This is a genomic window from Sphingomonas sp. Leaf208 (assembly GCF_001421415.1).
Lineage (GTDB): Bacteria > Pseudomonadota > Alphaproteobacteria > Sphingomonadales > Sphingomonadaceae > Sphingomonas.
Map to the genome: position 1 here is coordinate 57,672 of NZ_LMKH01000038.1, position 45,289 is coordinate 102,960.

At 59.4% G+C, this 45,289-nt stretch carries 31 protein-coding genes and 6 pseudogenes; 14 read left to right on the top strand and 23 right to left on the bottom strand.

What is annotated here, in order from left to right:
- Positions 1 to 113: 113 nt before the first annotated feature.
- The 6 genes and pseudogenes from ASE69_RS23140 to ASE69_RS21680 all read left to right on the top strand — a co-directional run.
- A pseudogene (locus ASE69_RS23140) lies at positions 114 to 771 on the top strand (IS5 family transposase); the annotation flags it as partial.
- Between the two features lie 64 nt (positions 772 to 835).
- A pseudogene (locus ASE69_RS23145) lies at positions 836 to 1,269 on the top strand (IS481 family transposase); the annotation flags it as partial.
- Entirely contained in the window at positions 1,259 to 1,480 is a 222-nt protein-coding gene (locus tag ASE69_RS22455) for a hypothetical protein (RefSeq protein WP_056490885.1), read from the top strand. The pseudogene ASE69_RS23145 and the gene ASE69_RS22455, both read left to right, overlap by 11 nt.
- A 392-nt stretch (positions 1,481 to 1,872) precedes the next feature.
- Complete coding sequence (locus ASE69_RS22310) at positions 1,873 to 2,754, top strand: hypothetical protein (RefSeq protein WP_156362443.1); 882 nt, start codon at positions 1,873 to 1,875, stop codon at positions 2,752 to 2,754.
- 85 nt (positions 2,755 to 2,839) lie between these two features.
- Positions 2,840 to 3,295, top strand: coding sequence for an autotransporter outer membrane beta-barrel domain-containing protein (locus tag ASE69_RS20410; RefSeq protein ID WP_056490891.1), 456 nt, complete (start codon positions 2,840 to 2,842; stop codon positions 3,293 to 3,295).
- 237 nt (positions 3,296 to 3,532) lie between these two features.
- A complete protein-coding gene (locus tag ASE69_RS21680; RefSeq protein WP_082453299.1) occupies positions 3,533 to 3,979 on the top strand; it encodes a hypothetical protein in 447 nt (148 codons plus the stop codon).
- Positions 3,980 to 4,236: 257 nt separating this feature from the next.
- Here ASE69_RS21680 and ASE69_RS20415 read toward each other — a convergent pair whose 3' ends face one another.
- The 5 genes from ASE69_RS20415 to ASE69_RS22315 are packed head-to-tail and all read right to left on the bottom strand — an operon-like array spanning position 4,237 to position 7,674.
- Entirely contained in the window at positions 4,237 to 4,587 is a 351-nt protein-coding gene (locus ASE69_RS20415) for a protealysin inhibitor emfourin (RefSeq protein ID WP_056490894.1), read from the bottom strand.
- Entirely contained in the window at positions 4,587 to 5,666 is a 1,080-nt protein-coding gene (locus ASE69_RS20420) for a M4 family metallopeptidase (protein WP_056490896.1), read from the bottom strand. The genes ASE69_RS20415 and ASE69_RS20420 overlap by 1 nt, the downstream gene beginning before the upstream one ends.
- A gap of 19 nt (positions 5,667 to 5,685) precedes the next feature.
- Positions 5,686 to 6,447, bottom strand: coding sequence for a hypothetical protein (locus ASE69_RS20425; RefSeq protein WP_056490900.1), 762 nt, complete (start codon positions 6,445 to 6,447; stop codon positions 5,686 to 5,688).
- Positions 6,448 to 6,457: 10 nt separating this feature from the next.
- Entirely contained in the window at positions 6,458 to 7,477 is a 1,020-nt protein-coding gene (locus ASE69_RS20430) for a hypothetical protein (protein ID WP_156362444.1), read from the bottom strand.
- Positions 7,478 to 7,503: 26 nt separating this feature from the next.
- Positions 7,504 to 7,674, bottom strand: coding sequence for a hypothetical protein (locus tag ASE69_RS22315; RefSeq protein ID WP_156362445.1), 171 nt, complete (start codon positions 7,672 to 7,674; stop codon positions 7,504 to 7,506).
- Between the two features lie 384 nt (positions 7,675 to 8,058).
- Here ASE69_RS22315 and ASE69_RS20435 point away from each other — a divergent pair, with 384 nt between their 5' ends.
- A complete protein-coding gene (locus ASE69_RS20435; protein WP_156362446.1) occupies positions 8,059 to 8,313 on the top strand; it encodes a hypothetical protein in 255 nt (84 codons plus the stop codon).
- A 74-nt stretch (positions 8,314 to 8,387) separates the two neighbouring features.
- Here the strand turns inward: ASE69_RS20435 and ASE69_RS20440 are convergent, their stop codons facing one another.
- A complete protein-coding gene (locus ASE69_RS20440) occupies positions 8,388 to 8,855 on the bottom strand; it encodes a hypothetical protein (RefSeq protein ID WP_156362447.1) in 468 nt (155 codons plus the stop codon).
- 748 nt (positions 8,856 to 9,603) lie between these two features.
- On the opposite strand from ASE69_RS20440, the gene ASE69_RS22320 reads away from it, so the two are divergent.
- Positions 9,604 to 9,786 carry a hypothetical protein gene (locus tag ASE69_RS22320; protein WP_156362448.1) on the top strand — a complete coding sequence of 61 codons (183 nt, stop codon included), beginning with the start codon at positions 9,604 to 9,606 and terminating at the stop codon, positions 9,784 to 9,786.
- An 887-nt stretch (positions 9,787 to 10,673) separates the two neighbouring features.
- Here the strand turns inward: ASE69_RS22320 and ASE69_RS22460 are convergent.
- The 11 genes and pseudogenes from ASE69_RS22460 to ASE69_RS21690 form a co-directional block, all read right to left on the bottom strand.
- The gene (locus tag ASE69_RS22460; RefSeq protein ID WP_056490913.1) at positions 10,674 to 11,036 is read right to left on the bottom strand and encodes a type II toxin-antitoxin system RelE/ParE family toxin; all 363 of its coding nucleotides are present in this window, start codon (positions 11,034 to 11,036) and stop codon (positions 10,674 to 10,676) included.
- Between the two features lie 286 nt (positions 11,037 to 11,322).
- Complete coding sequence (locus tag ASE69_RS20450) at positions 11,323 to 18,489, bottom strand: autotransporter outer membrane beta-barrel domain-containing protein (protein WP_235519019.1); 7,167 nt, start codon at positions 18,487 to 18,489, stop codon at positions 11,323 to 11,325.
- Positions 18,490 to 19,134: 645 nt separating this feature from the next.
- Positions 19,135 to 19,236 (bottom strand): annotated as a pseudogene (locus ASE69_RS22330) (IS5/IS1182 family transposase); the annotation flags it as partial.
- A 26-nt stretch (positions 19,237 to 19,262) separates the two neighbouring features.
- Positions 19,263 to 19,631, bottom strand: coding sequence for a helix-turn-helix domain-containing protein (locus tag ASE69_RS20455; protein WP_056490973.1), 369 nt, complete (start codon positions 19,629 to 19,631; stop codon positions 19,263 to 19,265).
- 23 nt (positions 19,632 to 19,654) lie between these two features.
- A complete protein-coding gene (locus tag ASE69_RS20460; RefSeq protein WP_056490976.1) occupies positions 19,655 to 19,957 on the bottom strand; it encodes a type II toxin-antitoxin system HigB family toxin in 303 nt (100 codons plus the stop codon).
- A gap of 540 nt (positions 19,958 to 20,497) precedes the next feature.
- Entirely contained in the window at positions 20,498 to 21,115 is a 618-nt protein-coding gene (locus tag ASE69_RS20465; protein ID WP_235519020.1) for a plasmid pRiA4b ORF-3 family protein, read from the bottom strand.
- Positions 21,116 to 21,218: 103 nt separating this feature from the next.
- On the bottom strand, positions 21,219 to 24,236 hold the full coding sequence (mobF, locus tag ASE69_RS20470; RefSeq protein ID WP_056490917.1) for a MobF family relaxase: 3,018 nt from the start codon (positions 24,234 to 24,236) through the stop codon (positions 21,219 to 21,221).
- Positions 24,233 to 25,066 carry a hypothetical protein gene (locus ASE69_RS22465; RefSeq protein ID WP_056490920.1) on the bottom strand — a complete coding sequence of 278 codons (834 nt, stop codon included), beginning with the start codon at positions 25,064 to 25,066 and terminating at the stop codon, positions 24,233 to 24,235. The genes mobF and ASE69_RS22465 overlap by 4 nt, the downstream gene beginning before the upstream one ends.
- Positions 25,063 to 25,380, bottom strand: a complete 318-nt coding sequence (locus ASE69_RS20480) for a hypothetical protein (RefSeq protein ID WP_056490923.1) — start codon at positions 25,378 to 25,380, stop codon at positions 25,063 to 25,065. The genes ASE69_RS22465 and ASE69_RS20480 overlap by 4 nt, the downstream gene beginning before the upstream one ends.
- 1,131 nt (positions 25,381 to 26,511) lie before the next feature.
- Complete coding sequence (locus ASE69_RS22335) at positions 26,512 to 26,685, bottom strand: hypothetical protein (protein ID WP_156362450.1); 174 nt, start codon at positions 26,683 to 26,685, stop codon at positions 26,512 to 26,514.
- A gap of 1,202 nt (positions 26,686 to 27,887) precedes the next feature.
- Complete coding sequence (locus tag ASE69_RS21690; RefSeq protein WP_082453301.1) at positions 27,888 to 28,436, bottom strand: CHAP domain-containing protein; 549 nt, start codon at positions 28,434 to 28,436, stop codon at positions 27,888 to 27,890.
- 206 nt (positions 28,437 to 28,642) lie between these two features.
- On the opposite strand from ASE69_RS21690, the gene ASE69_RS20490 reads away from it, so the two are divergent.
- Positions 28,643 to 29,005, top strand: a complete 363-nt coding sequence (locus tag ASE69_RS20490; protein ID WP_056490930.1) for a hypothetical protein — start codon at positions 28,643 to 28,645, stop codon at positions 29,003 to 29,005.
- A 1,227-nt stretch (positions 29,006 to 30,232) separates the two neighbouring features.
- On the opposite strand, the gene galU is transcribed toward ASE69_RS20490, so the two are convergent.
- Positions 30,233 to 31,105: a UTP--glucose-1-phosphate uridylyltransferase GalU gene (galU, locus tag ASE69_RS20495; protein ID WP_056490933.1), complete on the bottom strand. Its 873-nt coding sequence runs from the start codon at positions 31,103 to 31,105 to the stop codon at positions 30,233 to 30,235.
- 1,054 nt (positions 31,106 to 32,159) lie between these two features.
- Between galU and ASE69_RS21695 the strand changes: the two genes are divergently transcribed.
- The 4 genes and pseudogenes from ASE69_RS21695 (at position 32,160) to ASE69_RS23165 (ending at position 34,906) form a co-directional block, all read left to right on the top strand.
- A complete protein-coding gene (locus ASE69_RS21695; RefSeq protein ID WP_156362451.1) occupies positions 32,160 to 32,882 on the top strand; it encodes a Crp/Fnr family transcriptional regulator in 723 nt (240 codons plus the stop codon).
- A 705-nt stretch (positions 32,883 to 33,587) separates the two neighbouring features.
- A pseudogene (locus ASE69_RS23155) lies at positions 33,588 to 34,291 on the top strand (IS3 family transposase); the annotation flags it as partial.
- Between the two features lies 1 nt (position 34,292).
- Positions 34,293 to 34,708, top strand: a pseudogene (locus ASE69_RS23160) (integrase core domain-containing protein); the annotation flags it as partial.
- 63 nt (positions 34,709 to 34,771) lie between these two features.
- Positions 34,772 to 34,906, top strand: coding sequence for an integrase core domain-containing protein (locus ASE69_RS23165; RefSeq protein ID WP_414883537.1), 135 nt, complete (start codon positions 34,772 to 34,774; stop codon positions 34,904 to 34,906).
- Between the two features lie 1,179 nt (positions 34,907 to 36,085).
- On the opposite strand, the gene ASE69_RS22345 is transcribed toward ASE69_RS23165, so the two are convergent.
- A complete protein-coding gene (locus tag ASE69_RS22345) occupies positions 36,086 to 36,421 on the bottom strand; it encodes a hypothetical protein (RefSeq protein ID WP_156362452.1) in 336 nt (111 codons plus the stop codon).
- Between the two features lie 141 nt (positions 36,422 to 36,562).
- Here ASE69_RS22345 and ASE69_RS20515 point away from each other — a divergent pair, with 141 nt between their 5' ends.
- On the top strand, positions 36,563 to 36,910 hold the full coding sequence (locus tag ASE69_RS20515) for a GNAT family N-acetyltransferase (RefSeq protein ID WP_235519021.1): 348 nt from the start codon (positions 36,563 to 36,565) through the stop codon (positions 36,908 to 36,910).
- 1,484 nt (positions 36,911 to 38,394) lie between these two features.
- Here the strand turns inward: ASE69_RS20515 and ASE69_RS20520 are convergent.
- From ASE69_RS20520 to ASE69_RS21710, 4 genes and pseudogenes are all read right to left on the bottom strand, one after another.
- Positions 38,395 to 38,889, bottom strand: a complete 495-nt coding sequence (locus ASE69_RS20520) for a tyrosine-type recombinase/integrase (RefSeq protein WP_056490939.1) — start codon at positions 38,887 to 38,889, stop codon at positions 38,395 to 38,397.
- Between the two features lie 1,006 nt (positions 38,890 to 39,895).
- Positions 39,896 to 40,879: pseudogene (locus ASE69_RS21705) on the bottom strand (IS481 family transposase).
- Between the two features lie 1,432 nt (positions 40,880 to 42,311).
- A complete protein-coding gene (locus ASE69_RS22350) occupies positions 42,312 to 42,452 on the bottom strand; it encodes a hypothetical protein (protein ID WP_156362453.1) in 141 nt (46 codons plus the stop codon).
- A gap of 519 nt (positions 42,453 to 42,971) precedes the next feature.
- Positions 42,972 to 43,729 (bottom strand): IS5 family transposase gene (locus tag ASE69_RS21710; RefSeq protein WP_156362454.1). Its coding sequence is split into 2 segments (ribosomal slippage): positions 42,972 to 43,396 and positions 43,396 to 43,729, totalling 759 coding nucleotides; the frame shifts between segments, so codons are not numbered across the junction.
- Between the last annotated feature and the right edge of the window lie 1,560 nt (positions 43,730 to 45,289).

Here is a 45,289-nt window from a genome sequence, read left to right on the forward strand (position 1 = left end):
CCGCAGTAGGAACGGCTGCAGGCGCGCCCCACCGCTAGGGCTCAAACCCAATCAGGCTATTGATCTGAGGGGGGCTTCCCGACTCACAAAGCGTGTAACGATGGAGGCGGTAGATGACGTTGTTCTGGTTATCGGACGAAGCATGGAAGGCGATCGAGCCGCATTTGCCGAAGAACCAGCCCGGTGCCCGTCGGGGCGATGATCGACGGGTGATTTCAGGCATTATTCACGTGCTGACGGTCGGCTGACGGTGGTGCGACTGCCCAGTGGACTACGGTCCGTCGACGACGACCTATAATCGCTTCAACGCTGGTCGCAGCGGAGGTTGGGCGAAATTGGCCGCTACGCTGGTCTACGCGGGCGTCGTGACAAGAAGCACGGGAATCGACAGCACGTACATCAAGATCCAACGCGCTGCATTTCGCGCAAAAGGGGGCGCTCCGCGCAAGCGATCGGGCGGTCCCGGGGTGGCTGGACCACCAAAATTCCTGCACTCACCGACGTCGTCGGTCGTACCTATGCGCTGATGYTGACACCGGGCAACGTCAGCGACATCAAGGCAGCGCCCGCCCTTCTCGAACGCGCCGGTCGCATGCGGTACCTGCTCGGCGACAAATCTGTCCTGAGCTTGTCGAAGTGGCCTACGATGCCGATAGCCTGCGCCGTTCGCTTCGTGACGCAGGCGCTACACCTGTCATTCCTGGACGCTGCAACCGGAAGCGAACCATTCGCTATGACAAACAGCGATACTGCGGCCGCCATCTCGTCGAGAATGCCCCGTATGGGATAAGTACGTCATGGGAGCGCCACAACAACGGACGCCGTCAGAGCAGTAATACAGCGATCGCAAGCTTCACTCTTGACGCCAGGCCGAGAGCCCGGGATCAATCCGAAGACGGTGGAGAAATGGCGAACGCGGGCGACGGTTGAGGATCAGAAGACTGGGCCGAAGGCTCCTCACGCCACAACGCTGCCGCTCGATTGCCTCTACGCGTTGCAGCCCTTGATCCCTCATTTGACACCGTCAGCGCTACACCGTTGCCTGCAGCGGCACGGCATATTCCGTCGGCCGGACAACGAGGGCAATAAGCCTAAGCGACAGCGCTTCAAGCGCCACCCGATCGGCTTCTTCCACATGGATATCCCCAAGGTTCGGACTGCCGAAGGCAGGGCTCTCCCAAGCTCGCCGAAGGGCTCTACCTGTTCGCCAGCGTTGACCGCACCAGCAAGTTCGCCGTCACCCAGTTGGTCGACAAGGTTGATCGTCGCCGGAACGATCAATCTCGGCGCCGACAAGGACGGCTTCCGCTTGGCGGCGGGCGGTACGCTAATCGGCACCGTAGCTGGTGAAGTAGGGACCGACACCGCGACGCTTGAGCTCGCGGGCGACCGCACAATCAGCACCGACATACTGAGCGACTTCGGAATTCTGCAGCAAAGGCAGTGGTACGCTAACACTGACCGGCACGCAGGCCCATGAGCGCCTCAACGCCGTGACCAGCTTAGCGGTCGGATCGAGCGCCTCGCTGATGGCTCCGGTAGTGTTCCGCGCGGGCGACAACCGTTCACGGTCACAGGAACATTCGCTGGCTCGGTCGATGGCGGGGCTAGCAACCAAACGATCGTGGTATTGGGCGGCAGTGCCGCGATGCCGGTCGCATCAGCTCCATCGCGAACGTCGAGGCGTCCGGCATGACCACAGGCCATGCAACAATGCCAACAATGCGTCACTTCTCAATGTATACATGTCAGGCAGTAGACTTATCGATCTGTCTGAATCGGCGATCCACGCGGTGCAGATCGCGGTGCGCTGGGGTGCGACCTTTGGGTCGGCCGGTTCAGTGATCGGCAACATCGCGTTCGCCGGCCACGATGACATTGACCGGCAACGTTTCGCTCGCAAGCGGATCAGTGTCGCTGTTTGAGATCGCGCCGACCATCGCCGACAAGCTGGTGATCAACGGCGCGCTTTCGATGGCGTCGGGCGCCACGCTGCGCATCGTCGCGGACGGCGCGATCCGGCCGGGGACCTCGTACAACCTAATCGTTGCGAATGGCGGGATCACCGGCAGCTATACAACGATCGACAAGACCGCGTCGCTGTTCGGCTTCGTTGGGCAGTGTACCGATCGCATCCAGCTGCTTGGCCAATCCCTCCGCGATCTGGCATTCAGCCCGCAAATCAAGCGCAGCGTCGCTTACGCCAATGCCGCGATCCAAGTGCAGTCGGCGACCAGCACGCTGATCTCTGCGCTACCGTCGCTGCTGGCCACCAGCGGTGCGTCGAACCCGTTGGCGTTCGCGCAGCTGACTCCCCAGGCCTATGCGTCGGCGATGCAGATGAGCGCCGACCAGACGCTGAGACTGACCGACGTCGCACGCGGGCCAGGCTTTGCAACCACCGACCGCATGGACGTCGGCGTGTTTACCTTCGCGCAAGGGATCGCGCAGTGGCATGCGCTCGACGCCGATCGCGACGAAGGCACCGCTAAAGCGTGTACCAACGGCTACGGCTTCCTCAGCGGGATCGGCAACCGCGACTGGTCGGTCGGCGCGTTCGCGGGCTATCTCGACAGCCACCAGCGGATCGCTTCGCTTGGGGCAGCGACCAGCACCGCCCGCGTCGTCGCCGGCGTGCATGGCCGCTATGCCGCTATGCCGCCATGCCGCCATACCGCCATGCCGCCATGCCGCCATGCCGCCATGCCGCCATGCCGCTGGCAACATCCGGATAGGCGCATCGATCCTCTATGATGGCGGCGACGCGCGCACGACGCGCGCGCTGTTGGGGGCAAGCAGCGCGACCGGGCGCTATGATCTGCACAGCTGAGCGAGCAACGTGTCAGTCGGCTATGCGCTGGCGATGGCGAACGGCTGGACGCTGACGCCCAAGGTCGGCGTCACCTACGTCCGCACTACGCACGAACGGGTGAGCAAGGCAGGCGGACCGTTCGCGCTGACCGTCGCCCGCGATCATTATGTGACGCGCTTTACCGATGCTGGAGTAACGTTCGCCCGCAGCGAAACGTCCGACGCCATGTTCCGACCCTATGTTGGGTTTGGCGCCCGGACCCGGATCGATGGCAAACGAGGCGAGGCGATCGCTGGCTATGCGGGCGCGCCGCTGACGCTAACTGCTCTGGGTGGACCACGCGCTCAGTTGGCCGGTACTGCGTCGGCTGGAGTCGCGTATCGGCTGCCGACTAACGTCGAACTGTTCTCGACGGTCGAGGCGCAGACCGGCCGCGACGATCACCGGGAGAGCATCTCGACAGGTGCAAGGTTGCGGTTCTGATTTTGATCTTCCCCGGATCGACGGACACGGTGGGTTATCTCGTCATACTCGGCTTGGCGTATTCAAGCCTTCGATAGAGGACAGGTGGCGGACGGACCCGATGCCGAGACTGTCGAAGACACGCCCCGTTCGACGCCAGTCCACACTCAACCGAGACGGAACGGGCGTGCAACAAGACATGAACAGAGCAGGACGAATTCACTTTCGTTTTTAGAACCGATGAATCATAGAATCGTCATGCCGATCCGACATGAAAACCGTTGGCTATATCCAATTGACTGGGAACAGTTGTCGGGCACGATCCGCTTCAAGCGTGCTGGCGCGCGATGTGAGCGATGCGCGCGACCGCATCTGAAGCGGATTGCACATTTAGGGGATGGTCGCTGGTGGGATGCCACCACATCATGCTGGCGATCGGATCAAGGCAAACGGATATCGATGAAAAGTGGCGTCAACCTCTCTTCGGTTCGCACAACCTATGTGGTGCTAGCTTGCGCACATCTCGACCACGACCCAACCAACAGTCTACCGACCAATCTACAGGCGCTCTGTCAGCGATGCCACATGATCAATGACGCCGTCGAACATCGCTGGCAGCGCTGGTGGAACGTCTTTCGTCTTCGCGCCATACGTGATCTGTATGAGGATCCGCGACTGGCACGTGACCGCCTGTTGCGGCGCTGATAGTGGATTACCTTGCCGCCCAAGTAATCTACCTAACCTAAACAGTGATCGAGGAAGGTGCCGCGACCATTGCTTAGCCAGCGGGGGATGAGAGATAAGGCGTTTTACTACAAACCGCCTACCGTCGATTAACGACAACCGTCCACTATTGGATCATTTATGAGGCACCGCAAGTTAGGAGCGGCTGTTAGCCGGGTGCGCAAGGCGGTCCGCAAGCGCGCCGAAAAGGATCAGTAAGACCGGGCCTGGTTAGACCGTCACCGTGTAGGTGCGTGCTGTTTGCTCAGGCGGCGGACAACAGAGACGAGCTTCGCCATGGCGGGGTCACGGATCGGCTCGGCGAGCCGCATCTCCCTGCTTCGTCCATCGATCGTCAGGCCAACCGTATACGTGCGTGCATCCGGCCTCGCGATATCGGTCGATGGCTCGCAACTGAAGAAGTCAGCCTGGTCGGCAAGGCTGGTGAGTTCCTGACGCTCGGGCGTTGCAAGGTCGCCGAACGAGATGGCCTGTTCCTTCGCAAGCCCCGGAAAATGGGCGAGGCCTCCCTCGATCCGCACCCGGGCTTCGCCCGTCACGGTCTCGTCGCAAGCCTTGCCCATCTGCATCAGATCACTCCAACCGTTGTCCATGCTTCGGCGACAGCTGTCGTCTCGGCACTATCCGTACCGTGCAAACGTCCCGCGACGTCGATGGTGACGCGGGCAAAGCCGGCGAAGTCCGTGTTGGCCCGCGTATTGGGGTCCAGCAGCGAACTGTACCATATCCGACCGGCGCGGTCCCATGCGTTTCCACCGATCGTCGTCGCGGCCAGGTAGAAGGCCCGATTGGGGATACCGGAGTTGATGTGAACCCCGCCATTGTCCTGATTGGTGCGGACGAAATCGTCCATGTGGCCCGGCTGCGGGTCCTTGCCGAGGACAGGATCGTCATAGGCCGTGCCGGGTTCCTTCATCGACCGCAGCGCGACGCCTTTGACCGCAGAAGTCAGCAGTCCGGCACCAATGAGCCAGTCCGCCTGGTCGGCCGTCTGGCCCAGCAGCTTCTGCTTCACCAAGCTGCCGAACACGTCGGAGATGCTTTCGTTAAGCGCGCCCGACTGATTGAAGTAGGCGAGCCCAGCTTCCTTCTCGGTGACGCCGTGCGTGAGCTCGTGACCAATGACATCGAGCGCGATCGTAAAGCGGTTGAACAGCTCGCCATCGCCATCGCCGAACACCATCTGGGTGCCGTCCCAGAAAGCGTTGTCATAGTCCCGATCGTAATGAACCGTGGCATCGAGCGGCAGCCCGGCATCATCGATCGAGTTGCGCTGATAGGCCTCCCAGAACAGCGCGAACGTTGCACCGAGACCGTCATACGCCTCGTCGACCGCGATATCGCCCGTTGGTCCCTCCCCTTCGCGCCGCACGACCACAGATCCCGGCGCTTCAGGTTCGCCCCCAGCGTCTCGGATCGTGCGGAGTGGACTGAGCACAGTGATGTTGCCCGCAGCCGACCGCCGTCGGGCGAGGTCTCCAGTAACGGGCCCCGCCGTACTGGCCCGGACGATCCGGATGGTCGGGTCGATCATCAGGCTGTGCATTGCCATGGCGCGCAGCGCAGGCGAGCCGTTCTCGGCGATCTTGGAGAGGATGTAGGGTGGCAGGATGCAGTGAAGCGAATGCCGGTGCGTGGACATGCACATGATCGTGTCTCCTTATCGATTAGCGGCGCGAGTGGCGAAGCGCGAAGGGTACGAGCGCGACCCACATGATGGTGATGAAAGCGAGGAACTGGCTGGTCTGCGCCGGGCCGCCCGGGAGGTAGCCAAAGCCGCCTAGCGAGGCAGCGTAGAGCTCGAACGAAATGACCGACACGCCGATCGCCAGCACATCTGCATCTCCCCCACTCTCCTCCTGCGTTCCGAACCAGCGCAGCGCGATAACGAACAGCGTGATGATGGCGATAAGGATCAAGCGGATGACAATGTCGGTGCCCGCAATGCCTATGGCGAGGGGGTAAAGCGTTACCGCCTCGACTGGGAATAGCTTCATCAGGCTGGTGTAATATGGCTCGGGCGTTGGATCGGGCCGGCGCCCGGGTCTTACCAACGCTGTTGACGATCGTCGAAGCCGCAGCGCGCCGCGCAGGGCTGGCCGAGCGGACGCCACCCCATCATTGGCAAACGCCGCAATCGCGCGCTGTACGGCTGCCGCGTACCGCGACACCTCTGCATCGCCTGGTGTAAGTGCCGCGCCGATCGCCGTCGCCTGTTCGCAGCGATCCAGGATCGTGGCGAATGCCGGTCGGTCCACGGCCTCGGCACTGTGCAACGAAGCGAACCGATCGCGTGCATTACCGAGCGCCGTGCGTAACCCGAATATCGTATCGAAGAAGCGCGGGAGATAGCGGGGGTTCTCGGTCAACGCCTGAAGCTGATCGATGAGCGTGTCTGCAGCCTCCACGGCCTGGGTAAAGGTGGTCATGGGATCCTCCTCAGGCGGGGGTGGCGATCGACGCGATCAGTCCGAGCGCGCGGGTGATGCGATCGATGTTCAGTCGAGCCGCGGCACGGCGCTGCTGCGGCGATAAGCGACCGGCCAAGGCATCCCGCAGCCCGGCCTGGGCTTTTGCGGTGAGATCAATGGCGTCTGCGACTTCAGCCGCTCGTACGGGTCCCTGCTTCGCGGCCTCGCGGGCGGCAAAAACACGGATCGCAAGCTGCTCGCGCTGTTCGGCCGTCAGACTGGTGCGATTGCGAAGGTAGGTTCGAAACAGCGCGTTGCTATAGAGATCGTCGGCGTTGCGCGCCGCCCCCCTGCCCCAAATCGTGACCTGTACGGTCAGCGATGCCAGTGCGCGATCGACGACGGCGCCGCGCTCGACAACCAATGCACGCACATTGCGGATCTGCCGCGCTTCGTGCGCGAGGTCGTTGGCAAACGCGATCAGCGCGACGACGCTCTGCCCTTGTTCGCTGGCGACAGCTTCGTTGACGTTTGGCAGGTCAGTGCCGGCGACAAAGTTCGTGAACCGGGCCAGCCGGTCGGCCTGATCGGCAAAGGCAGTGACCTCGGCCGATACGTCGGTCCTGGGGGCGTCGAGAATGGCCGCTAGCGCATCAGCGTATCCGCCAATTGCGGCGAGCAGGGCAACACGTGGCTCCAGTACCGCGCGTGGACTGCTACCAATGTCGATTTCGAACGCCGTATAGCCAGGGGCGGGTGCCTCGTTCGCAAGGCATAGAGGTGCGGGCGGGACGGTCGGTGCCGTAGGCACCTGGATGCGGAGCGGGGTGGCCGGCAGGCAGCTTGGATCGCTCGCAACCAACGCTGCAGCAGCCTCCCGACGGCGCAGCTCTATCGCGTCGAAATAGGCCGTCGTGGCTAGGACTGCCTCTTGGCCTCGGGCCTGAACGGTCCCGGCGGTTTCAAGCTGAATTGCGTTTGTCGCACATCCCGCCAAAAGAGGCAGGCCTGTCAGTACGGGCAGAAGGGAAATGACGCGGCAGCGCATAACGGTCTCCTTCGGGCTTTCAGGTATCATGCGCCTAAACTGCGATTCTCTCTTCTCTTTCTACGCCGCGGGATCGGCCGCACACGCGAACGGTCCGCTGGCCGATCACGCGTGCGAACAGCCGTAATGATGTTGACGACGCTGGTGATGAGCGCTGCGATACCTACGAGCATGGGGCCGTCGATCATGTCGGTCATTGTCCGACTCTCCTTGTTGATCCGACCGCCGATGTTCCATATATGTTCTTTGTAGGACAGCGCTATTTGCCGCTACAATCGAATATCTTCACCCTCGATAATTAGTGCCCAGACAACGTCGCAGTTGCCTTCTCCCCGTTCGAGAACCCGTCGAATTGGCGCAGCGACCCAAAGTCGAGGTTCGTCAGGCCTTCTATCGCGAGGATTGATCGCTGATAGGTCTTGAACGCTCCGACAGGAGCGAGTGCGCGTCCAGGTCGACATCATGATCGATCAGATACGCGGAAGACCCCAATTTCGGCGCGTGATTTCGCCGCTTGTGCGGCACCGTAAGGACCGTATCATTGACGCAGCAATGAGAGGTTAGTTACGACGGAAGCATTGATGTTTGCTGCGTTATTTATCTCGTTCAGCGCCGCCTTTGCTCAAACAAACGAACTTTCAAATAAGACGAGTGGTGCCGTAGCGCCGATCAAAGTGAAACCGCCCAAGACGATCTGCCGTAGCGAAGACACGACGGGCTCCATGTTCCCTACGCGGACATGCCGCTCCAAGGAGGAATGGACGGCGATCGATGCGGCAAACGCCGCCAACGCCGAGCGGTTGCGGAACTCGCGCGGCACTGCAGGGCGCAACTAGGTTTCTCTAATAAAGGCAGAGCGATCCCGCGCATTGTATCCTGATTGGGAGGGTCTAGAACTGCGAGCAAAGTTTTACTTCTGTCCGGAGAATGCCTTCGTTTCCGCAGGGGTTGCAAGGCGCGGGTGATTTTCCAACTCGGGCAGGGTCAACTTAACTTTTCCGGCTGGCGATCGGCGTGGTTCGCTCCCCGGTCTTGGCGTACCACTAACGGCCTGATCAGCCTTCGCAACCGGCACAGCCTGAGACGCCACCGCCTCGGCACCGGCTGACTTCACCTCAAGTGCCGTCACCCTCTGCGTCAGGAGGTCGAGGTTGATTGTTTCAGGCGTTGCCTCCAAGGCCCCGACTTTGCGCTCGAGATCGTCGATACGCTTATTTGCTGCCGCCATCCGGATTCCCGCCTCCATGCGATCCAGGTCGACCGCCACAGGGTCTACGGCTGCAGCGTTCTTGGATGCCGACGCCTTTGGATTCCGATCGCAAGCTCCTAGCGAACCAATGATTGCGAACAAAAGAACGGCTATGGAAAGACGGCGCATGCCGCTGTTTAGTGCGAGCCTAGGGCTAAGTCAGTCGGTTTCGCGACATCCGCCAAACTCGGTCTAATCGCTCTATCCTGATGAAGGGCCAAGTTTGGCGAGTAATCACACAATCGGCAAACTTTCAGAATCAGGCCCTGATTTCCCTACCTGCTTCCGTAGCTTGCTCAGCGCCGCGTTACGGCACAGCCGCAGGGCAGTGGGAGGTTCGCCATGAAATGACACGACAAGACAGCACCCGATCGGTCAGAACGCTTTTGCTGAAATGTTGGATGTTTCCTAAGTTTATATCGTAAGTGAATCTGGATATAAAGACAAAGAAGGCTCCAATGTGATACCCCTTATATTAACTAATCTGTTTACCAGAACAGCACGATAGCCCGAAAACGCCCTCTTCCTACGAAAGATAACCGGTATATGTAATTTAATTCAATTTTTTATATAGAAGATACTTAACTGGCGGCGGTATTTTACCCGTGCGAGTGGCGGTCTTTCGGCTATGTCGACCGCGTCGTTCTTTGACGTGAGCGACGCTCGCCGGGATTGTAATTATGCGCAGCGTTGGTCTCCGCGTCAGTAGCGTAGACCTCCGTTAATCCTTCACCATGTAACGCGGTCGGGCGGTCCTTCGGGGCCGCCCACAACGCTTCTACGACACCGTTTTCCTCCCCGACCATCTGGACGAGGTGGATCCAACGCTTCCGGTCATAGTTCGACTAACGGTGCTGGAGTGGCTAGATCGACCCGCGTGACCCGGTCGAAAGAATTTAAAGAACAATTGGCGTTCCTTGTGAGGGAGGGAACAAGCGGACGCCTGGATGCGGTCCGCGGCACCAAGAGAAAAGCCGATGTGTTGAGAGAAGCTGTCGAGCGTGAGCTTCAACGATTAGAACAAGCGGGCGAAGTTGCCGGGCTTGGCAAAAGCGGCTGATACCGTCCGCCATCCGCTTGGATCGAAGGATAATCGTGCGGCGAGCCTTATCTCGTCGCGGACCACGCTGCCCCACTGGATGAGCCATGGCGGCAGCAATGCCGGCCAAAACCCCCGCTGAGCACCAGATCGAGACGATGGATGGCACTGGCAGTTCCGGCATGCATCAGTTTTCAGAATGGCTCGTCTTCGGTCCTTACAATCAAGCCTAAACGATGGACCTACCTCAATTGATTAACGCTCGATGGCTATCGCATTCAGGTGATGGCGATTTTGGCTATCCTACCCCCGCTAGGGAGAGGACATCAATCATGTTTAAAGCAGCTCTATATCTTATCGCGGCCATCTGGGGCGGATCACTTATGGTCGGGCTATCCTTGTGGTTGTTCACGAAGTTTGAAAACTCGAGAAATGCTGGGACTTAAGCGATGACGATGATTCCGCCCAGACCGTCTTCCTGAAGTCGGCGGTCGGCCGATCAGCATTTCTAACAAGCGTAATATCGCTTCCTCGATTGCCCCCTTACCAAGGCGCATAGGTTCTTGGCATGCTGCGATCTCCGTCGCCGCTTTAATGAAGCCTCGCGCGACAAGTCCGACGATTGCGTTACGGAAAGCGGACTCATTTGTGACCGGCACGTCTCTCAGCTCAGGTTGATTTGCGCGCCAGTCGTAGACCTCCTCGGTATTCGATGGACGATCTCAAAGGGGTGATCATCCGTTAGATCGACTCCTTCCGCTGCCGCTTTGACGATCTGGCGTCCAACCCATGCATCTAGATCGGCAATTTTACTCTCATCGGCTACAAGTTCGCTGAGGTGGTAATTACTGCTAGCCGTGTTTGCCATGTCCGCCTCGCTATACCAACAATGCCACTGGCTGTGCCGCCTACGGTCGAGCTTGAACCGAGACCGATACCTCGACCTCTTGATCGAGACGGCAAAGTCTCGAGATGAGACGGTCAAATGTGAACTGGCCTAGATTGACGTTGCGGATACGCAAGAAATCAGCTGCGGTGATGCCGGTAACACCGTGGGCGGCGCGGAGATCGATCTCGGCCTTAGGCGTGGCAATTCGGGTCTTCGACTTCTTATTAAAGGCGTGGACGACGTAGATCGCCCCGCCGATCTGAAGCGCATAGCAGCCACGATCCGCAGCGCACCGAATTGCAAATACCAGTGCCTTGTGCTCGCCACGCTCCGTAAGCTCAGCATCCAGCGCAACAAGGTCGAGATGATGTGATTCGATCACCCTACGCTTGTAACTTTACCGAAACGGCTTCTAGTTGCTTCAAAAGGGGTCAGTGAGCCTTCTCTTTAAATTCGCCATCCGCAATCTCGGCGTGCGCAACGTTGATCATTCGTAAAGGCTATTAGCACGCGGCGTAGCTGCGATGCTTTGGTGGCGACGAAGTCCTCACGCACGATTTGGTTCGGCCGCTTCCCGACATTCTCTCAAGCATGCTGGTTTCGCCGGCTAGCCTACTCAGGCGTTTCAGCATCCGGAAGCAGACAGGCCTGCCTCCGGATCCGCCGCGTCAGAACGCCAGCCGAACTCCCACACGGGCCGACGCGTTATGGTCTGCGTCTCCGCTCTCGCCGGAAAGCGCGCCGAACACCGCCAAACGCTGCGACACGGCGATGTCAGCACCGAGCGTGGCGGTCGCGAGTAAAGGCGCGCGGGGCGCACCCGTCGCCAATAACCCGAGGTCGCCGCCACCCAGCCCGGCCAGAGCATAGGGAGTGCGACCCTTCATTTGATAGCGCGCGCCGATCGTCAGATACGGCCGGGCCACCATCAAACTGCCCGACGAAACGGCGCTTGTAAACGTCAGGCTGCCGTCGACGAACGCCGCGGTGCTGCGCTGCTTGGCTACCGTGAGCGCAAAGGCGCTGCCCCCGGTTTCCGTCACGCCGTCGCGCGTGGTACGGATCACGGTGCCGCCGATGCTCGGCCGCATCGTCCAGGCACTCGACAGTGGTAATGCTGCATCGATGCTCGCATCGGCCGTCCAGCTGTGCAGGTCGTAGCGTCCAAACGCTGTCCCACCCGGCAGCGCGCGACGCGTTTCAGCCTGCGCGCCGTCATAGGCGACCATCGCCTTTATACCGACCGCGCCACGCTGCACGCGGCCATGCACGCCCGCGACGACGCCATCGGCCTGCGTCCGCGCACCAAGGTTGGACAGGGTCTGGTGGCCGTTCAACCACCCGCCGAACGCCCCCAGCGACCAGCCCTCGCCTGCGACGCCGATGCCGGCTAGGAAGCCATAGCCGTTGACGTTCGTCCGCGCGGTGCCGCGCACGACGTTCGCGCCCAGGGTGCGCGTGCCGCTAAGCGCTGAGGCGAAGGTGTACACCCCCGGCGTGTCGCGGGTCGGCGTGAAGGCGCTGCCGCGCGCTGCGTCGGCCAGCGTCAGCCCGTTCTCCACGCCGATCTGTCGTGCAGCGGCATAGGGTTCGGGGGTGAGCCGCCCGAATAGCAAGGCATTGGTACCTCCCGATGCGTCGACCAGCAGCGGCGCGGCGGCGATCAGCGCGGTGCTTGCCTGCCCGCTGGTTAGGACGCCGTTGACGTAGTCGATGCTGTTGCGCACCTGCCCGGTATAGCCCGCGTCGTTCAGGAACTGGCCGAGCAGCCGGATGGTGTTGGCATCCTGCACCACGAAGCCGAACAGGGAGGCGGGCTTGATGACGGTAGTGAAGCTGCCGGTGATACCGCCGCTGGTTGTGATGAGATCCAGGCTCTGGCCTGGCGTCAGCGCGCCGGTAGAGGCCAGTTGCAGCGTCGCCCCGCCAGCGATCGTCAGCGCGCCGTTGACCACCAGCTTGTCGGAGATCGTCGGCGTGATCTCGAACAGCGATGTGGAGGTCGACGCCAGCGCGACATTCCCGTTGACCGTCATCGTGCCCGGCGAGGCGCCCGGGCTCAGCGTTCCCGCAACCGCGATGTTGCCGTTGACCGTCCCCGCCGAGCCGAACGTCGCGCCCTGGTTCACGGTGAACGTCGCGGCGGTCATGCTCGAGCCCGCCAGTCCGACCAGCCGCCCGCCGGTCAACGTGACATTGCCCAGCGATGTGACGCCCGCGATGGTCGCGAACCCACCGCTCATCCGATACGCCTCGATATTGGCGATGCTCGAGAACGCGACCGGTGCCGAGGCGCTGCCGCCCGATACGTCGATGCTGTCGCTGCCCGTGCCGCCATCAACTGCACCTGCAAAGCCGCCGTCGATGGTGAAGCGGTTGTCGGCCGATTCGAACGTTACACGTGCCGCAAGGCCAGCGTCGGCGGCGATCGTCAGGTTGCCCGCCGCGGCCAGCGCGTCATAAACGAAGCCGCCACCGCCGAGCGTCAGCGTGCCTGAGCCTTCGGTCGTCAACCGCGCGAAGTTGGTGAGTGTGCCCGCGCGCAGGCCGAAATCGCCCGCCGACAGGTCGAGCGTTGCCGCGTTGCTGCCAGCGCCCCCGGACACGGTGCCCACGAGCGTGCCGCCCGCCGCCAGCCGGAAGCCGTCATTGCCCGCGCCGAGATCGATCGTCCCCACGAGCACGCCGCCGCGCGCCACCGTCACCGTCTTGTCGCCACCGGTGATCGCGATCGATTGCCCAGTGTTGCCCAGCGTGCCGACGATCGTCAGCGCGTTACCCGCAAGCGCCAGCGTCTCGAACCCCGTGGCGGCACCCGTCAGCGTCACGGCGCCCGTCTTGGTCAGCCGCAGCGTGTCGGTGCCGAGGCCGCCGTCGTAGCGGCCGGCCAGCGTCGCCGCGCCGATCGCGAGCGTGTCGTTGCCTGCCCCAAGTTGGACCGCACCGACATCGCCATCGAGCGTCACGTGCGTCGCAGGACCGGTCCCGGTGATCTGGCCGACCGTGTAGCCGCCCAATCCCAGCGACAGGCTGGTGCCGGTAAGCGCGATCGACTGGAAGTGCTGGTCGAGCGTCAGCGCCAGCGTGCCGCTGCCGTCCACTGCCAGCGTCTGGAAATTGGTGCGCGCGCCGATGCCGGTCCGATCGCCGCCCAGCATCACGCGGTAAAGATTGGCCCCTGCACCGCCGTCGACGCCGCCAGTGGCGATGCTGCCGACCCCCTCGACATAGATGTCGCCGCCCGCGCCGAGCAGCACCGCGCCGCCGATCGCACCGGTGTTGACGACGATATCATTGCCCTCCGCCAGCGTGATCCCGCCCACTATCGTGCCGGCATTGACGAGGGTCAGGGCTCCGCTGCCAGCCGATCCGGTGACGGTGGTCGCACCCTGGGTCGCCAGCGTCTGCCCCGCCGCGACTGCAAGCGTCCCGCCGGAGAGACCGATCGTGTCGACGCCGAAGCTGCCCGAGAAAACACCGGTTCCGGTGCCGGTCTGCGTCACGCGTTCGAAATTGGCTATCTGCGATGCGGCGAGGGATACCGTGCCGCCGGTCGTCGCCAGCTCATAGCTGTCCGTTCCGTCGCCGCCATCGACGAGCCCGTTGGAGGTCCCTCCAACCCGCTGGACGAAGCGATCGTCGCCTGCGTAGAGATCGACGAAGCCGTTGATCGTACCGGCGTTGTCGACCGTGTCCGAACCGGCATCGAGCAGAACGTCGCCGGTGATCGTGCCGGTGTTGCGGATCATGTTGTCGAAGGTGCCGTACGTGAAGACGGCGGCGCTTCCCGTCGTGCCGAACGCGCTGATCGTGCCCGCGTTGATCAGGTTTAACGCGCTGTCCCCGGCGAGGATGGCATAGGCGCGGTCGCCAGTCGCGCTGATCGTGCCGCCGGCCGCGTTGGTGATCGTCCCCGACAAATTGCCGCCCTGCACGATCAGTCCGTAGGCGTAGGACGGGTAGTTTCCGCCCGTCATCGGCGTGGCCGTCGCCGAAATGGTGCCGGTATTGGTCAGCGCATAGGCGAAGGGCTGCGACGACGAGCGGACGTCGAGGTCGAGCGCATACGCGGATCCCGGGCTTTGGGCGGCAATCGTACCGCTATTGGTGATGTTCGCCGTGCCGCCATTCTCGCGCGCGTCGATGGCAAAAGAGGCGGCGATGGCGCCGTTGCTGCTGGCGATCGTGCCGCTGTTGGCGACGCCTAACGACACAGGCGCTGCGGAATCGTCGGACCGCAGCACGGTGAACAGGCCGCCGTCGATCCGGCCGCTATTGTCGATCGTCATGCCCTGCGTCGCGTACAGGTTGGCGGCCTGCGTATAATATGTCGCCGTGCTCGGAACGCCGATCGTGCCGCTATTGGCAAAGGCTAGCGTCGGCGCGCCGCTCAGGCTGACAGCGGGGCCGTAGAAGCTGGACGTCGTGACGGTCCCGCTATTCGTGAACGACGGCACGGTTGCATACACGCCGCCCGCCACCGCGCCGGCGTTGGTCAGCGAGGCAAGGACCTGATCCGCAGGGAATATCGGATCGGCCAGATAGGGAGAAGACAGGGAATAGGGCAGCGACGTCGTCAGCATGCCGGCGATATTTGCCTGGTTGACGATGCTGCCGGTGCCGGCGACGTAGAGATTGCCGCTGAACGTACCGCTCGCGGTCGTGGTCACGACTGTATCGACACCAGCCGCCTGGACTAGCGAGTCCTCGAAATTGCGGACGCCGGTCGGGGCGATGTCTACCGTGCCGCTGCTGGCGAATACGCGACCATAGATGTCGGTGCCCGCGCCGCCATCGACGATGCCCGATACGCCAAGGGAATCGCCGGTCTGCAGCAGCAGGTCGCTGTCGGCGCCGAACAGCAGATCGCCAGCGATCGTACCGCCAGCGGCGATGTAGCTGGAGGAATTGTAGCTGCGAGTGTTGGCGTCAGCATAGCCCAGGTCAACCGTCCCGTTGATCGTGCCCGCGTTGCTAAGCGTCGCGGACCGGACTTGGATTGCCCGGCCGATACCCGCGATGGTACCCCCGGCCGCGTTGATGATCTGCCCCGGACCGTAGCTATAGGCATCGGTTGTGATCGCCGCCCCGAAGGTGGAGACGAGCGTGCCGGTGTTGGTGATCGTCGGCAGGACGTACGTCGATCCCGTATAATACGAATTGCCCAGCAGCACCGCACTGCCGCCCACGCTGATCGTCCCGCTGTTGATCAGCGTGCCGAAGTTCGCCACCCCGCGCGCCGGCGCGCCGCCCGCGGTCTGGCTGATGGTTCCGGTGTTGGTGATCGTACCGGTGCCCGAAATGCCGACGGCACCGTTCAGCGTGATGGTGCCAGCGTTGGTCGCGCTCGCGCCACCATAGATCCCGGCGATTGAGGAACCCGTTCGGTCGGTAACGGCGATGCTACCTGCATTGGTGAAGCTGTCGACCGAATTCAGGACGATGGCGCCGGCGTAATAGTCGCCGTTCGTGGTGGTCCGCGTGAAGCCGAGCGCCCCGCGGCTGGTGATTGACAGCGCGCCGGTGGCCGGCGTCGTCGCGCCGGGATAGGTGATCGCATAGGTCGACTGGACCACAGGCGCATTCGTCGTTGCAATGGCGGCGTCGAGGTCGACGCTGCCGTTGCCGGCAAGCTGTAGGGCCTGTGCGCGGGCCTGTCCCGTGGGCGCGGACAGCGTCAGTGCGGCGCCGTTTGCGAGCTGATAGCCGACTTTTTCAAACGGACCGACATTGCCGGTCGGGATCTTGGCAGTTGCGTCGGCGTTGACCGCGTAGCGTAGCGCGGAGGTGCTGCCGGCGGTCACGGTTCCGGTGATGCCCGCGAACTGGCCTGGTCCGGTGTTGACCAGATCGGTCACCAGCGTTGCGCTTTCGCCAAGCGCCAGATTGCCGTTCAGCGTCCCACCGGTGAGCGCGATATAGGTCAGGCTGTTGCTGTTGCCAAACCCGTCAAAGGCCACGTTGCCGTTGATCGTTCCCGCATTAGCCACGCCGGCGTTGAACGAACTCACCGTGACCGCGCCGCCGCTGCCGCCGCTCACGACGCCGCCGGCTGCATTGATCAGATAGCCATAGGGTTGCACGGCCACCCCGACGCCAGCCGAGCTGATCGTGCCGGTGTTGGTCAGGTAGATGCCGGTGCTCACGCCGGTCGTGGCGCCGCGGATCGTGCCGCTGTTCGACGCGGTGTAGCCGACGTTCCCGTTCAGATACGCACCGATGCCGGCCGTTGAGACGATCGTGCCGCTGTTGGTCAGCACGCCGTCGAACATGTTCACGCCGGGGCCAGCCGCGGTTATAATGCCGCTGTTGACAACCGCATTGTACGACATCGACACCCCGCCGCTGCCGGTCACGCTCACGGTGCCGCTGTTGGCGAAGCTGTGGCTACTCAACACGATGCCGGCCGAACCATAGGTGTTGGATACTGAGGCGGTGATCGACCCCTCATTACGGAACTGCGCACTGGAGCCGAAAGCGTAATCTAGATCGCTGACCGCCCGCCCGGCGAGCGCGATCGTCGCTTGATTGACTACAGTGCCTAGCCCTGTGATGACCAGCGGGGTCGCGGTCGAGAAGCCGGAAGTCAGCGTCGCCGTGACTTTGGCATCGGGCGCCAGCAGCAGTTGCCCAAAGCCAGCATTTAGGTCGATCGGTGTCGTCACAAGGGTGTCGGTGGCGAACACCACCCGCTCGGTATTGATGCCGCCACCCGCGTTGATCGCGCCCGTGATCCCCGTTGCCAACGCACGGGTCCCCATGTACCGCGCGATCAGCGTGTCGCTGCCGTCGCCCAGGTTTACCGATCCGTTGATCGTGCCACCGGTCGAATTGATTGTGCTGTCGCGATTGCCTGTGGTGATGTCGCCAATCACGGTGCCGCGGTTGGTGAGGGTGAGCGACGTCGACGCCGCGATCGCGGTCACTCCTGCGCTGCCGATTTGCCCACCCAGCTCGTTGGTAACGGCCAGCAAACCGCCCGCCAACGCCGCGCCGCTGCCTGAATTGGCAATCGTCCCCGCATTGGTGACGGTCATATAGTAGTTCGGCCCGGCTAAGATCGTTCCCGCAGCCGATGTCGATCGGATCGTCGCGCCCGCCACATTAGTGACCGTGGGCCCATAACCGATAGTGGAATCGAGCGCGCTTCCCCCGCCGCCATCGACGCTACCTTCATTGGCAAGCGTAGACAGTTGTCCAATGATCCCGCCGACGATGCTCGCGCCCGCTCGGTTGGTGATCGTCGAGAAGCTGGTGAGCAGGCTTGGATAGCTCTGCGCGGTCGACACCGTGTTGGCGAGCAACGCGGTCCCGCCAGTGCCGGTCACCGTTCCCGCATTGTCGACGCTGACAGAGACGGTCCCGTTCGGGTTGCCCGGCGATTGGAGCAGCGCCAGCGCCGTTGCGCCCGTCACGCTGCCCCCCGCGCCGATTGTCAGTGCCGTCTCCTGCGTGCTGTAATAGGAGGTTTGGTTCAGCGTTCCCGAGTTAATCGCGATGGCGGTCTGTCCCGGCGCAGAGACGGTGCCCAGTATCGTGAGCGTATTCATCGAATAAGAAGCCGAGCTCGCCCGCGGCACATCGACCGCAATCGCCGGCGCGCCCATGTTTGAGACAGTGGCGCCGCTCGCAACGACCAGTGTCGCACCGCGGGTCGTCACGCGGACGCCATCGGAGTCGGTCCCGGCGCAGGTCGTCGTGCTGTTCGCTGTGTTCTGATCGGGCGCGCATTGCGCCTGCGCAGTCGTCGGCAGCGCCAATCCCCATGCCAGTGCGCTCGTCCCGAGCACAAACGATAGACTACGGCAGCGCACGGCCGGAACAGAACGGATCACGATTGCATTCCCCCTTATCGGCATATTTGCTGCCGTATTTCGTTCGTTTGCGCGATTTTCAACGATGTTGTCCAGTGGCGCGTAAGCAGGCCCCGCATAGCTCGACGGACTTTTATTCGTAGCTATTGGGCGTATTCGGTCACGGTCTTGTCGCTAATGGCCTAACTTCCAAACGTTTCGTAAATGCTAAGTTTCGCGACAGCGCTCTCAACGCTCTTGTTTTCTCGTGCACTCGACTGCAACGCGCGGCGTTAAAGGAGGCCGGATGCAAGCGGGCGTTCGAGGAAAAGATCTCAGGGTGAAGCGTGACCGGCCCGAGCTAGTCAAGATGATCGAGCAGCTGCGCGACGAAGACACGGTGGTGACGCGGCTCGACCGACTAGCACACTTAATCCGCGACCTGGGACGCTCGCCTAGAGGCTGGCGTACCGACGCTTGTTGAGGCGCGTACCGTCGTCGAGAGGTTCCACGAAACGATCCGGCGTAAAACAGAGGGGGATTTCGTTCCCTGGATCGACGTGGCCGAGGCAGCCTGGTAGCGTCTTTCGCCAATGGAATTGCACGCGACGTCGCCGCGGTTCGGGCAGTCAGCGTCACCTCTTGGTCAAACGGGCAGTCCGAAGGGCAAATCACTTAGAGCCCGACTCATAATTCGAGTTTAGCAATACGGCGGGTCATTCGTCTTATGGACGAGACGAGCATCCAGGCTTCGGACGATGCGATGGAGGCTTCCCAGTCCTTGGCGAGATAGGGTCTTCTCCAACCGTCCCGGTTTAGGCCTTGGCTAGCGCATATTCTTGAACCAGCACCTTCTCCGGCACATGCCACGCTCCGGCGATTTTACGGATCATGGGGAGTGTGAGGGCACGATGACGGCTCAATATCTCGGTCGCTCGTGACTGCCCAATCAGGGTAGCCAGTTCGGCACGAGTATAGCCGTTCATCTCCATTGCTGCCTCAATCGCGCGCACCGGATCAAGTGGCTCGATAGGCCAGCGGCGGCTTGCATAGGTTTCGACCAACGTGGCGAGAACGTCGAGCCGATCGCCGGCATCGGTGCCTTCCTCTGCTCCCCACAGCGCCTCGATCTCTCGCAACGCCGTTTCATGGTCTTCGTCGGTCCGGATAGGACGAATGTGCATCGCACCAGCTCCAATAGGCATCGTCAAAACAGGCTCACCGTCAAGGCATCGATCTTATCGTACTCGGCATGCGTCCCAACGAACTTGATGAAAGCAATTAACCGTTTACAGTCGAACGCCACCACCATACGATAATCACCACCAGCCACCTCGAACCGGACCCGTTCGCCGTTAAGCGATTTCGCTTTCGAGAAATCGGCAACGACGTCCAGGGAGCTTTGCCAACCAGCCGCCCCAGCAACGTCATGCCAGTGCCTCAAAGAGGCTTCCGTTGTGGGGTGCTTCGACCAGAACGCAATTAGCTTGTTCCTGGCCATGATCCTCATACTCATTGATTAGCATTTCCCGTTCCGGGAAACAATAAATTCCCGCATTGGGAAAGTTTGGGATCAATCGTTGTCCCTCTATCGTTCCTGACTCCAGATGCCGACATGGGGATGACACCGAAATCGAAGCGCTTAAATATGCCCCAGCCCTCCTGATCGGCAATATTGCCTTGCTAGGCCAGCGTGCCGCGGTCGTTATGCCCAATCTGCGAGGCTGGCAGAAAGGTAGACCTTTACCCTCTTGAGCCGGTTTGATTCCGATCAAGTGTCACCCGCACCGTGCCGGGCGGACATCGCTTTCGCCGATCCCCAGCCGTTGTCCATGACCATCCTGCTTCGGCCAATGCATCGCTGATCAAGCCGGCGACGACCGCAGGTTCGCCGCTACAGTACCAGTCCACCCCGTCGCCATCCTCCCGCACCTAGGGCACCAGTTCGCCCACACGGCGGAACGAACAGGAAATCATGTGGCATAGGGACTGCGCCATTCGACGTCGGCCAGCGCATGCCACAGGTCAACACCGCAAGCGCCATCCGCCCTCACCTGGTCGCCAGAAACAAGATCGACAATGACCTCGAACGCCTTGGAGAGGTGATGGACACGGCTGCCGGGAACACCTCATGGTCGCTTCGGGTGACAAACGACGGTCCGCCGAAGCTAACTCGGTCGTTTGAAAAACTCGATGCCGTTGGCGTACAGTCAGCGTAGCCGGAGTACCCTCCCATATCCTCGGGCGGCCCGGATCGTACACCCTCAATGCATCGGGGATAGCTGACATTCGGATCACGCATACGGCGACGAAGCATGATCCGGTGATGCCAATCGTCGCCATAGTCGTACACGTACAAGGCTTGGAGGCTGGCGTCCTCACCGTAGGGGAAGCTGAGGTCCTGCATGCGCACCCCGCCCGCCTCGATAGTACAGGGACCATATGTGTCGCCATCATCGAACTCGGGCGCGCCGATCGTCAGTCCGCCGACGTCGAAGCGATGCAGGTGGCTATCGGTCCAGCCGAACGCTGCCTGCAAAACCTCATGGAACTGCGCGAAGTTAAGATCGACGGGCAGCTCCAGCGTGCGCTCGATCCGAGGCGCGATCCCAAGAATGTGGACATTCGCGGTGATGATGAAGCTGTCTGGGTCGAAGGGATCTTGCATGACCCAAACATGCCCCAGCCCTTCCTGATCAGCAATGTTGCCTTGCTAGGCCAGCGCGCCGCGGCCGTTATGCCCAATCTGCAAGGCCGGCGGAAAGGTAAAACTACATGTCCATGTCGAAGTCGCGGGTAATCTCGATTTCGAGCTCCTTGCGGCTCGGTGCGATCGGCTCGACCTGCACCATCGCGACCGGTTCAGGCACAAGCCAGACCGGTGCTGCAGTGACCTCCTCCTTCCCGATCGTCTGCAAGGCGGCGCTCATCGCATCCAGCAAGCGCGCATCCCTGCTTTCCGCACGCTCCGCCGCAACTTCTGCCGGGGCCAGTTCCCCCGTCGCCGGATCGAAGCGCTCCCCGCCTGAGGGCGACAGTTCGGGTGCGAGGTCGAGCGCGTGCGGCACATCGCCGCGGTGGCTCTCGATCGCCGCGACCAGGCCTGCGCGGTCATCGGTGTGCAGCGTCATGTCCTCGCGTGCCCGGGTCTGGAGAACATAGTACAGGCTCTGGCTGTTGAGCAGGCGGTCGTGACTGTCCATGACCGTGATCGCCCGGTCGACGGTGATGCCCTGCGCCCGGTGCATGTTGAGCACCGCTCCGTGCCCCAGCCGCTCACGCATCGGATCGTTCGGCGGGATAACATGGTCGCGGTCGCGGCCTGACAGATGCAGCGTGCCGCCCTCGATGCGGTCGAGCGTGACCGCAGTGCCGTTGGTCATCCCGCGCGTATTGTCCTCACCCGTGAAGATCAGACGGTCGCCCTCGCGCACCTCGATCTCGCCTGGCACCGCCAGCGCGGCCCCCTGCCCGGCATGGTGAAGGCTACGCGGATCGAAGTGCCGGGTATGCCCGTCACGTTCGAGCCGGACGGTCCCGGTTCCCCGTTCGGTCGCGCCGACCGTGTAGGAGCCAGGCACCAGTCCTGCCTGATGGCGGTAGATGTCGAGCCGCATGCCCTCGGCCCAGTACCGCGACTGGCGTAGTTCCTCGCGGGTCAGGTTGAGATTGTCCCAGACCCTGAGCGTGACGGCATCTGGGCCGAGCAAACCTTCGGCCATCAGCCCGTCGCGCACCGCGCCGAGTACCGCTTCGCGCAGCACATGCCCGGAGGTCAGCAGCGCAGTGCGGTCGCGCTCTCCGGTCGGCAGACCGAGATATTGCGCGACCGCAGCCGCAGCCGGATCGGCGCTCTCGCATACCCGCCCGCCGAGCAGCGCCACGGTATCGCCGATGCGGCCTTCACGGGCGAGCGAAGCGGCCTCGCGCAGCGTGTCGGTCTGCTGGCGGCGGTTCTCGGCGAGGCGCACCGTCGGCATGCCGGCCTTCTGCAGTAACGCGAACGGTCGCCCCGCGCTCGGCGACGCGATCTGCCTCACGTCGCCGACCAGCACCAGTTTCGCCGCCCCGCCTGCCCGCACCACATCGATCAGCCCGGCCAGTTGACGCGACGATACCATCGACGCCTCCTCGAGTACGACGATCTTGCCCGCCATCAGCGTGGACAGCGTCTCGCTCATACGGGCGCGACCATCGCTGCGACCATGCGCCTGTAGTACTGATGCGAGCGAACGCATCTTGAGCCCGAGTCCGGCCATCTCCTCCATCAGCTTGTTCTGCGGCACCAGCACCAGCAGCCCCACCCCGCCTTCCGCACCCGCCCGGCCGACCGTCTCGAACAGGAAGGATTTGCCGCTGCCGGCATCGCCCTGGATCAGCTGGATGCGATCGGTGCCGGCGAGCATCGCCAGCCCCGCCTGGCGCTGTTCATCCGCCAGCGTCACGCCCCGCGCTTCCGCTACATGGGTCAGCGCCGCATCCGCCTTGCATGCCGCCATCGGCGAGTTCGCGGTGCCGACACCGGCGCGCACGGCTGCCAGGATCGTCTTCTCGGTCGCCAGCATGTCCCTTGTCGTCAGCCGGTTGGCATGGACACCGCCACGCGGACCCGCGATCAGGACGCCTGCCTGCCGCAGGGCATCGGTCCGTGCCTCTATGCCGCGCACCGTCGCCCCCTTTTCCGCCATGGAAAGGCTGGCGGCCAGGACATCGCGGTGGTCGAAGCTCGCCGCCCGCTCACCGAGGTGACGGACGCCCGCCGCGACCGCATAGGCACTGGCGAGATCGCCGCCACGGCGGACATCGTCCAGACCGCGCAGCAGCGGCTCGGGGCTGGGCCCGAACCCACGGGTGACCCGCGCCACCAAAGTGGCCCCCCAGTCGCGTACCGCCGCCATCGCTGAACGCGGTCGCACCATATCGTACGCGGCCTGCGTCACGCCGTGGATTGCCGGCCCGTGCACCACCGCCTTCTGCGCCCACAGCGCGCGCGCCACTTGTGCATCGCCCGCCTGCTTGGCGTCGCGCGAGCGGGTCGCGATCTGCGCCATCGCGCGCGGCGAGGTCATTCCGAGTTCGGCCGCCTTGCGCAGGATCTCCTCGCGCCGGGCACTGAACGCCTCGATCACGTCGCGAGGGATACCGAGAATGTCGAACTGGCCGTGCTTGCCGTTGATTTCGGTTTGATAGCCAAGCTTGCTCAGTTCGAGCCGTAGCTCGGCATGGTAGGCGGCACCGATCAGTGTCGACTGCTTCCACAGGGGCCCGTTGTTGAGGGCAACCCATGACCCATCGGCGCGCAAGGCTGCGTTGACCACCGCGGCGTGGGTATGGAGGTGTGGATCGAGCATGCGGCTGAGGTCGTGCTGGAACAGCGCATAGACCATCCGTGCCGGCTGCAGCGTCTTACCGGCCTTGCCCGAGCGCGCCTGTCCGAACCGCGCCTCCGCCCATGCCATCGTCGCCGACACTGCTCTCGCATGCGCCGCGACGACGCGCGCATCGCCACCGATCAGCGCCACCAGCGACACCGATTTGGGCGCGTTGAAGGTAAGGTCGAACCCACGATTGCGCGTGCCGTCGCCGCCATCTGCAATGACCACGCCGCCCGGTAGCCGGCCGTCCAGCACGGCGTTGAATGCATCGCCGTCGACATGGCCGGAAAGTCCGAGTTCGGCTGCCCCCTCACCGCCCCAGGCGGAGGGCCCTTCCTGCTCGCCGGTATAATAATTATCGGCGGCATAATAATCCGCCGCGTTCTTGGGCAGGGGATTGGGTCGGACGGTCATGACGCCTTCGGTGCGTAGGGAGGCATCGACACGCGGCAGCTGAACCGGCGCTTCACCTCCCGCGTATGCGTCATGCAACGCGTGTAGTCGGAGCGGAATTGCGGGTCGTCCAGCAGCGCCTTGGTCTGCGCCATGATCCCGCCCGTCACACTGCCGTTCCCGATCAGCGTATAGGCGGCGCCGACCGCGGTCGTCTCGCCCGTCAGCCGGATCGCCAGCGAGCGGCCTGCGGGGGTGTCCGCCAGCACCGGAACGCTCGCCCCGGCTGCAATCAGCGTGCCCGCCGCACCCAGGGCAAGAGACCATCGCCGACCTTTGTTCAGTTGGCCTAATCGGGCCACCTCGTCCCGCAAAGTATCGATCTTTACGGCCAGCTCCCGGTTGCCTTTCTCGAACAGCAGCGTCTGGGCGTCCCGTCCCTTCTCCGCCCCGGTTTCCATGGCGACGAGTCGCTTGGTCTGGGCCTTGTCCTGCTCGGCAAGCATGGTGCGCAGATGACCGGTCCCGCCGGTCTCGGTGATGGTCTTCCTGACCCCGTCGAAGCCTGCGCCGATCGCCGCCGGCAGCTCTGTCGCCAACCGCTCGACGAGCGCATCGAACCGCGCGATGACCTCGGCCAGTCGCATCGTGAAGGACCTGTTTTGCGCAGCCTCAGGTGGACGCTCCAACCTGCCTGGCGACGCATCGGCATCAACGGCGCGTTCCAGTGTTTCGAGGACTATGCGATCGATCAGATCGCGCAGGCTGATGCCCTTGCGCCGTGCCTCCGTTTCGAGCCGGGCGTGAAGCTCGTTCGAGACGTCAATGCGCTTGCGACCGGGCTCGTTCATCGGCCTACCCGCTGCCGCGCTTCGGCGAGCATCCGAGCGGCGAGCTCGCGCCCGCGCTGCCGGATTTCCATCAGCCCCGCCTTGCCCTTCGGTCCATGCCCGACCTGGCCTTCGACCAGCAGTTCGACGCTGGCGCGCATCTTGGTCAGCTGGTCGAGCAGGATCTCGTCGAGCGGCAACAGTTCGTCATCGAGCGCTCGCACCAGCGTGTCCGCCACCCAGGCGCTGCGCTGCTTGCCGACCTGTGCCGCACGTCGCTCGATGCCCGCCAGCTGATCCGGCTGGAGGTAGACCGTGATCGGTACGCGCGCCATCGAATACCCCTTTTGCCCTTCGGATGAGTGTGCATCGCATGATCCCGGTGCGCAAGAACTTGGGCAGAGCAATACCATTTAAAATCTTGCAAAAGCTGGAATACCTGCTCTGTGCTACGCTTGATCCACGTGGTCCACGCACAGAGCGGCGTATGGACCATTCCTTCGTAGCCCCTGTTTTCCGCCGTTTTTCCGCACCCGTCAGGGTGCATCAGGTGTGCATCTACCCTTTTGCAGATTCTAATGCCGGCTGTGATCCATTTTGGTGACCTAGATATCGTTTAGGATTTCGGCAGGGGCTGCGGCCGGCGAGAGAGCCGGCCAGCAGATAAAGCAATTTCAGTTGGTACGATGACTCCAGAACCAGCTGGCTGCGGCGCCAGTATCACAGCGAATTGTCGGTTACTTATTGTTGCGTGAGTACGCTTCGACTGGCCAGCACTCGCTTGGTCAGGCGAACAATCTGACCCGATAGCTGTCTTGAAACCATCACTGATCCTCAGCGCACGAGATCGTTTGCCGACATGATCGCGACATAAAAATGGCGTCGGACGGTCCGTCGAAGTGGGCTCGGGTCGTTCAAAAAGCTCGATGCCGTTAGCATACATGAGCAGGGCCGTTCGGTCCGCCAACAGGGTCTCCGGCACCGACCGAACAGCCACGTCGTTGTGGTCACCATCAACACGAGCATCTATACGCCAGTAACACGGGCCAGTCGGACTGATCGTGGATCATTGCGACCTGCATCACAAAGATCGCAATGCCAACACTCAGCACGATCTGCCAGGGCGGCATCGGCCAGTTAGCGATGCCGCTGCGAACGACGATAACCGCCCCCGTGAGGCAGATATGGTGGGGTCACTGATTGCTAGATTGCGGAATTTTTCTCTTGGTTATCTTGTAGCGATTGATGCGATCGGGTTGTCCCGCCGGAGCAGGTTCGGGTCGCCTGAAGTGGTCGATCACTTCGCACTGATCGGGAGCGCTGTTCAGTGCGATGGAGCGATCTGCGACACGGATCGCACATCCTCATGCTACTGCCCGGCATGAGGCATAAATAATCCTGAAATACAGCAGCGAGGACGGTTGATTATGGTTGCGGTTTGCTTGCTTCAGGTTGGCAAAAATCGATCAATCGAATGACGCTGGCCGCGGGTAGCTGATCGGTCGCTCGAACGCGATCTCGACGTCCTCGACGCCCGCCATATTCAGGGCGTCGAGGATCCCGCCGGACGTCCGACAAGTAGGTTCGTTGTCATCAGCTGCCGGTGCTAGCGGCGTCCTGTCCTGCCGGTCGTCGCTCATGGGTTCAGCTGACCTACTCTAGCCCCTGTAGACGGCTGCGAACGGTAGGGATGCCGATCGCACCATAACCGGCGGGCAATTACCAGCACCAGCCATGTCATCGTCAGCACCATCACCGCGAGCACTGATGCGGCGAGCAACATAATTAATCGAGGCTGATGATCGATCAGGGCGATCGAAAATGCCGCTGCCGATGCCCGTTGCCATAGGCCAAGGCGACGGCCGCGGCAAGCTGCCGCGGCATCGTCCGCAATCCCGGCACCGGCACGCTGTCCAGCTCGCCTGCGACTAGCCCAGCGACGGGTTGGGTGCCACGCGGTCCAGCAATGGGAGCATATTCTGAACATATTTAGATAGCGTAGACTGCCCTACCGGATATGCTCGTGCTGCGTTCCAAGGCCCCCAACATGCGATCAATCATGTCTATGGTTTCTTGAAGATAATCCTGGTCAATCCATTTCGTCGCGCTTGCCAACGCGTCTACCGAGCGCCTTCGACTGCGCATCAAATATTTGAAGCGTGCTCGATCCGCCTCTGGTAACCGCTCAAATCGCTCAGCCTCCGCTGCATGCGATGGGGTCGGATACATTTTCTCGAACTGAATGATATCCATTATACTACTACTAAGGCTAGGCGAGAGTTATCGCGTCAACCGTAGCGGTAACGACGCAGCACTCAACCGCAATACGATCGCTGAGAGCACCGATAGGCTGATCAATATAGATAGTCCGCGCTCAGCCGGCCATGCTCAGCAACGGTCTCTCACCGCCCAGAAGTCGCGGTCCCTCATCGTATGTCAAGGTGCGTAGCACGCTTTTTGCCAACAGCAGATTGCTAACGAATTTTTCCAGCGTCGATCTGTCTGCTTACGCGCCAGAAACTTCAATCATTAACGAACCTGCTCACGCTGAGGCATAGTGTTGGAGACATTCGCGGAGCCTACGCGCAAATGACAAAGTTGGACGCAAATCAGTCAGCGTCATAAGCCAGAGCAGTGCGTGCCTCATGCCGTGGGCCTATCACTATACTGCGAATTATGAAAATGGTGCCACTTAGGACGCGAATACAAAGTATTTTTGCCATATTTTACTTGGTTTAATAGCTAACGCTTACGATGCGGTATAGAAGAACTCGTTACCTCCATCGTCCGGCAAATATCTCCTGAATAGACTAAGCCAACCAACGATATGGAACGATCCGCGTCACCGTGCTAATGGTACATATGCGTCGATGAGCGCACCAACGTAGTCCGGATGCGGGCCGCTAAGCCCTGTGACCGGCCTTCGCGCATAGATAAAACCAGCCACTGGGTATATACCACCACCAAGCCCATTGGCGTCCCGATACCAAACCTTGACTTTACTCCAGTTATTTTGGTCAGAGACGTCGAACAACGTTACGTCTTGCTCCGTGTGCCCACGTTTTCCATTCTGACGCGACCAATTGGCATGGGTCAACATTAATACTCGTTTTTCTACTACTCGACTGACTACCGCTACGTGCCCTAATGGTAACTTTGCTATTCTCGGGAACACAATTACCGCACCTTGACGCGGGACATGGCCGCGTTGGTACCGACCGTCCGCCTTCTCCCACCAAGTCCAAGCGTCGCCATAAATTTCTATGCCAGACGCTGCACGCGCGAAGGGGACGCACTCCCCAACATAACGGAGCAAACTAGCTGCCGATGCAACCGTCGGCAACGCTAGAACTAGCAACGCAACCGATAACGAGGCAACCCAGCGGCTCATAGCAGGCTCTTCAATACGCTTTTGGAATGCAGACCCTAGAGGGGAACCAGTAGCTTGGTCGAGCAAATTGCGATTATTCCAAATGAACCTGAACACGTTCAGGTGTGCAACATCATCGTTGAATTCAGATGCTTGGTCGATTGCTCGAATCTACGCCTTCCGTTTTCACCCGCTAGTTTATAGATCGTCCGCCAAAGGGATACACGATGGCGATCATAACCGAAACGGCGTTGAAGAGTGACTGGTTCTACCTTGCAAAGGAGCAGCTCTTGGATCCAGCGGCTACTTCGTTTTTCACGTTGCGAGACGGTCGCATAACGTCAAACGGCAGGGTGGACGCAGTAGGCACGTACCTCATAGCTGGCAGCAAGGCAGTGCTAACTTTCACGCGGAAAGATGCCCCGGACTTTATCATGACGCTCACGGCGACATCTGAAGTATTCAATAAAGCTACGGCGATTTTGCAGGCGGATGCAAGATATCGGATCGCCGGTGTGAATGGCCTTGCGGCTTACCAAGGAACGCTCGTTCGACGCGTTACCGAATTTCGAACAATAACAAAGCCTTAGCTCGGATACGCTGACATCGGACAACCTGACGGAATTGGCGCTCCGCGTCGTTTTACCTAATAATGATAAGTCGAAGAGCATGAGAATCATAGGGTATGCTGCGCCCCTCTAACGTGATATTCGTGCTACAAGCTAAGATGAAGAACCAGCACAATAGGAACGCAATTACTATATAGCCCGGGCGCGGTATGTAGCTGGGCAACGTCATCCCCGAAAGCGCGCCTGATAAGCCTTCCGTTGACGTAAGACGAGGCAGCCGTGGTCTTCTTAGGAGATGCACGGAAACGGAGCTTGTAGCTCGCTCGCCTTTTCTGAACTGCAGGAATTTTCAAAGAAATAGGCGAGGACACACCTAGTCGTACGTATGTCTCGGCTTAATTAGATAAAATTGGTGTTGGCCAACAGTTTCAGATCGAGCGACAGCCTCCAGTTCGCAGAAACAAGTTGCTAGTATCTCTGTTCCGGAACGAGGTCTGCATCTGGGTAAATCTGTGAAGAAAATCACGTAAGTGATAGTGCCCCCCCCCCAAACCACCATGGATTACTAACAGCAAAGCTGAAATGGACTACTTGGCTACCTATAGGTACCCTTAGTGCGTTATGACGCGTCGTATATTTACGTTACATTGTAGAGACCGGCAGTAACAAAGGCATTTTGCCATAACGCCCGCAGTACTGGATCGTGCTCCTCGGTATATGGACAATAGTCCAAACTACCGCTTTTTCTTGTTACCAGCTTCAGTCCCCTCGGCGGACGCCTGTCCGCACTGAGTGGCAAAATCTGGCACCTAATCCTCCTAGATCTTTATAATCAACTCAAAGCGAACAGATCTATAATAAAATCTAGCTTTATTAAGACAACTAAATACTGGTCTACGCCTTTAGTGTTATAGCCTCGTTAGATTGAATTTCTATCCAGCCTTACCCCGTTGTTAATGTTCCCAAACCGCAAGTCCGATGTAAACCGGCGCGGCGTCCGGTGTACGGGCCTCGCACTTTGAAAGGGCGGAAAACACTTGGCCAGGTGGAAAACCTTGCGCCTTTAGACGGCTCCAGCATGCGACTTTGGTAACGCCACATCAATAGAGGTGCCGTAACCACGCCTTGCCCAACAACTAGAACAATGGCATTTGCCGCCCCCTCACCTAACGATCGTCGAGCCTGTCTCGGACAAGGAGGCTGACTAAGTTTAAGTTCTGGAAAGAGCGCATAGTGCTGTGCTTTTAGTCAGGCGTTCAGCAACCCGTTAGCAAACTCTCTTATTGCCGGTCCGATATCACCACGCGCCAGCGCAATCGCAAGATTCGCCTGAATGTAGCCAGCCTTGTCGCCGCAGTCATAGCGCTGGCCGTCGAAGGTGAAGCCGTGAAACGACTGGTTGCCGATCAGCTGCGCCATCGCGTCGGTCAGCTGGATTTCGCCACCAGCACCCTTTTCCTGCGTTTCCAGGATCCGCATCACGTCCGGCTGAAGGATGTAGCGCCCCGGGATCATTAGGTTCGACGGCGCAGTGCCGCGCTTGGGCTTTTCGATGAGCGCGGTCACTTCGGTCAGCCGACCGTCGATCGCGCCTGGCGAGATGATGCCGTATTTGTCAGTTTCCGAATCGGGCACTTCCAGCGCGCCGATTACGTTACCGCCGACCTGATTATACGCTTCGACCATCTGCTTCATGAAGCCGGGCTTCCCAACCATTAGCTCGTCGGGGAGCAGGACGGCGAAAGGTTCGTCGCCGACGATTTCGCGGGCACACCAGACCGCGTGGCCCAAGCCAAGCGGCTCCTGCTGCCGGACATAGACCGGCGAACCGGGCTTCATCCGGATATTGCTGATCGCATCCAGCGACTTGCCGCGCGACCGCATCGTATCCTCGAGCTCGTACGAGATGTCGAAATGATCCTCCAGCGCGCCCTTGTTGCGGCCCGTCACAAAGATGATCTGTTCGATCCCCGCCTCAAGCGCTTCCTCGACGGCGTACTGGATCAGGGGCTTGTCGACGACAGTGAGCATTTCCTTCGGCATGGCCTTGGTAGCCGGAAGGAAGCGCGTACCCAGTCCAGCGACCGGAAATACGGCCTTGCGCAGCGGCTTTATCGTCATGTTATCTCCTGTAGATCATACCTCTACTATCGGCCTACACGACCACTGCCAACCCAACGCAGAGCGATGTTGCACATGGAATCCGGCAAAAAATGTGCCCTATTTAATTAGTTGGCGACCAATTGGGAAAACAGGGTATTCCGATAACCAGTTGATCTGCTTGGATTTTTAGACCGTCCATGTCTTAGCATCGATTCAAATGCCCAAGCTGGGGGCGATAAGGCGTTAGCTCGTGGACAACGAGTTGGCTTGATAGCGAGGTGTCAACGATACGCATTGGGCATTGCTCATTCAGCCAATAGAACCTGTAGCTGCAGGCCAATAAGTCCGAGCGCGTTGTCAGGCCGACCATCACCGGTTGGTTGCTAAGGATCGCCATACACACTCGCGCCGTCAGCGCGCTCGCGGTCTTCGCGACTGCGCTTTGGTAGCCGATTATCGCGGTACAATTGACACACCTTCCCCAGGTTAATGCCTACGCGCTCACGCTAATCGGGATCGCCAACCATAGATAGTCGAACCAACGGCGCTGGTTGGCAGTCCCAAACATCTGCTAGCGAACTACGCCGTTTGCATGTGGAGCGGTCCATATTGCCATGCCAACCAATTTGCAGCGTAATCAGCCTCAAGACTAGACGTTCTGAGAAGCCGGGAGTAGGCACCGATTCTCTACTGCAACGTAGCGATCTCAGACCAGCTCGGTTTCTCCCAGTAGAGTTTGTTTCGCTTACCGAATGCTTTCGGCATACTACGCCGCCTTCATGCGAGCCTCATGCTCGCGAGCGCAATATGCGTCGATTTTTGATAACCTGTGTAATAATGTCACATATTTTAATCTAACGAACAATATTACCGCTATTTTTATTATTTCGGTAGCACGTAGAGTAATAGCGCCACCTTTCCCGTACGGTTCACTTGGCTCGGCAGTTTCCCAGGGTATGGTCGCCGGATGCAAAATCGAGAGTAACAATTAGTTAGTTTGCAGATTCATGTTGATGTATGAGAGATTATACACTCTCATATAACCGCAGCCTTTCCGTCGGATGGTCTTAATTTGCTTAACAGTCATGAAGCCCTGATCTTTCAGTTAAGCGCCCAAGGTGAACTTTCGCTGGATGATCAACGCGCAATTTTAACAATACCTATGATATCACGATCTTTTGCGCCGCGTGATTTTTTAGGGAGGGAAGGTAAATCAGTTTCCAAATGCGCGATACTCACTCAAGGTTTCGCAGTCCGGCAGAAACTGACGAGCCAAGGTGATCGCCAAATCGTATCGCTCCACGGTCCTGGCGACGTATTAAATTTTCAGAATGCTTTTCTCGAGTTTTCTGACTACGATCTACGTTCCGTGGAGGAGTGCTCAGTTTCATTTTTTGATGCGTCGGCAATTAGAAGTTTGGCGGCTGAGCGCCCTGCAGTAGCCCATTCGCTATTAGTAGGCGCTTTTATCGAGGCCTCAACTGCTCGCGAATGGATGCTCAATTTAGGACGACGGAGTGCTCGAACGAGACTGGCGCACTTTCTTTGTGAATACCTGGACCGCATAAGTTTGCAGCGGCATCCAGCCGACGGGAAGTACGAGTTACGGCTAACTCAAGAGCAAATCGGCGATGCGACCGGGATGACCGCGGTCCATGTTAATCGGATGCTTAAAGCCTTACAAACGGATAACCTGATAGGGCATTTAGGTCGAATTATAAGCGTGCCAAATATAGAAGCTCTGATGGACGCAGGAGAATATAGCCGGCGCTACCTCCGCCTACCCTATTTCTGATTTGAGATTAATTTGGCACAATGCCCACGCATATATTTACGTTGTAACTAATATATTTTTACATTTTTTTAGTATAGTCAACTGATATATCAATAATCAAATGCTAATCTTTATAATCTACGACAGGAATAATATCCGGTAATTATCTATCTTCTTTACGTAAAAGTGATTTCTTCTTTATTTCGGCTGGTAGGCTGCGGACTATGTCGCTTATTAAGGTAGCTTTATGGTTTGCACAGATTAGTTTCGCAGCATGAGGCGATCTTATCGCAGATGCTAAATCCGATGCGATCTTTCCAATGACCTTAGCGAACCGCCCGTCTTCTAATCTGCGAGCAGCCAGTTACGCTATCCAGCGACGATACTGCGTAACGCACGTTCGGCGATGTGTTATTGATCTCCAGATACCTCGCATTGATCTAGCAACACAATACCGGCTAACCAAACGTGGTGATGGCAAGATTTCTGCTATGCCAGACTTCGATCAGAACCGGTGCCGTGTCTCGCGTTTCGCGTCTCGCATGAGATCGACCTTGTCAGTCTGACCTGCTCCCCAGAAATCATGCCATTGGTAAGTTAGCTCGTCAGATGGAGACGAGTGATGCGGCGAGGCCGATTTACCGAGGATCAGATCATTGGCGTGCTGCGCGAGCATGAGGCCGGCTCATGCCATTGGTAAGTTAGCTCGTCAGATGGAGACGAGTGATGCGGCGAGGCCGATTTACCGAGGATCAGATCATTGGCGTGCTGCGCGAGCATGAGGCCGGCGTGAAGACYGCCGASYTGTGCCGGAAGCATGGGATCAGTGAYGCGACGTTCTACAACTGGAAGGCGAAGTACGGCGGGATGACCGTGTCGGARGCGGCGCGGTTGCGGGCGCTCGAGGACGAGAACCGCCGGCTGAAGAAGCTGCTGGCGGAGTCGATGCTCGACGTGTCGGCGCTGAAGGATCTGCTGGGMWAAAACTGACCCGGTCTGGAGATCGCTACGCTGCGGTGGAGAAGCTGATGGCCGACCACAGCTTCTCCGAGCGTCGCGCCTGCAGGCTGATCGGGGTCAACCGGTCGGCGTGGCAATATGAGCCGCYTCGCGGRAAGGACGATGCTGTCCGCGARCGGATGCGCGAGATCGCGAACGAACGTCGTCGCTTCGGCTATCGACGGCTGGCGATCCTGCTCAAGCGGGAGGGCAAGGGCATGAACCTGAAGAAGGTGTATCGGCTGTATCGCGAGGAGCGACTGACGGTGCGCAAGCGTGGYGGTCGCAAGCGMGCGCTGGGCACGCGGGCGCCGATGGCGATYCCGCAAGAACCCAACCAGCGCTGGTCGCTCGACTTCGTATCGGACTCGTTGGCCTGCGGCCGGCGGTTCCGCATGCTCAACGTCATCGACGACTACAGCCGGGAATGCNACCCAACCAGCGCTGGTCGCTCGACTTCGTATCGGACTCGTTGGCCTGCGGCCGGCGGTTCCGCATGCTCAACGTCATCGACGACTACAGCCGGGAATGCCTAGGATGCGTCGTCGATACCTCGCTGTCGGGTCGGCGGGTCGTTCGCGAGTTGAGCGCCATCGCCGAGCGTCGCGGGCTGCCGTGCATGGTGGTCAGCGACAACGGCACCGAGCTGACCAGTCATGCCGTCCTCGCCTGGTGTCAGGACACCGGGGTCGGGTGGCACTACATCGCCCCGGGGAAGCCGCAGCAGAATGGCTTCGTGGAATCGTTCATTGGTCGCTTGCGCGACGAGTGTCTGAACGAACACCTGTTCCCCTCGCTGGCTGCGGCGAGACGGATCATCGAGGCATGGCGGACGGACTACAACACCGNGTCGCTTGCGCGACGAGTGTCTGAACGAACACCTGTTCCCCTCGCTGGCTGCGGCGAGACGGATCATCGAGGCATGGCGGACGGACTACAACACCGTGGGTCCGCACAGCAGTCTTGGCGGGATGGCACCCGCCGAGTTTACGAACCGCCCCCGCCAGGGGCATATGGACACCGAAGCTAAGTTATCAGCGGCCTGAAAACGGGGAGCAGGTCAAGTCCAGCCCATGTGATCCTCGTGGTCTTCGCAACCCCCGGTGAATCACAAGCTACTGAAATCGCTCAACTCAATTTTCGGTCGGGCTCTTAGATAATCGCAGACCAGCAGTTGTGGAAATTCCGGGAAGCGATCGCACCAGTCCCCAAGACACTCAGAAGTTAAAATGTTAAGATTCAATTATCAAGAAATTAACATGTGGTTATCAATTGATAACCAACCGGATTACGAGATATCCGATAAATATCCAAAAAGGTAAAACGTACGCGAAGCTTATGGCAATTCCACGAAGAGGCTTAGCCTCTTGATGTACCTTTTTGATCCAGAACTTATCCACGCTTGGCAGATACAATAGATTGTTTATTTTCGCAAGCGCTTCTTAAAGATCACAGAAACGTCAAGAGCCATTGGTACGAGAGGCTCGATCCGGTCCAGGCGACTTAATGATACCTAGGATGAGCAACCTGTACTGACGTAGGGTAAGGTGACGGCGCGGCTGCAACCGCTCTTTCCCGAACTACGGCAGACCCCAACTGGATGGTCGACACTCGCTAAGGGGTATCGTCTTCGCCAACCTAATGAGGTGCGGTAGCATAACAGGCCGAGCCTTTACGGTCCACACAGTACGCTGTACTACCAGAGGAAGAGTTGGGTCGAGCGGGGTGCGTTCCCTGATATGAAAGATAAGCCGTCTTCTATGATGCCTGCCAGCTTCGGGCGGTATCGCGGCCGTTCTCAGCTTCGTCGGTACCGGCGTCACGGGCACCGTCACGGTTCTTCAGGTGCGCTCGGCAGATTGGTCCACGCTATCATAGTGGTCCCCCAAGTAGCCTTCCCTTTGCCGACGCCGTCTGTGGTTCGATCAGCATCGTCCGACTTGACGCTAAAGTTGTCGGAAGGCTCGTGAAACCGGCATGATTTAAAAAAAGCCGGACGCGACGGACCTCAGATAATTCATGTCGGTGGAGGATTCTCAGATCGGATAAGTTGTACGCCCCACGGGGTGTGCGGATTTGGGTGGGGCGTGGCCCCCTCTCTTTACGCATACTCGAGATCTACGTCTCCACGCTGTACTACCCTGAAGTGGTTGAGATAAACGAAACGGTAATCGCACGAACAGGCGATACGCTAGCTCGTTACAGCGACCTACCTATTACAGCGTTCAAAACGGATCGTTCTGCTCAATTAGATACTCGAGAACCTTGCTTGGCAAAGGATGCGCGAAGTCGATGCCAATTGCCGCTGGGCTGCTCCAAGCTACCCAACCCTGAATATCCGTGAAATTCGGTATAGCTATCCGAACAAATGTGCCAACTGTAACGCTTAAGTTCGTTTCGATACGGCAACCCCGCACAGTGCAATCCGTGACTTTTACCGCACACGTGCCAAATTTTGCAGCAGAGACCGATGCCTCCCAGTCCACCACGATGCGGACAGCAGCGCGCTGATCCTTTCCCGTCCATCCGGGGGGGGCAAGCTTGAAAGTGCGAAATGTCATTACGGGCTTCCTTGCGCTGGCGGTCCACCTTGTCTTACGATGGGTACGTCTAAAGGGGTAGTAAAACGCCAGTCGAGTAATCGCCGCCTTACTTATATTTGATGTGGTGGGGTGACACGTCAATCCACTCAAGGGGCAGCGATGATTACTACTCGTATTGCGGAACCGTATGATCTGTCACGGATCATGACATTCGACTCGTTTCCCGGTGATCGAATCGCTGAGATCGTTGAACGCCGGATGCTGGTGGCTGAGATAGGTGATATGGTTGTCGCCTATGTGGCTTGGCAGCACGGAGGCTGTATAAGTAAGGATTACGTCAATAAGCTCGTTGTTGCTGACGGATACCGGCGCCGTGGGATCGCCCAAGGATTGATTGGCGCACTGAACACCGTGCTGGCAGGACGTATCTTTATTTCCACGGGAGCGCACAATGCCGCTGCGGTCGCGTTGCGCAAGGGTACGGGCTGGGCTGCTCTGGACAGATAGTGGGTTTGTTACCGATGGAAGAGCCTGAATTGTTCTTCCACCGCGACCTATGGCCTGAAGGAGCAGTGACCCATGAATTGCTGGTACAATGATCTGACAATGGCGAGAGCGGCACGGCAGGCTTCGGCGGCGATAGGGCCCCGATAAGGTGATAAGCGCCCCGCTTGTCCGTGTGACTGAAGCAGGCGGGGCGCTGAGGTACTCACACTGGAAGCAAGGGCCCCGATTACCGCTATAGCGACGCCTTCCTAACAGACAGTAAAGCGTCCCGCCTGTTCCATGAGACACCAATATGACTCGGGCGCGAGCCAGCATCAACCGTTTTGTTCTCCTGGCTCCGAACGCAAGCTCATAGGTAACGGCCCGCCCCAACGGGTGGAAGGGCGGGCCGGGTGGGATCGAGTGCGATTCGACGGGATCAACCTTGCATTTGCGAACGGACAAGTGACGGGCATCAAGATCCGGTTCAATAAACCAAACCCCTGTCCGCCCACATTGTGGGTATCGTTACGGAGAGCAGAGGACGTCGCTCGGTGTGAGAGTGACGCCTCACGGACCTGTCTGATTGTGCTAATTAGATCAAGTATAACGGCCCGCCCCAGGGGTACAAAAGGCGGGCCGACCGAACGCGTTAGCGGCGCGCTCGACGCCTCTTAAGTGCCTTCACGTTTAGGTCATCTCAAGGGGTAACGGCCCGCCTCAAGCGCCGTGTGAACGCAAGGCGGGCCGGCTCCTTACCTGCTGAAGAGCTCAGAGCATGGCCTGAACTGTTCAGCCTTCAATTCGGCCCACCATAGGAAGGAATAGACATGGCGACAGCATCAGAGCCAGCGTGGTTCTCGCTGCGCGGGCGAAATACGGCACGCGTGAAGCATCAGGCGGCGAACAGCCTACGCGAACCGGCAACGTATGACGTATCGTAGATCAGGCGGGATCGAATACCAATCTGGACCTTGAACGACGTGTGCGAAGGATGGCAAGGTTGTTATTGCATCACGGAAATGAGCCACCAGCCGTGACGCGCGGGTTGTCAGCGCTGGTCGACTGCTGACGGATGACAAGGCAAACGGCCTATCTACCCTCGTATCAAACTGGGTGGCCCCGCTTAATCAAACCGAGGAACGGTGCCCGCCTTCTGGATGCCTTCCGTTAAGAGGTGACGCAGTAGAAAGGTCCTCGCTCTCTAAGGTGCGGCGCAAGCAAAACAGAGAGCGAGGAAGTATGACCGAGCGGCCGGGCTCGGGCGCCGGTCCATCACAAAACGTCAATACGCCTGTCGTTGTTAATCAGGAGCAACATACCGGTCATTTTCGATTAATCTACCATCTGAGCGTCAAGCTTGGATGGGCCGCGACATCCATCTCACGAAACGTTGTCTTCCACCTAACGCCCGCCATCTCCCACCGCGAAGTGCTATCAACGCAACGGATTGTAAAATTACGCACTACTAGTGCACAATTAACCACGATACGTCTCGATAATATTTAAATAGGCGCGGACCTGCTCGCGGTGACGAGGCCGCCGCCCTCCTGGATGACGCGTAGCGCGTTCAGGATCACAGGCACGGTAACGGTGCGGATCGGCATCGCGCCGATCGCTGGGAAGACGTCGCGCTCGAGGCTCGCGAGGACATCGCCGGCATGCACGTTGGTCCAGCGCTGGCGCATGTGCGCGTGCCACTGGCGCGCGACGTTCTCGAAAGGACATGCTTTTCCGGTTTGTACAATTTCACAAGTCCGAGGATCCTCGCCGCGGCCGAGCTGCACGCGCACCTGGTCGCACCGGGCCCGGGCAGCATCGAGCGACACTTCGGGAACAGCGCCGATGGTCAGTAGCAGTTCCTTCCCGCCGAAGCGGAATTTGATCCGGAAAGACTTCCGGCCAGTCGGTGCCACGTAGAGGTGCAGGCCGCCCTGGTCGAACAGCTTGTAGGCGGCCGCACGCGGCCGCGCGGCTTTCACCGCAACGTTCGTCAGCATTTTAGGCCTCCGATGATGTAAGTTTACAATTGTTAAGGTTGGTTGCTTTATCGGTTTGCCCATCATGAGCAGCGAACGAACAATCGGGGTGCGCTTCACCTCAAAGGGCATCGATCGGATGATGGAGCGCAGCTTTGAGGACGGACTGAATGCCAGTCGGACGGCTAACGGCAGCGTGGCGCAATGCCCTTACGATGACCAGTTGGCCCCGAACCTCAGAGGCGCTTGGATCTACGGCTTCTTAACCGGCAAAGCGCAACAGCCCTGCCGGCGCACACTGCGTCTAAGCTGAGGCGGTCGCGGCAGAGACATCCTCCGCCGCGCCCCGCGGCTTTCCGCGGGGTAGAGCGGTATCGATACCCCTACTCTGTATACGCAATACCGCACACCGCGCCGTCATCGTCGTAGTCCTGAAACGAATTTCTGAAAACTACCCGTTTTGGAGGCGGTCAACGACCCCGAACTGTAACGGCGAAACTTCTTTACAATTCGATGTGTCACGTCCCCGCGCCTCAATGATCATTTCTCATTAGGAAAAACTGAGTGCATAAAACGTTCACGCGCTTCCAATCGGTCGGCTCGGGGAACAAACTTTGTCTAGGCTACCTACACTGATAGCCGTTGAAGCTGGTAAGCTTTCCCAACGAGCAAAAGATTATTTGCTCACCGCAGAATTTAATGGCGTCTGCTGGGCAAGTTGTTCAACCGAAACAGACATTGTTGAGGAGCTTACTAAAGTGAAGGCCGTCATTGAGGTCGAAGGTAGGCTCAAAATCACCAACCGAGGGATGGTTCATCGGTACCATTTGACTTCAGTAACCCATGGAAAATTCCACCCCAGTGCGGAACTGTACTTTTAGGTAGCCATGGTGGGGCGGAAAAATGCGCCGCTACGACCGCCATCTGGGTGACCTGCGCCGTCTCCAGCAGAGATACCCTGCCGCTCAAGAGAATGATCCATTTCAGACAGATGGACAACACAGTTTGTAATCCAAGCTACGCCCCGCTAGGTGTTTAGTCCCGGCATCTGGTGGATCGGATCGACGATGAACCTATCCGGCTCTGACGTCCAGATTTTGGCGATGTATTCGTAAGGCGTGAGGCCACTGAGCGTCTTGAGCCGGCGGGCGAAATTGTATGCCGCCATGAAGTCGGCGAGGTGCACCGGCAACTGCTCGTGGCTCTCGTAGTGTAAGCGTTTGACGGTCGCTTCCTTAATCGTGCGGTTCATCCGCTCGACCTGACCGTTGGTCCAAGGATAGTTCGACCTGGTGAGCCGGTGCTCAATGTCATTGGCTTCGCAGATCATGTCAAAGCGCATTTGGCGCGACCAGGCGGTGTTGCGGTTGCGTGGTTGCTCGGCGAACTAGATGCCGTTGTCGGTCAGGATCGTGTGAATGCGGTAGGGCGAGGCTTTCCAGCAGGTGTTCCAGGAACTCCCAAGCCGTCCGCCTGTCAGCCTTGTCGACGAGTTGAGTGACCGCGAACTTGCTGGTGCGGTCGATGCCGACGAACAGGTAGAGCCCTTCGACGAGCTCAGGAGAGCCTTGCCCTCGGCGGTCTGCCCCTCAGCGATGTCCACGTGGAAGAAACCGATAGGGTAGCGCTTGCGGCGCTGTCGCTTCGGCTTGTCCCCCTCAATGTCCGGCAGACGGGATATGCCATGACGCTGCAGGCAGCGGTGCAGCGCTGAGCGTGTCAGATGCGGCATCGACGGCTGCAACGCATAGAGGCAATCGTCGAGCGGCAGGAGTATGTGGCGCCGGAATGCGACGACCGCTGCCTCCTCGGCTTTGGTCAAGGTCGTGGAGCGAGGGGCCTTCGGCCAGGTCTTCAAATCCTGGACCGTCGTTCGCTTACGCCACTTCGCCACCGTCTTCGGGTTTATCCCAAGCTCCCGGCTCAGCGTCGAGAGCGAAGCTTGCGATCGCTGTATTGCTGCTCTGACGGCGTGCGTGGTCGTGGCGCTCCCGTGACGTACCTGTCCCATACGGCTCCCTTCCAGTCTAACGAAAGGATCGCACCATCAAACCGTGGGATCGATGGTCAAGTCGAGCATGGCGGAAACACATACTACATTTACTCGGCGCTGGGCAGCACCGCAGGCGTAGCCAACCTGCAGTTCTGATCAGGCACAACGCATCGGTGCCTTTACAACCAACGTCGTAATTCATCTCCAATACCCCCCTTACCCAGTGTCCGCTACGACCGCCTAGATCAAACATGCCGACCGATCGCTATCGGACGGCTCGAAGTATGGCCTGATCACGCCGGGGCTGAAGGGGGTTAGGACGCTTGGTCTGAAAGCGAACACGGTTACTCGCCACGTTGATGGCTTACGCTATCAAGTTGTGAAATAAGAAATTCCTCGCTCTTCGAGGTGCGGCGCAAAAGCAAAACGGAGAGCGAGGAAGTATGACCGAGCGGCCGCGCTCAGGCTACGGTCCATCACGACGCTATTGAACGTCAACGCTGCCGATTCGGCATAAACTTAAATTACTATTGTAAGAGACTCACTCGCTTTGCAGAGCTTGCTAACCCGCGACCGTCATCTCGCGAAAGGCGTTCATACACGTAGCCCCTACCTGATTTGAAAGCGTCCGGCCTTCAACGCATTCCATGCGACTTTCTTACATGTACGGTACAACGTGCTCGGTCACCGCATCCTCATCGTCGCTCGTACAGAGTCGGCATCGTACAACCATGGCGAGTCATTGTAATTTTGTCCACGTTTCGTTCCAGATAAGGAAACAGCGGCAAAGGCGAATTACCGTTGATCTAGCGGTACAGATCCTGCGCTCATCTCTTGATCAAACCAGCGCTGGACGTGTCGACACCATTCGTTTGGCGCTTCGCTGCCTATGGGCGCCGCCCCAAGCGCTGGCAGCTGATCAGGTTCTTGGAAGACGCGACGCAGAAAAAAGAGATCGGCCGCAGCCAGAGCGTAACGGCATAGCTCAACGCGCTCGTTTAACAGCTACGTCGCTTGGGTAGCTATTGGGACACCGCCTTTTGACGGTAGCTTGATCGGATGACGATCGCCCGAACGTTCAGTCCTGATATGGTGACATGTGCCTCACCTCTGAACTCCCGCGCTAGCTTTAGGCTCCGTAGCTCATCGATAGCCTTGGACGAAGGCGACGAGAGCATCCACCTGCAGCCATTGAACTTCGCGGCCAACAAAGCGAGCCGAGCCTCCTCCGACAGCCTGGCAGCAAGCGCGACACTTTTGATGATGCGGGCCGTCACCGTTGCTTGGCCTCAATAACCATGTCGATCGCCTGAGCTATTCGGCGCCAGTCCTCGACCGCAACACCATCGCTGAGGATCGCCGGCCAGACGCGCGATAATATAAACTGCAGTCAGGTTGTAATGCTTAGCTAAAATCGCCCTAGCCTTCATCCAGACGTCGCGGTTGCCTATCATACGTCGAGGTCGCGTCGCGCAATTTCAGCAAGCAGAGCGTTGGCGATCATGTCGTTCGCTCGTCCGGTTGTTTGTTGATAGGCGCGTAGCAATTCAGCGTCTGTTATCTCTTTCGGCTTCGGTGTCGGCCCGTCCATTCGTAGGGTTTATGCGCGATCAACCGATTCGAGCAATCGTATCTTCAAGGAAAAGCGGGACGGCGCGCGCCTGACGCTCGTGCGCCGTCCCTATCCGTTGCCCAATTCCAGGAAACCGGTGGCGGCGTGCGCCCCAAATACCAGTTACTTCCGTTAAAGCTAGCGCTGTTGAACCGTGGAAACCAAAACCACGTATGCACGAACTCACCACTTCTACAGTCCGCACAGACTTCGGAAGCCTTATTAAGTGCGAGTAGCGGCACGTCAACCCCGTCGCCCGGGAAGGTCAGATACGGGTGACTACGGTTTCCCTTTATGCATTCGTTTTTAAGAGAAAATAGATAGGATACTGTTCTCTTTTGCGAGGTTCCACGGGTTCTCAGCCGACAATCTTAATGCCGCGGTTACGGGTCGACAATACAGCCCGGAATCGGATGTAAAAAGCTGACTTACGCGGGCAAGCAAATAGGATCCGATTCACATCTTTTGCAACACGTTGCTAGGGTCAGGACTCGTTGATCAAAGCCAGAAGATGACAGTGGCAGCGAGGGCGATGGCGGACGAGAAGACCGTCGAACACCTGTCGTAGCGGGTCGCAACGCGGCGCCAGTCCTTCAGCCGTCCGAACATGATCTCGATACGGCTACGGCGCCTGTAGCGGCGTTTGTCGTATTTGATGGGCTCGAGCCGAGACTTCCTACCTGGGATGCATGGCTGGATGCCTTTGGCCTGTAAGGCATCCCTGAACCAGTCGGCGTCGTAACCGCGGTCGCCGAGCAGCCATTGCGCCTTGGGCAGATCGTCGAGCAATGCGGCCGCACCGGTGTAGTCGCTGACCTGTCCAGCGGTCATGAAGAAGCTGAGCGGACGGCCGTTTGCGTCGGTCACGGCATGGAGCTTCGTGTTCATACCGCCTTTGGTGCGACCGACCAGGCGCCCAAGATCCCCTTTTTAACCCGCAGGCTCGATGCCGTGCGGTGCGCCTTCAGATACGTCGCGTCGATCATGACGGTCTTTGGGTCGGCATCAGCGGCAGCCAGACCTTCCATCATGCGGAGGAACACACCCATCTCACCCCACCGTTTCCAGCGATTGTAGAGCGTCTTGTGCGGGCCGTAGTCGCTGGGCGCATCACGCCAACGCAGCCCATTGCGGTTCACGAAAACGATGCCGCTCAACACCCGCCGGTCGTCAACTCGCGGCTTGCCATGGCTCTTTGGGAAATATGGCCGCAGGCGTGCCATCTGCTCGTCCGTTAGCCAGTACAGGTCGCTCATCCTCAGTCTCCTCACGGAGCCTGAATCAGATCGCGTCTCTCACATCAATGGGTCCTGACCCTAAACGGCCGACGGCATCGCTGACGTCAGGTGATTGGCTCATTGGGGCAACGTACGCCTTCCTTTAGGGTCTGCAAGTCATAGATCGTTTAGGAAGTAGAATTCCTTGCAACGGCTACTAAGGCGGTATGCGCTGTTCCATGCGGTCATCAAGAACGGCCGATACTCAAGCGCTCTGCACGCTCGGCGTGAGCCGCGAGCTCATCAAGTTTGGCGGCGGACGCTAAAAGCGCGGCCTTCCTATTTGGCAGCTTCGCGTCTTCCGCTGCTGCGCGGTCAGCGGCTGCACGGTTGCGTAAATCTTCGCTCAACGCACTCATAAACTCAGCCTACCAATTTCAAACTATCGCAGACGGCTATGTAGGGGCCGTGTGCGAACTGACCACCTCCTTTGCCGGCCTAGACTTCCGAATGAGGATAAGTCAAAGAACAACAGGCGCATAGAGGGCGTACTCTGCGCTCCGAGTGGCGGCGTCGACCTACGCTTCACGCCAGAAACCTGTTCAACGAGAACGGCGTTGCAATCTTCAGCGATCGCGCTGCACGGAGCTGGGCTACTCTAGCAACGAGCGTGGGCTCCTGATCAACAAGTGGCGGAAGGAAGACTAGGCTATAGCGGTTTTTCAGCAATGCACGGGAATGGCACATATCTGAAGCCAGTTCGGCGTCGGGCTGCCTACCCTACCCTACCCGACCCGGTCCCTGATGTTCCACGGCGCGAGCCTCCCCGGCAGGCGCAACCGGTGTACGATTCCCACGCGCTCGATCCTCATGTGGAAAGGCCGAAGTGGGAAGCATGAGCGATTTGGGCGAGTGCTACAGAAGGAGTATTTGTACCTGTCTAGCGTTTAGGACGACCTTGCCTGTCGGATTATACAATCAAAGCGTGGACGGGTGCGGTAATATTGCCGGTATGCTCGCATGGACGCCCAAGTCGGAAGCGGGCATGAACTTACCGTTAGCTTGCAATTCTTATCAGGGCAATGGAGGCTCTAGAGGCCCAGTGAAAAGTGCTCCGGCATTCGAACGGCAGCCGGCCTGATGCGCTAGAAGCTCGATCTGCGGGAGGTGCCCATTTGACCTACGTCTTCCAAAGCGATGCGACTTCAAGACTTATTCTGGAGGAGACGGAGCTTTTCGACTTGCTCACGAAGTTCGGCAAGCCGTTCCTCTTTATCTCGCACGACCCACTTTTGTTGATCATCCTGCCAACGATTGACGCTCGGTTACAAAGAATCCTCTATGTTCGGGCCATGGCTAGGTTGCATAAATTGGTCAGCCAACCTAACCTAATACGCGCATGTCGTTAGCCCCTTTTCGGCATCGTACACTTGGGCGGCTTCGGTCGCCTTTTTTGTGCCCTGGCTCGTCGGTCCAACTCACCCTCTCAATCCTATTGATGAGCTGCTGCCGGTCCCATGGACACCAAGTTAGGCTACATGAGCCTGCTTCTCGAAGTCCATGGGGCTGAGATAGCCCAAGGTCGAGTGCCTGCGCCTG

Bases quoted from the DNA above. Each gene is read 5' to 3' on its own strand.
- ASE69_RS22310 (WP_156362443.1), top strand. From the start codon at position 1,873: ATGACATTGACCGGCAACGTTTCGCTCGCAAGCGGATCAGTGTCGCTG.
- ASE69_RS21680 (WP_082453299.1), top strand. From the start codon at position 3,533: ATGCCGATCCGACATGAAAACCGTTGGCTATATCCAATTGACTGGGAA.
- ASE69_RS20415 (WP_056490894.1), bottom strand. From the start codon at position 4,587: ATGCAGATGGGCAAGGCTTGCGACGAGACCGTGACGGGCGAAGCCCGG.
- ASE69_RS20420 (WP_056490896.1), bottom strand. From the start codon at position 5,666: ATGTGCATGTCCACGCACCGGCATTCGCTTCACTGCATCCTGCCACCC.
- ASE69_RS20425 (WP_056490900.1), bottom strand. From the start codon at position 6,447: ATGACCACCTTTACCCAGGCCGTGGAGGCTGCAGACACGCTCATCGAT.
- ASE69_RS20430 (WP_156362444.1), bottom strand. From the start codon at position 7,477: ATGCGCTGCCGCGTCATTTCCCTTCTGCCCGTACTGACAGGCCTGCCT.
- ASE69_RS22315 (WP_156362445.1), bottom strand. From the start codon at position 7,674: ATGACCGACATGATCGACGGCCCCATGCTCGTAGGTATCGCAGCGCTC.
- ASE69_RS20435 (WP_156362446.1), top strand. From the start codon at position 8,059: ATGTTTGCTGCGTTATTTATCTCGTTCAGCGCCGCCTTTGCTCAAACA.
- ASE69_RS20440 (WP_156362447.1), bottom strand. From the start codon at position 8,855: ATGCGCCGTCTTTCCATAGCCGTTCTTTTGTTCGCAATCATTGGTTCG.
- ASE69_RS20455 (WP_056490973.1), bottom strand. From the start codon at position 19,631: ATGCACATTCGTCCTATCCGGACCGACGAAGACCATGAAACGGCGTTG.
- ASE69_RS20460 (WP_056490976.1), bottom strand. From the start codon at position 19,957: ATGAGGATCATGGCCAGGAACAAGCTAATTGCGTTCTGGTCGAAGCAC.
- ASE69_RS20465 (WP_235519020.1), bottom strand. From the start codon at position 21,115: ATGCAAGATCCCTTCGACCCAGACAGCTTCATCATCACCGCGAATGTC.
- mobF (WP_056490917.1), bottom strand. From the start codon at position 24,236: ATGACCGTCCGACCCAATCCCCTGCCCAAGAACGCGGCGGATTATTAT.
- ASE69_RS22465 (WP_056490920.1), bottom strand. From the start codon at position 25,066: ATGAACGAGCCCGGTCGCAAGCGCATTGACGTCTCGAACGAGCTTCAC.
- ASE69_RS20480 (WP_056490923.1), bottom strand. From the start codon at position 25,380: ATGGCGCGCGTACCGATCACGGTCTACCTCCAGCCGGATCAGCTGGCG.
- ASE69_RS22335 (WP_156362450.1), bottom strand. From the start codon at position 26,685: ATGAGCGACGACCGGCAGGACAGGACGCCGCTAGCACCGGCAGCTGAT.
- ASE69_RS21690 (WP_082453301.1), bottom strand. From the start codon at position 28,436: ATGAGCCGCTGGGTTGCCTCGTTATCGGTTGCGTTGCTAGTTCTAGCG.
- ASE69_RS20490 (WP_056490930.1), top strand. From the start codon at position 28,643: ATGGCGATCATAACCGAAACGGCGTTGAAGAGTGACTGGTTCTACCTT.
- galU (WP_056490933.1), bottom strand. From the start codon at position 31,105: ATGACGATAAAGCCGCTGCGCAAGGCCGTATTTCCGGTCGCTGGACTG.
- ASE69_RS22345 (WP_156362452.1), bottom strand. From the start codon at position 36,421: ATGACATTTCGCACTTTCAAGCTTGCCCCCCCCGGATGGACGGGAAAG.
- ASE69_RS20515 (WP_235519021.1), top strand. From the start codon at position 36,563: ATGATTACTACTCGTATTGCGGAACCGTATGATCTGTCACGGATCATG.
- ASE69_RS20520 (WP_056490939.1), bottom strand. From the start codon at position 38,889: ATGCTGACGAACGTTGCGGTGAAAGCCGCGCGGCCGCGTGCGGCCGCC.
- ASE69_RS22350 (WP_156362453.1), bottom strand. From the start codon at position 42,452: ATGGACGGGCCGACACCGAAGCCGAAAGAGATAACAGACGCTGAATTG.